This window comes from Sporocytophaga myxococcoides DSM 11118 (assembly GCF_000426725.1).
GTDB classification, from domain to species: Bacteria; Bacteroidota; Bacteroidia; order Cytophagales; family Cytophagaceae; genus Sporocytophaga; species Sporocytophaga myxococcoides.
Genome location: NZ_AUFX01000009.1, coordinates 173,014 through 230,684 on the forward strand (window position 1 = coordinate 173,014; position 57,671 = coordinate 230,684).

Sequence of the window (57,671 nt, forward strand, 5' to 3'; positions counted from 1 at the left end):
TTTTTGGTTGGAAATACAAGATTGATAACTGAAAGATCATAAAAAACCGAAGCATTTACTCTTGGCGATAAATATACACGATGGGGCCTGGGAGCTCCTGCATTATCGGCTACCTCATTAATAAATTTAAATAGCTCAGGTTCCTGCTTTGCTGTTATTTCAAAATCATCTCCTTTATCAAATCTTTTAATAAAAAATAAGGCTTTGGTTAAAAAGAGTGCAAGAAATGCCATAACCACTCCTACAATTAAATTCAGGAAGGGATTACTTCCTGTGCCAACATTCATGAAAGACTTTACTGAAGTAGATGCAAAAAAGTAAATAAGCCAAAAATAAAGCAATACAAATACGCATAAACCTCCTAGCGCCAGCCATGCATGAAGCTTATACTTAGAAGTCGGTTTGGTGAGATTCTCAGGCACAAACTCCGGGCCTTTAGGATAAAGTATTTCCATGATGATATTTATGAATTGACGAAAGATTCTATTGTAATGGATCAAAGACCATTGTAAAAATAAATCATACTTTTAATATTCTTTACTAACTAAATTAATAAAAAAATACGAGAAATAGCACTTCGGGTTTTGTAATTTATTAACATTGGGAAGGTTATAATTAATTTTAAAATTCCCCCTTAATAAAAATTCAACTTCTTCAAAACCTCATAATTTGTTAGTTAAATTTCTTCTAAAAATCAAAAAATGGGAATCCAGAATTTGAATACTAGAAAAAAATCCTGAAAGTGGAGCCTTTGTCTAATTCACTTTCCACCTCTATATGCCCACCTATGTTTTCAATCATTTTTTTCACAATATAAAGTCCCACTCCTGTCCCCTCCACATGAGTATGCAAGCGTTTGAACATTTGAAATAATTTACCTTGTTGCCTTTTATCCAACCCCAGACCATTATCTGTAACAGAAAGCATTATTCTACCTTCTTCCAATCGTTCCGTGTTTATTTTAATTACAGGATCTCGTTCACTTCTATATTTAATGGCATTGCTCAAGAGATTGTATATAATACTTCGTAAATTCTTTTTAGAAAAATGAATTGAAGCGATCTGAATATCTTCTATAAAAGTGACTTTATCCTTTTTTATCTGCTCTCTGTAATCCTGCTTAAAATCATCAATAATTGTCTTAAATGAAATATCTTCTGCAGCATCATTCACACCTCTTTGAATCCTGCTAATTTCCGTTAATTCTTCTATAGTAATTTTCAACCTTTCAATTGAAGTTTTTATCATCTCAATAAGAGACTGCTGTTCTTCTGATTTACTTCTTTTTCCCCCTTCAAAAATAATATCCACCAAGGCTTCCATATTAATGATAGGCGCTTTCAGATCGTGAGAGGCAGTATAAATGAAATTATCAAGATCATTGTTAATTCTTAATAATTCAAAATTTTTCTTTTCAAGTTTTTTTTCGTTTTCAATTCTTTCGGTAAGATCTATTCCCATGATGACCACTCCCCTTACTTTATTGTCAAATATATCTGGAATAAAATTGAGGCTGATAGTCTTTGATAACTTGCTTTTTAACTCTAATCTTATTTCAGCAGAAGTTTCATTTCCGGATAACGATCCGTTCAACAATTCATGAAATATGTTATAAGTTTCTTTATCCATCCCATCCTGAATCGCTTTACCTTCTATGTTATCCGAAACATTCCTGATCTTCTTAAAATTCTCATTGGCAAACTGACATATGTTATCCTTATTGATGTATGCTATCATTGCAGGAATTGCATTAGTAATAAGACTCAACTGGCTTTCTCTTTTTTTCAACTCGTTGGTCCTTTCCTTTACTTTTTCCTCCAGATTCTGGTTCGCTGCTTTTAATTCATCCTGAATATCTTTAAGCTCTGTAATATCTCTTGAAATCGCCAGAATATGCGTCACATTTCCTTCGGCATCTCTTTGAAAAGGTATTTCTCTTGATGCTGTCCAATTCCACTTCCCGGTATTCGGGTCTTTTACACTAAACTCAAATGTGGTAATTTCATCATCTTTTAATTTTTTATATTTTTCGTATCTGGCTTTTATTGCTGCATTTTCATCCGGATGCAAAATACCCCACTCAGTAAGCATATCAGCGGTGACACCCAAATATTTTTCTGGTTCTCGATTGATATAAACAACTGCCCCAGAATCCAAATCAACTATAAAAATGGAATCAGGTGTGGTCTCTGCAACCTTCTGATTGAATAACTGGCTCTCCTTTAATTCTTCCTCAACCTTCTTTCTATCTGTGATGTCAATCACGATTCCTATGATCTGACATACATTTCCTTTTTTATCTCTTCTGAAAACCTTTTCCCTTGAATAAAACCATTTATACCCTCCATTTACATCCTTTATTCTGTAGTCCAGCGACCTTACTTCATCATCTTCTGCATTTTTAAATCCATTAAAATAGTCTTCTATCATCTGAACATCGTCCGGATGTATTAACTCCGATATAATCGAATTTCCCATACTTTTCAAATCGTCAGAGCTATAGCCAAGGGATTCGTTCAATTCTTTGTTTGAATAGATATTCTTTTTTTCATTTATATCATATACGTACAATTTATTAGGACTTGCTGCAGCCAGATTTTGTATAAAGTACTTGTGTTTCTCCAAATCTTTCACGTGATCATTCAGTTGAGCTTTTAAACCACGAAATGAAAGGCTATCTATGATGATTAGAATTTTTGGAGCAAGCACAAATAAAGCATAAATCACCCCTAATGATGCTATTGACGTGATGGCTCTGACAACAACTTCAAGCTTATGATTTGGTTTCCAAATAGTTAAAAAATCAATAAGGTGACTAATGCCGGTCCCTGTAATAAAAAGAAAGGTGAGCAGGACCCACCAGAATCGCCTGAAGTCTTTTCTCTTCCATATAATATATCCTATAATGAAAGAGATAATAAAAAAAACAAGGGAAGTAATAGCATCAAAGATAACATTCGTCCACATGGCGTCAAATTTCCCTAGAATAAACTGAGCAATCTTCCCAAAAAGCAAACTTAGTAAGATCATTAACGATTTGGTATAATACAAAAAACATCGTACCAACCTAATTGTTAGGAAAATACACTTTCGATGGTCGAATATTTTATTTAAAACAAAATTGTCTGGTCATATATTAAAATGCCCTCCAAGCCTTCTATCCTGGGGGGCACTTGATATTAATCTTAAATTTTGTGCAAACCGTTGTTTATTTACCCTATTAGGAGTGAGCTACAGGCTGGCTTACAGGATTACTATTTGCAGATTGCATTGAATTTAATACTTCCTGGGTTACATCTTTTCCACCTGTAATATTCGTAAATAAAGCACCTATGCTATATATAGGTCCCCAGGGTATTCCCCACCATCCAAAAAAAAGTGTTAGTAATGTAAAACCAATTCCATGTTTCAAAGTCGACTCACCAGCCCTGATAAAATATATATCACTTGAGCGTCTAAAAGTCATTACAACAATCGAAATGCAATATTGAAATACAACGAATTTTGCTCCATTGCTTAATTCTCTTTCAATATCACTGCCAGAAAGTCCTTGAATGTTTTTAATGTTGGCCATATTTATTTTATTTTAAAAAGTTACTTGCAAAGATTAAAATTTTAAAAAACTAGAGTTTTGTTCATACTATTGAGTATACTTAAAATACCTTGAATAGGTTAGGAATTTCCCACATATAGCCCTTTTAATAGATCAGACCTCAAATCAAAAATCCTTTTGATCATGTAACATTATATTTACCATGCTTATTCTAATGATAAAAATAAACTAATTAAAAAACTTTATCCGCTCCTGAAATTGCGATTGAGAATCTTAAAATTATATGACAAAATAATAAATAATGTATAAATGCAAAAATCTTCATATGAAAATACTAATTAGGATTTAAATCGGAATGAGAACCTCTTTGAAATCTTTCTTACTTTTATATGAAGATTTAAGAAAAACCTACGGAATAAAACTTATTTTAACTAGCTTAACAAGGGCATATATTCTACAAAAGTGTATTCATTGGGATACAAGCGATAAAGACTGTCTTTTAATTATTTTTCCCTTGCAGTATTTCCAAGCTTTAACACAAGCAATCCCAAATCATACATCTGCCTAATGTCAACTTACATTGACTTTATTAAACTTTATATATTAATATTCTTAATTCTTTATCAAAGCAAGTGGTTAATGACTTATTAGTGGTAAACCATTTTCTTCAGCATCAACTCCCTGTCCATATTTTTCAACTATTTGGCTAAAGGGCTTATTTGTAAATGCTACCTGGAAATATTCTGTCTCGTATTCTCCATGCTTCATGGCCTCATGTGCCTGATTCCATTTCTCATCAAAATCTTTGTTATGGCACTTTCTAAGCTTTTTATAATTCTTATTAGCCATAGCTTTCATTGCCTCAGTGTCACCAATTCTCCTCTCAGTAAAATGAGAAATGGCTTTGCCGATATCTCCTCCAAATTCATCAATAAGATGTGCAAAAACTCTAACACTTTCCATACAGGTATTCATGCCCATAGCATAGAAAGGAGGCATAGCATGAGCTGCATCTCCTACCAGTAATACCTGATCTCGGTAGTTCCAATTGTTGCATTTTACTTCAGAAATCTTAGATTCTGGATTGCTGTTAAACTCCTGTATGAACTGATCTTTATCAATAAATGAAAGGAACTGGCAGTTTTCCTGCACAAATTCAAACAACTTCTCATTATCCTTCAATTTATTTACTTCACATGATTCTGTATAGAACAAGGTACCATTAAAACCTTTCTTACCATCTGGCAACGCAACGAACAATAGCTCCGCTATATTCCAAATGTGCACGTAATTAGGATCAAGCACATATTCACCGTTTCTTGGAGGGATATAAATCTCTTTGAATCTATAGTCCAGAGTCGAAAGGGTTGCATCTAACAAACCCTGATCCACCAGCCTTTGTCTAACACATGAGAAAGTACCGTCGCATCCAAATAGATATTCATATTTAACAACTTTTTCAGCGGTATTACTATTGTCCTGGCCATCTATACTATAATTGTTATTTGTAATAAATGTAATCTCCTTAGCATCTACATTAATTCCTTCCAATTTATGCCCATAATAGAACTCTACATTGCCTGTTTTCAAACAAGCATCCATCAGATAAAAATTAAAATGTTTTCTGTTGACGGTGTAAATAGCCTCCTTATTAGCGCCATAATACTGTGGGTATACCTGCCCGCTTCTTAAATGAACTGAACGGCCATATTTGGGCACCAGCAATGACTTGTAACTATCATACAAATCCAAATCTTTAAGAGTAGTGACTCCCCTTTCACTGATTGACATCCCTACTGTCCTTTTCTTAATTTCATTGTTATTTATAAGATTCATTCTTTTTTCATATACCTGCACCTTATAACCTTTCTTCGCCAAATACAAAGCCAAAGTACAACCACTTATGCCTGCACCAATAACAACAACAGGCTTATTTTCTAAATAATCGATATTCGTTCTCACGTACTTATTTGATTTGCTTATCTATAAGGCTAACATACCGACAGGAAGGCACTGTTTAAAAATTCGAAAAAAAACAAATAGATAAGGGGAAATTTCATAAATAACCTGCAAAAATTAAACTCCAAATTTTGTAACTTTTATGACAATATTGTTTTGCTCCAATTACCAATGGGTAGCTCTAAAAAATAATAGTAATAAAGCATTGGACACTTTATTACTATTGAAAGTTGTGAAATAATAGCTTCCCTAAATCAAATATGAACTACTTTACATCTATCTTTAATTACCAAACCTAGGGAAACAATCATACAACTTTACTCAGGTTAAATTACAGATTAAGTTCTTTTCAATTGTGAGTAAAACATTCCTTCCATAAATCATGAAGTGAGCTCTTATAGCTTATCTTCACTAATTCAAACAGCAACTTTTAAAAACCTTTTTTTCTCTAATGCATTTTCAATGATAGAAGAAAAATCTTCTGCCCGTTTTTGCCATGAATTTCCAGATGCAAATTTTATTCTTTCTTCTTTCTTAATTTCGTTATCGTTATTCAGTTCTTCTTTGACAGCATAAAGAAAGCTATCCTTAGAAGAGGCAAAATGAATAAAGGGATTGAACTCCGGAAGATTTGCAAAATCCGAAGAAACCACTGGTTTTCCTACTGCAAGATATTCATTAAACTTTAATGGGTATACGCATCTTGTATATTCATTTTTTAAATAAGGAACAACTCCCAGATCGATGTCTCCTATTATTGCAGGGATTTCTTCAGGCTTTTTAGCTCCTAGCCATCGAGTGTTTGAAAATTTTGATAAAATACGAAATGCATTTTCATCTGGAGTTCTTCCTGCAAAAAGAAATTCAACCTCAGGTAGATTTTCTATCAAGTACTTCATTGTATCAATATCAAATCGATCGTCAATACTCCCTGTATATCCTATCACTTTCTTTTTTGCATCCCTTACCTTTCCTGCATGTTTATTAAATCGATTGAAATCAACCCCATTCTTAATTAAATAACAATCTTTGGTTTTACAACTCTTCGAATGGAAAAGATTTTCTGAAGTGGTAATTACAATGTCTGCTTTATTAATATAATCGTTTTCTATCAAAACTCCATGATGGGAGTTCCATCCTGTTGCTATTTCGTCGTAACAGTAATAGATATTTAATACTTCATCTAGCCTACCCGCAAGCATTGTTCCATAATAAGGATTAAATCCTGAAACAATAATCGGATCTTTGATTTTCAGTTTCTGAACAGCTTTTTTAATTTCGCTTTCAACAATGCGAGCATTTATTCTTAATAGTTTTACAAATAATCCATGTGAGGGTATTAAATTTATGGGAAGCACTGGAGGAGGACTTAAAACATTAATAGTTGAATTAACCCTGGTTGATACTTCTCTCAACCTTGGTTCTATCCCTAATGTCTTTTTAAATGGAACATACTTAGGGCCCCTTAAAAAGTCTTTAAAACTAAATGCATAATCTATATGCAGTATTTTATTATCTGAACTTAAAACAGTCATGATTTCTGCCATAGTATTTGTGAAATTGCTTTCCCACATATTATTTCCAAGGCAGATAATATTTTTATCTTTTAGCATCTTTATAGATTTATAAATTATCAACTGTGATATGATACTTAAGTTAGCAAGAGCAAATAAGACCTTTGCCTTTTCTCCTTTCACTCACTAAAATATATTTTTAGTAAAAAATCAATATCAAAAGAGTATACTTCTTGATATTTACTCCATCGAAACCTATGCAAACGCCTAGGACTTCTGATTACTTCTTCCAAACCCAGTTATTTAACATGACTGCATGGTATTCTAATGAAATTTTACAAAATCGATATGGCAAAGATCTTTTTAAGGAATATTGAGAAAAGTTATTATTGCTACTGACAAGTTAAAATGCCCGAAATAATTCATCTGGATTGTTTGACAAAATATTGCATTCATATATGTGCATTTGGGAAAAATGCGAAGAATGGATACACTACCAATTTTTCTCCCTATAAAAATTGTGTAAAACAATCTTTTCCCTTAATAAAAAAATCTCCTTATTCAAAAAAAAATTCTTCTTTCAAAAATCTTTGCTGTCTCACTAATGGAAGAAAAAAAAACGACGTTCTTGTAAAACTAAATTTCACTACTAAATAATAAGCAAATGGTTCTATGAAAGCATCATTAATCTTATAGACTTTCTACCCTCCAATAAATACGGCCTTGGCACAATTTTAATAACAAAGAAAATCTATACCCGTTTCTTTATTATCAAGCTTTTAAAAGATCACAAAATCAGTAAATTAAATTTTAGTAAAAACACTATGGAAAGTGAAGTAAGAGTATTAAGACAAAATGTAAGGTTACAAAAAAATAGTTTAGATAAAGTCAAAGAAAAACTATCGCATCTCAACGAAAACAAATTTTCTACATTTATACTATCACTAAGTGCATTTATTGCTTTGGCAAAAAGATATACAGATCAAGACAAATTCTTAGTATCATATAATAATTCAATAAAACCCAATGGAAATGTATTGAACAAATCCAATCAAAGAATTTCATACATAGAAATAGATCTTTCGGAAGATCCTACTTTTGAAATATTAATTCAACAATTGAATGATAAAATTCAAAAAGATACAGAGGGAGCAACCGCAGATAAAAAAGACTCTTATCCATTTGTGGTTAATTTTTCATTTGACGATAAACTTGAAGGCAGTTCCAATCTCAATTTGAATTTACTAAGGACAGACATTCAAAATATCTTACCAGTTCTTTCAATTAATTTATTTAATTCCGAAGAAGATGTCATGTGTGGTTGTCTTGAAGCAAGATTAGACTTAATGGAAATCTCTATCTCTGAAAATAGTAATGAACACTATTGTAATATTTTAAAAGAAGCAATAATAAATCCTCAAAAGAGAATCTCCGAATGCAATATGTTGGGTGAAGATGAAAGGAATAAAATTCTTTTTGAATGGAATGCTACTGAAAAAAATTATCGCAAAAATATATGTTTACATCATTTAATAGAAGAACAAGTAGACAAAACACCTGATTCCATAGCTATAATTTACAACGGTCAATCACTTACTTACAAAGAATTAAATAGAAGGGCAAACGGTGTAGCCGAGCGCATAATCAATAGAGGAATAAAAGAAGAAGATCTTGTTGGTGTATTGTTTGAGTTATCATTAGAGTCAGTTATATCTATAATAGGAGTTTTAAAAGCTGGTGCAGTGTATGTTCCACTTGACACAAACTACCCTGTTAAAAGACTACAATTACTGGTGGATGATGCCAGACCCAAGTTATTAATTACAAATTCTAGTTTAAAAGGTTTATTAGAGTTTCCAGAAGAGAATAAACTTGTAATAAGTGATAATGATTGGCTTAATAACGATTATTTAACTAATCCAATAACAGAGGTTAAACCTGAAAACGCGGCATATGTAATGTATACCTCCGGTTCTACGGGATCTCCCAAGGGAATCGTGATTCAACATAATAGTGTTGTAAATAATATAATGTTGATAAAAGATCGGTATATGCTTACTCCTAATGATACAGTTCCGTCTATGCCTTCATTAGCATTTGATGCTTCAGTATCCAAACTATTTCCGATATTAACTATTGGTGGAACAGTTGTACTTCCAACAGAAGAAGAAATAAGAGATGTAGAAAAAACACTTGAATTAATCAATAAATATAATATGCCTTATTTCTCTACCCCTCCCAGCATATTAAGAGTCATTAATTCAATTAATCCTGATTTATCGAAATTACGCAGTATTTCTTGTGGAGGTGAAGCTTTAAAATTTTCAGACATTAATAATATTAATAAACACGTCCCTATAATTAACATATATGGACCTACCGAAGCAACAGTTTCCTCATGTACTTATACAATACCTAAGAATTCTAGCCCTATTACCTCTCGTATCCCTATTGGCAGGCCCAATCCCAATTGCAAGGTGTATGTATTAGATAAACACTTAAATTGTATGCCCATCAATTGTTATGGAACAATATATATTGGAGGAATTGGTGTAGCACGTGGTTATTTAAACAACCCGGAATTAACAGCACAAAGATTTATAAAAAGTCCTTTTGTAGAAGGGGATGTTTTATATAATACTGGAGATATTGGCCGGTGGTTACCGGATGGCAATATCGATTTCCTTGGCAGAAATGATAATCAGATAAAGATAAGAGGATTCAGAATTCAGATAGAGGAAGTAGAAAAAATATTAACAAAACATCCATCTGTTAAAGAGGGCAAAATCATTATTAAAGATACTACAGATGAAGACAAATTAATGATTGCCTGTATAATTCTAAAAGAAGGAGAAAGTCTGACGATAGAATCGATGAGAGACTTTATTGAAAAATATTTACCTGATTATATGGTTCCTTCGGACATCTTACTTCTTTATCATTTTCCTCTTAATCAGAATAACAAAGTAGACTCAAAAGCTCTGCTTCAAAAATACAACGAAAAAACACCTATTCAACAAAAGGTATCTATCTCCATTAACAAAAATAGTATTGAGAAAGAACTTGTCAGTTTTTGGAAGGAGATTCTGAATAAGGAAATTAATATTCAGGAAAATTTTTTCCATGCAGGAGGACATTCTCTCCATGCCATGCAATTAAAAATGTATATCAATAAGAAATTCAATACTGATTTTTCAATGAAAGACATTTTCAATAATCTTACAATTGAAAAATTAACTTCATTGATAGCTTCTAAAAGTCAACTAACTGAAGATAGCTTTAATAAAATCAATAGTCATGAAAAGAATAATCCATTTATTGTAGAAAAACAAAGTATAGAAAATATAACTCCCATCAACTTAAAAGAAGTATCAAACTTAAGAACTCAATCCTTAGATACTTCTATAAGTAAAAAAGAGATAAATTTAATTGCCTCAAAAGACAAAGAGAGTAGCGTCCATAAATTGTTTTTCAGAAAACCTGCTTTGTTTGATCTGTCATTTAACGAAAGAAGATTATGGTTTCTCTACCAATTTCTTCCCAATAAGGCTATTTACAATGTTGTAAAAGCCTATAACTTGTCTGGTAAACTAAATACAGGAGTATTGGAAAAAAGTATAAAACAACTTCTGGATAAGCATTTAAATTTAAGAAAAAATTTCATTGAAGTAGATGGAGAACCTAAGGCTAAATTAAATTTTAAAGCGACCTTTAAAGTAAGAGTATGTAGTTTATCTGATTTTTTAAAATCAACTAATGATGACGAAGAAACAATTATTGAAAAATTGATAGATGATGAAGCTGAAAAACCATTTGATTTGAGTAAAGATCTTCCTATTCGTTTAACAGTGATCAAAAAAAAGAAAGAAAGTAGCATTTTGATTCTTTCTGCCCATCATATTATTTCTGATGCCTGGTCATTTGCTATCATATTAGAAGAACTGAATAAGCTTTATAATTCTAACCTCAATGATGAAGATATAAATCTTGAGGATCTTACAAAAGAATATAACAATTACGTTGGGGTACAAAAACAATATCTTAATAAGACTAAAGTAAATGAACTTTTAGGATATTGGAAAAATAAGTTAAGCGATAAAATTTCCAAATTAAAACTGCCATATGAGCGTACTGGTAAAGATATTGTTTCTGATAGTGCCTTGTATGAAGAGATTTTAATACCAACCTCTCTTATCAATTCACTTAAAAAATATAGTAAAGAAAAGGATGTCACCCTCTTTATGACCTTTTTTAGTGCATTCCAATCGCTATTATTTAAATATAGCCAAAATGAATTTATAAATACAGCAATCCCTATTGTAGATCGCGCAGATGCAGAGACAAAAAGGTTAATTGGTTTTTTTGTCAATACATTAATTATTCCCACTGATTTTTCTAAAGATCTAGTATTTGAAGAATTGGTAGAAGAAGTTAGACAAACATTACTAGAATCATTTCAGCACCAGGATTTGCCTTATGACATTCTTGCTAATGAATTGAGAAAAGATACTGGAGCTGATGTCAATTCACTTATTCAGGTAATGTTTGCTTTTCAAAATGTACATGAAGACCCATTGCATTTAACAGGAGTTAAAGCAGAGAATATTTTATTGAAAAATAAACATGCGAAGTTTGACCTTACTGTCTCTGTTTCAGAACAAGCAGAAGGATACCTTGTATCTGCAGAGTATAAATCTGACTTATTCCATTCTATTACTATAAAAAGAATGTTGAATTCATTTCATATGCTTTTGGAACAAGTGATGTCAAACCCTAAAATCAAGCTATCTCAAATTGAAGTATTGAATCAATCAGTAAAAGAAGTTCTCACAAAAGTATGGAATGATACAAAAAGAAATCTTCCTGATTTTTCAGTACATGAATTATTCGAAAGACAAGTGTTCTCTTCACCAGATGCAACTGCACTAAATTGGAATGGTAAAAAAATCAGTTATAATGATTTAAATATTCGTTCTAATCATTTAGCACATTATCTTAAAAAACAAGGAATCTCTTCTGAAGAACTGGTAGGTATATTAATGGATGAATCGGAGTTTAGTATTCTATCCATGATTGCTGTATTGAAGACTGGGGGTGCATATCTTCCTTTAGATCCTGCCTATCCGAAAGAAAGAATTGCATATATGTTAAATGATTCAAAGGTTAAAATTATTATCAGTGAAGAAAAATACCTAAACTATCTACCTGATTCTTCTTACCAATGGATTGTTTTGGATCGACTTGGTGAAGAATTAAGTAAAGAAAAAGATACGAATCCTGAAAGTAGAATACTTACCAATCATCTAGCCTATGTCATGTATACATCAGGTTCCACTGGCAATCCAAAAGGAGTTGGAGTAGAACATAAGAATATTGTAAGGCTGGTAAAAAACACTAACTATGTTACATTAACAAACAATACTAAGCTATTAAAAACAGGTGCCTTTTCATTTGATGCTTCAACATTTGAGATATGGGGAATATTATTGAACGGTGGTGAATTATTTGTATATCCAAAAGAAAATTTATTAGATCATCAATTACTGAAAGAAAAGATAAGAGAAAATGGAATTTCGTTGATGTGGTTTACAGTGTCCTGGTTTAATCAATTAGTAGATATTGATGTAGACATTTTTAAACCTCTCCAATCAGTATTTGTAGGAGGCGATAAATTATCAGTGAAGCATATTAATAAAGTTAAACAAGCGCTTCCTCACCTTGAAATAGTCAATGGATATGGACCTACAGAAAACACGACATTTTCGCTTTATCATAAAATAGAGAATACGAGTGAAGAAGATATACCTGTAGGTAAGCCAATCACGAATACTACCGTTTATATTTTAGACAAATCACTTAATCTTCTTCCAATTGGTGTGCAGGGTGAAATCTATGTAGGAGGAAAAGGAGTTGCAAGAGGATATATAAACGATGAAAAACGTACGCAAGAAAAATTTATTCCGGATCCGTTTAGTTATGAAGGAAGACTATATAAAACAGGAGATCTTGGAAGATGGTTGGAAAATGGAACAATAGAATTTGGAGGAAGAAAAGATAATCAAATTAAACTTAGAGGCTATAGAATAGAACTAGGAGAAATTGAAAATGCTATATCCAGCCATCCACTGATAGAAGATTCCGTTGTTCTTTTAAAAGATGACAATGGTGATAAAAAGATCATAGGGTTTTATTTAAGCAATACGAACTTAACGGAAGCCGAAGTAAAAACTTTTCTAAGAAAGACTCTTCCTGATTTTATGATACCTGTTTATCTGATCAAAAAGGAAAGCTTTCCATTGACTTCTAACGGAAAAATTAATCGTCAGGCATTAGCAAATAGTACCAAGAATTATATTAAAGCAAACAAAACATTTGAGTTTGCCTTTAATGCTACAGAGGAAAAACTTGTGGCAATCTTCGAAGAGATTTTAGGAAGAGATGCAATCAGCATTACAGATAATTTCTTTGAATTAGGAGGACATTCTCTCCTGGCTACAAAAGTGATGGCCAAAATTGAAAGGGAGTTTGGACAAAATTATCCATTGTCCATTTTATTTGAAGCTCCTACTATTAAAGAGCTCAGTAAGGTTATAAAAGGAGATTCCGGAATTAAAAAAACAGGAATTATTCCTATACAACCCAAAGGAAATAAACCTCCATTATTCTTATTGCCAGGATATTTATTCTATCATAATCTAGCGAAGTATCTCGGAGAGGATCAGCCGCTATATGGGTTTGAGCCATTAAATATAGACCGAACAGAAGAAGTTGCAGCTATGTTTATAAAGCAAATGAAACAGATTCAGCCAACAGGTCCTTATTTCATCGGTGGCTTTTGTGCCAGTGGAATTATCGCTTATGAAGTAGCACAGCAACTTACTGCCGCTGGAGACGAGATTGGACTGTTATCTTTATTTGAAGTTTACACTCCTGAAGCAACGGTTTCTAAGGCATCAAAGAAATATTTATCAGACAAGTTTGCTCATTGGAAGGCTGCTTTCTCTTATAATTCTTTCAGAGCTAAGGTAAAATTGATTTATAATGAATCTCAGAAACTCCTTCAATATTTCCTTCTAAATCAATTTAGAAGTATGATAAGTGATTATAAGCTCAAACCATACAATGGAAAAATTGTATTGTTCAAAGCTTTAGATGAACTAGTAGTATCTTCTTCATCTGATCCTTATATGGGTTGGAATAGATACTGTTCAGCTCATAATATAACTTTAATTAAAATTCCAGGAAATCATAATACCCTTTTTAAAGAACCTTATATCGGAATTACTGCTGCACAAATTAAAAAGTGTTTGGAAAACGAGAATTATCATGTCGAAGAAATTTGATTAATATTTGATTGAAATCAGTTTAAGAAAGAGAGTGGTATATGAATGAGAGTTTGTATAACACTCTCTTTCTCTTTAATATCAATAATCTGAAAGTTTTTCGATGCTTATTAATGGAAATATTTTATACTAAGTTTGAGGACATCCTCGACCATAAGAAATTAAATACTTACTTAAACTGTCTTCCCTCTTCAATGCGAGAAGATATTTTGAGATATAAAATGCCATTTGATCTCCAAGGACGTTTATTTGGAAAACTCCTATTGAAAAAAATATTTGCACACTACTTTAACAATCGAGATATATTATATCAGCTGGAGTACAACAAATACGGCCGTCCATATACTTCAAATTCAAAAATAAATTTTAGTATTTCTCATTCCGGAAAATATGTAGCAGTGGCAATTGCCAATGGATTTCAGATTGGGATAGATGTTGAAGAAATCAAAGAGATATCTATCGCTGATTTTAGAAGTATATTTACAGAATTCGAATGGAATGCAATTTTAACATCCACCAATCCTTTAAAAACATTTTATGTTTATTGGACAAAAAAGGAAAGTACAGCAAAGGCTGACGGAAGAGGTCTTTCTATTCCTTTAAATGAAATTTTCATTGAAGATGTGATCTCAATTTTATATAAAAAACGGTGGTATTTATCAGAGATTAATTTAGGACCTGATTATATAATGCATATTGCAAGCGAACAGAAAGAATTGATTAACATCCATTATATTACTTTTTAGTTAATACATAACTATTTTTTTGATTCTACAGAAAAGCAAAAAGCTTTAACCAAAAAATCCTCACCTAAAATACAAGTGAGGATTTTTAAATCAGAATGTGAACCTTTTGGGACTATCTTCGAAATTTTTATATGAAGATTTTAAGGAAAACCTTTGAATTAAGGCTGATTTTTTAACAAATAAACCAACGCTCAAAGTTCTTATAAAAATACAACTTGACAAATATGCAGTATTCCGTTACAGGGGGTTCTTACTTGACTTCAATTTAGTATTACCATTAGTTTTTATCCTTGATATTATATAATCAATATATTCTTGTTTTAATAATTTTCCGCTTAAAATAATTGAATATTGCTGATCATTTGAATCAAATATATTTAATAAAGTAATTTTAGATACACCTGGCTTTCCGAATTGAAATCCTTTAATATTTGGTGTTTCAAAATTATTAAAGTAAATATCATAACCATTAACCATTACGAGTTCTTTGAGTCGTAAAATCGCATTCTCAACAACAATTTCGTCATTAGAATCAAATATACTTATATCATTCGGCTTGAAATTATAAGTATACTTTAAGAATTGATAATTAGTCTTGATATTATGTTTACTTAAATAATCATTGAAATATTCACTTTCCAAATTCTTACTAGTCTCATTAAAGTGCTTTAAATAATCTAACCCCTCAATATCGGAATCATATGTTACTATAACTTTTGAATTATCAACAAAAGTTACAATTCTGGCTTTATTCGTAATTGACGAATCTTTAACAACCTTATTATATTGAGGAATTACAAAATTCAAATTAGTTAGAACAAAATTAATCTTTTTAAAATTATTCAATTCCACCTTTCCAACGGGGTTTCTTTTAGGTGAAGTCTTCACACAATCATTTGGACTGTGAGAATATTCAAATATGCTTGTAGCTTTATAAAAAACATACCCTTTTAAAAGTATCCAAAAGAGAGGTAATCCGAGAATTATGTAGAAACTTGATTTAATTCTTTTCATAATTTTTTTGAAGAATGCGTAATTCGGATTTTTATACAATTCTTTACAACTATACCACCTAAACTCAAGCAAAAGAATAAAGCGAAATGTAAATAATATACTTTCTAATTCCATGTTAAAAACTCTTTATTAAGAATTATTAATAAAAAAGAAGTGAGGAGTTTAAAAATATTATTGTTAAAGATTATAGACTAAAGGCATTCTTTGATAATTCATATTTTACTATTGCCATAAGATTCAATGTGATTGAATCCAAAATAAAAATTTTGCAAAAATTTAAAATAGGCCCAAAAGCAAAAATGCTCACTTCTGAGTAAAAGTGAGCATTTTTGATACAATGTGATGTATTTTGTGAACCCGCTGGGATTCGAACCCAGGACCCCTACATTAAAAGTGTAATGCTCTACCAGCTGAGCTACGGATTCCTATGAAAATTTACTATTACTCTTGTTTGATTATCTTTAGCTTCTCTAAAGATTGCGATAAAAAAAATCCTCTGTCTTCAGAGGATTTCTTTGTGAACCCGCTGGGATTCGAACCCAGGACCCCTACATTAAAAGTGTAATGCTCTACCAGCTGAGCTACGGATTCTTGTTTTTTTTGCTTTTTCGAAATCGTTTTCCGTAAATGCGATGCAAAAGTATAAGCTTTTTTTATATTTGCAAAACATGAAGCGAATTTTATTTACAATACTTGCTGTTTTTTTTCTCCCCCTCTTTGCCTATTGCGTCAATTATGCTGATTCCCTGAAGCTTGCGGATTCATTATTCAAAGAAAAAAAATATCCACAATCCTATAGCATCTATTCTGACATACTTTCTTCTTCAGAAAAATTTTCCCCCAGAATGCTGCTCAAGATGGCAATGATCAAAGAACATGAAGATGATTATACCATGGCTCTTTATTATTTAAATCTGCTTTATAAATATCAACCGGACAAAAGAGTACTTGAAAAAATGGATGAACTTGCATCAGCCCATCAGCTTACTGGTTATACATTTACAGATCTGGAGTACTTTATTTCTCTTTACAATCAATATTACTATTACATCATCTTCTTCTTCCTAATTGTATCTGCAATTATCTACCTCTACCTTATATTCAAAAAATTTTATAGCAAAAGACTGGGGTTGCGTCCTCTCTTCTTCGTCTTTGTATTATCCTTTGCATACATTCTTACCAATTATGATATCGTTCCCATGAAAGGAATCATCAGCCAGGACCATTCTTACTTAATGAGCGGCCCTTCTGCAGGAGCAGACCCTGTGGCTGAAATAGAAAAAGGTCATCGTGTTATAGTATGGTCAGAAGATGATGTATGGTACAGAATCAGCTGGAATGGTGAATTTGTTTACATCAAAAAAAATCATCTACTATTGGTAGGAGATGAAAATCATTTAAGCGGTGAATCTTTCTCTTTCGATATATGATTGAAGACTACTCTATCAACCAGGCTGGGAAAAAACTTCTTCAGAAAGATGGTCGATTTACCTTGTGAGGTCAATACAAGATCTCTCTTTCTTTGCTCTACAGCTTTATAAATGTTCAGAGCAACTTCTTCCGCACTCATCATCTTGCCTTCATCCATTGATGATTCTCCAATGATGCTTCCGTCTTTAGACAAAGATGTATTTCTGATGTTGGACGTCGTAAAACCTGGACAAGCCACCAGCACATGAACGTTTTTACATAAGAGTTCTATACGTAGTGCTTCCAGAAAGCCATTCATAGCAAATTTAGAAGCGCTGTATCCCGTTCTTCCAGGAAGACCTACACTTCCAGCTATAGAAGAAACACCGACTACAGAGCCTTTATTTTTAATAATTTCCGGCAAGGCATATTTGGTAGCATATACAGTTCCATAGAAATTAATATCCATCACCTTCTTTAATACTCCCAAATCCGCATCTGTGAATAATGCTCGCATGGATATACCTGCGTTATTTATAAGAATATCTATCCTGCCAAAGGCTTTAATCGTCTCATTGACGAGCATTTCGTTATCTTCCTCCTTAGCAGAATCTGCTTGTATCGCTAAGACAGTAATTCCTTTACTTTTAAGCAACAAAGCAGTTTCATCAAGGTTTACCCTGTTTCTTCCTGTTATGACAATCTTTGCACCCTTATTTCCAAACTCCTCTGCACATGCTTTACCTATTCCTGAAGATCCTCCAGTGATTATGACAACTTTGCCTTTCATACAAATTAAGTTTAATCCTCTTCTGATTTATTTATCCGCCCCTTAAAATACTTTGCAACAGCATGTATAAGATTGGAATGCCCGGCGGTAAGTACTTCTAATTTATAATTATTCAGATTACGAAGAAAATACTTCATATTCTTTAGATTTATAATTTTATCATAAGTTCCTAAAAAGAGTTCCAGCTCTATCTTATTCTCATTAAGGATACTTGCAATCTTTCTGGTGCTGAACTTCAGATCTCTGTATACGATCCATGAGAAGTAAACCCTTCGCCTCTGCTCTCTGGTTATCATTTGTGTATTGGCAAACCGGTGAAGGCCTTTATCAAGTAGCTTAAACCTGTTTAAGGTATTTACCACATTATGATAGATTTGAGGCTTTACAATGGTCCTTTTAAATATTCCCTGCAGAAGTGTGGGGTAAGTTGCAATGTTGTACCAGAAGCTTGTTTTAATACCATCCGGGGCTATCAGGATTACTTTATCAATCTTTGAATAAAAATATTCCAGACTTGAGAGAACAAACTTCCCTCCCATGCTAAATCCAAGTAAGCTGAATCTTTCTATTTGTTGGCTTTCCAGAAACCCGGCAAAAAATTCATTCCAGAAATCTTTCTGAAGTGGCTGATCTTCAAACGGCCAATAGCTTTTGCCATGAAAAAATAAATCAAAGCTATAGAATGTATACTCACTTGCAAGGACATCTTCCAACTCCTGAAAGTGATTTGAGGTTTGCCCAAAACCATGAAAGGTAAGAAGTACCTTCTTACCTTTCCCTGATTTGGAGTAATACATGAGCGCCTTTCGGTGCTCATGATACCCATATTCTCTTTGCATTAAAGATTAAGAAACAGCTTCTGATTTCTTAGACATTCTGGTTCTCTCACCTTCCTCAAGGTAAATCTTACGCATTCTTATGCTCTTTGGAGTTACTTCAAGGTATTCATCACCCTGAATATATTCCATAGACTCTTCTAATGAGAAGTTTATTTTTGGAGCGATTTTAACGTTGTCGTCAGAACCGGATGCACGCATGTTGGTTAATTTCTTACCTTTCAACACGTTTACAGTAAGGTCATTGCCCCTTGTATGCTCACCTATTACCTGTCCCATGTAAATCTCTTCTCCCGGATCAACAAAGAAAAATCCTCTGTCCTGAAGTTTATCGATTGCATAAGCAGTTGTAGTTCCTGTTTCCATCGAGATTAAAGATCCACTCAATCTACCAGGAATTGTACCTTTATAAGGTTCGTATGCTTTAAATCTGTGAGTCATAATTGCCTCACCTGCAGTTGCAGTAAGAACGTTATTTCTCAAACCTATAATTCCTCTTGAAGGTATATTGAATTCAAGGTGTTGAAGATCACCTTTAGGCTCCATGATCGATAACTCACCTTTTCTCTGAGTTACAAGTTCGATTACTTTACCGGCGGTTGATTCAGGAACATCAACAACCAATATCTCTACAGGCTCACATTTCTGACCATCAATTTCTTTGAAAATTACCTGCGGCTGCCCTACTTGTAATTCATAACCTTCTCTTCTCATTGTCTCAATCAAAACTGACAAGTGAAGAATACCTCTACCGAAAACTAAGAATTTATCCTCTGTATCAGTTTCAACAACTCTCAATGCAAGGTTTTTCTCAGTTTCCTTCATTAATCTGTCTCTAAGGTGACGAGAAGTAACAAATTTACCTTCTTTACCGAAGAATGGACTGTTATTGATTGTAAACAACATACTCATTGTAGGTTCGTCTACCGCTATTCTTTCCAGAGGCTCTGGATTTTCAGCATCGGTAAGCGTGTCACCGATTTCGAAATCATCAAGTCCAGTAACAGCACAGATATCACCAGCTGACACAGACTCTACTTTTAATTTTCCAAGACCTTCAAAAACGTGAAGTTCTTTTATCTTCACTTTCTTAATAGAACCATCGGCCCTTGTAAGTGCCATATTCGCACCTTCTTTCAACTCGCCTCTGAAAACTCTTCCGATAGCAATTCTACCCTGATAAGCTGAATAATCAAGAGAAGTTACCTGCATCTGAGGAATTCCCTCCGGGCGTGGGGCTTCCGGTATATGCTCAACAATTGCATCAAGCAAAGGAATGATAGAATCTGTTGGATTTTTATAATCAGGTCCCATCCATCCTTGTTTAGATGAACCATACATAGTAACAAAGTCAAGCTGATCCTCATTTGCACCAAGGTTGAACATCAAGTCAAAGACTGACTCATGTACCTCGTCCGGACGACAGTTTTCTTTATCTACTTTATTTACAACGACAATCGGCTTTAAACCTAAACCAAGCGCTTTGCCCAACACGAATCTCGTCTGAGGCATAGGCCCTTCAAACGCATCGACAAGCAAAATAACACCGTCTGCCATTTTCAAAACACGCTCTACCTCACCACCAAAGTCGGCGTGACCGGGAGTATCGATAATATTTATCTTGATACCTTTATATCTTACCGAAACGTTTTTCGCAAGAATGGTAATACCTCTTTCCCTTTCAAGATCATTGTTATCCAGAAGCAGATCGTTAAACTCCTGGTTTTCTCTAAAGATTTTAGAGGCGTGAATGATCTTGTCTACCAGGGTAGTTTTACCGTGGTCAACGTGTGCTATAATTGCAATATTCCTGATGCTTTGCATATATTTTGTGAAAACTAAGCTACAAAATTAAAAAAATAGTTTCGAATTGCTTAGTAATTAGGTTAATTTCTGATGAAGAACCTCAATAATTCTTCCCTAATAGCCCTAAACTATACCCAAAAGCCTATTTCTTATTGTTTTAGTCCTAACATGACTTTCTTAAAAATAGTTGACCTTGCAAAAGAAAAAGTAAAATTTCTGGTTGCACCAGTTATATTTGCACTCCTTATATAAAAACCGAACGGCCTTTGTGCTGTTTTCTCAAATAAATTTGTTCTTATTTTTAGCTTATGAGTAAAAATTACAAAAGACATACAATTACAGCAGCTTTGCCTTATGCAAACGGTCCTGTACATATCGGCCATCTCGCCGGTGTTTATGTTCCTGCTGACATTTACGCAAGATACTTAAGACTAAAGGGTGAGGACGTACTCTTTGTCTGCGGCTCGGACGAACATGGAGTCCCTATTACCATAAGAGCTAAAAAAGAAGGCATTACACCTCAGCAAGCAGTTGATAAATACCATACTATCATTAAGGACTCTTTTAAAGATTTCGGAATATCATTTAACATATATTCAAGAACATCTTCTAAAGTACATCATGAAACTTCTTCCGAGTACTTTAAAACGCTTTATAATAAAGGTATTTTCGAGGAAAAAGTAACAGAACAATATTTTGATCCAAAAGCACTTCAGTTTCTTGCTGACAGATACATTGAAGGTACTTGCCCCAAATGTGGATTTGAAAAGGCTTACGGCGATCAGTGCGAAAACTGTGGAAGTACTTTAAGTCCTTCAGAACTAATAAATCCACATTCTACACTTAGTGGAGAAAAACCTGTCTTAAAATCGACCAAACATTGGTACCTGCCTCTGGATAAGTATGAAAACTGGCTCAAAGAGTGGATATTGGAAGGACATAAAGAGTGGAAATCCAATGTATACGGACAGTGCAAATCATGGATAGATCAGGGCCTTCAGCCCCGTGCTGTGACAAGAGACCTTGACTGGGGAGTTCCTGTTCCCCTGCCAGGTACGGAAGGCAAAGTTCTTTATGTATGGTTTGATGCTCCAATCGGTTACATATCAGCAACCAAAGATTGGGCTCAACAGCAAGGAACTCCGGATGCATGGGCACCATATTGGCAGAAAGAAGACACCAAACTTGTACACTTTATAGGAAAAGACAACATTGTATTTCATTGTATTATTTTCCCCGTAATGTTGAAGACGCATGGAGATTATATACTACCGGACAATGTACCTGCAAACGAGTTTCTGAATCTGGAAGGAAATAAAATTTCAACCTCAAGAAATTGGGCCGTTTGGCTTCATGAGTACCTGCAGGAATTTCCAGGGAAGGCAGATGTGCTTAGATATGTTCTTTGTGCTAATGCCCCTGAAACAAAGGACAATGATTTTACATGGAAAGATTTCCAAGCCAGAAACAACAATGAACTTGTTGCTATCTTCGGAAACTTTGTAAACCGCGCAGTGGTGCTTACTCACAAAAACTACGAAGGTATCGTACCTGCTCAGGGCACCCTTGAAAATATTGACAAAGAAGTACTTGAGAAACTAAAAGAACTTCCGGAAAAAGTCGCTGGCTCCATTGAAGCATATAGATTTAGAGAAGCGTTGACTTTCATGATGGAACTTGCAAGGGTTGGTAATAAATATCTTGCAGATACAGAACCATGGAAACTGATTAAAACAGATGAATCAAGAGTTAAAACAATCTTAAATATCAGCCTTCAGATATCTGCTAGTCTTGCAATTCTTGCAGAGCCATTTATGCCATATACTGCTGCAAAACTTTCTGAAATGCTAGGATTGAAAAACCTGACATGGAAAGATGCAGGCAGAGAGAATCTAGTAGCGAGCGGCCACGAGCTGAAAGCAGGAGATTTATTATTTGACAAAATTGAAGATGCAACCATTGAAGCTCAGATCAAAAAACTTCAGGATACCAAAATAGCCAATGAATTGGCTAGTAAGACTGTATCTCCGGAAAAGCCTGCGGTTCAATTTGACGATTTTACTAAGATGGACATTCGAATTGCCACCATTATTGAAGCGGAAAAAGTAGCAAAAACAAAAAAATTACTAAAACTAAAACTTGACACTGGTATCGATACCAGAACAGTTGTAAGTGGTATTGCAGAATACTATGAACCGGAAAAAATTATTGGCCAGCAGGTTTGTCTGCTAGCAAATCTTGCTCCTAGGGAAATAAAAGGAATTGAATCTAAAGGAATGATTTTAATGGCAGAAGATAAAGATGGAAAACTTTCTTTTGTGAGTCCTATAAATAAAATTACTAACGGAGGAACAGTAAATTAAACTGTATTGCATCTTACAAACATCATTAAAGCCCGATTAAAATTGGGCTTTTTTTATACCCCATTTTTTATGACGATTAAATAAAAAGAACAGATGTTTAAACACACAAGTTAATAAAAGTTAAAAACTTACAGTATTTTTTCTAACAAAATCTACAATAACTCACCTATAAAAAAATAATATAATCTAATAAAATTAGCATTTCATGGGAAGAATAAAAGAATCCATAAAAAAACATACAAATAAATAGCATTTTTTCAGGCGTACATATTACATAAAAATTCATATTTATTAAAAAAATTACTGCAATTACCTACAACCTTTCACAAGTGAAATGTATCTATATATTGTAAGTCTTAATTAGGGACTGAAAATAAAAACTCAAATCTTTTTGATATTTTTTTTATATTTTTTTAATATCTTTTTACCTGGGGACCCCTTCGAGAAATCTAAGGGGTCTTTTTTTATGCTACCCTACACTATAAATAATCAGGAGATATTAAAAAATCGACACATGATTCGGCCAGAAATTTCCCTCAGCCCCACGCTATTCCTCCGTTTTATTACAATGCTTTTTCCATTCCAAAACCCCTTATTTAGTATTTACAGTATTCATAGCCCTTTCAATTCCAATGGTACAGAATGCGAGAATTCCGTCTATAGCCTTATCCATAAAAATAGGCAACTCATCAAACTCCTTGGATGAAAATTTCCCTAATACATAATCAACCTGACGTCCTTTAGAAAATTCACTACCAACTCCAAAACGCAATCTCGGATAAACTTCACTGCCCAATACCTGCTGAATATTTCCAAGACCATTATGTCCGCCATTAGACCCCTTACTACGCATCCTTAAAGTACCATAAGGCAAAGCTATGTCATCTGTAATTACCATAATATTTTCAGCAGAAACATTCTCGGTTTTCATCCAGTAGTTTACAGTCTTACCGCTCAGATTCATAAAGGTAGTAGGCTTTATAAGTAAGAGTGTCCTGCCTTTATATTTATATTCCGTTACAAAAGCGTATCGATCAGACCGAAACTTCAATCCTTCCTTATCTGCAAGCCGGTCCAGCACCAAAAATCCAATGTTATGCCTTGTTAGCTCATACTCGGGACCAATATTTCCCAAACCAAAAATCAAATATTTCATAATGATGATTTACCAATATCTATAAAAACATAAATCCTATCTGTCAAAGACAAATAGGATTTAAAATTATAAAATTAATTACTTACTTATTTCTTTTCTTCTTCAGCAGCTCCTCTTAGTGCTCTTGTAGTTTCTACGCTAACTACAGGAAGTGCTTTGTTATTTAAGAAAACATAGTTTCCTGTTTTAAGATCAGAAATTCTCAAAGACTTTCCGATTTCAAGAGAAGAAATATCAGCTTCGATAAAGTCAGGAAGGTTTTTAGGAAGTGCTTTAAGTTTCACTTTCTTGATTTTAGAAATAAGCTTTCCACCTTTCATAACACCAGGAGAAGTACCAGTGATTCTAACCGGAACATCCATTTTAACTTCTTTATCCTCTTTCAAAAGAAGAAAATCCGCATGAAGGATCATATCATTAACAGGATGGAACTGAATATCCTGAAGAATGCATGAATATTTTTTACCCTCTACAGTTAGATCTACTTTGTAAGCATTTGGAGTGTACACAAGGTCTCTGAAAAGAAACATCGGCGCATAGAAATGAACCTGATTTTCACCACCGTAAAGTACGCATGGCACGTTAGCATCAAGCCTAAGCTGCTTAGACTCTCTTTTACCGAGATTTGCTCTTTTAAACCCTATAATCTCTAATGAATTCATTGTGTTTTATAATTTAATTAAATAATAAATAGCGAACTGATAGAATCGTTATCCTGAAGTTTTCTGATTGCTTTTGCAAACAATTCTGCAACTGTCAGCACTCTGATTTTTGGTGATTCTTTCTTTAATGGAAGTGTATCTGTAATAACAAGCTCCGTTAAAACTGAATTTTCGATATTATCCAGAGCTTTTCCAGAAAGTACCCCGTGTGTACAAATTGCTCTTACACTTTTTGCGCCTTTTTCCATGATAATTTGAGACGCTTTACACAATGTACCTCCTGTATCGACAAGGTCATCCACTAGAACTACATTTGCACCTTCAACATCACCTATAAGTTGCATAGAAGCAATTTCATTTGCTCTTTTTCTGTGCTTGTCACAAAGAACAAGATCCACTTCCATAATTTTCGCAAACCCTCTTGCTCTTGCCACACCACCAACGTCTGGAGAAGCGAATATTAAATTTTCAAGATTTAAAGATCTAAGATAAGGAATAAAGATAGCTGCACCATCCAGGTGATCTACAGGAAAATCAAAAAATCCTTGTATCTGGCCTGCATGAAGATCACAGGTCATAAGGCGATCAGCGCCTGCAGCAGAAAGAAGATTTGCTACAAGTTTAGCAGCAATTGGTACTCTTGGTTTATCTTTTCTATCCTGACGTGCATAACCGAAATATGGCACAACGACAGTTACATAAGCCGCTGAAGCTCTTCTAGCAGCATCAACCATAAGCAGAAGCTCCATAAGGTTGTCTGCATTTGGGAATGTTGACTGAATCAGAAATACATCATAACCTCTGACAGATTCATCAAATGAAACGTATATTTCACCATCACTGAATCTTTGCTGGGTTACAGCACCAAGTGGTTTTCCGTAATAGTTAGCGATTTTTTCTGCCAGGTATTTGGAGTTAGTTCCGGAGAAGAGCTTTATGTAAGACATATATGATTAATTCCCTTTTTCCTTTAAAAAATTAATCCCGGGTCTTTTGCAAGCCGGGATCAATTTTATTTTTTGGTGTTGTCCGACCAGGTCTCGAACCTGGACTCTTCTGAACCAAAATCAGACGTGTTGCCAATTACACCATCGGACAAATTCCCTTATTTGATGTTTGGGACTGCAAAGGTAGAAGATTTTCGATTCATCCCAAACAATTACAAAACTTTTTTCAACTTTTCTTCAAGTTTTGGGGGAAGAAAATTCACTTAACATCCCTTATCTTCTGATATTGAGAAATATACTTTTTCAAATATTCATTATTTTTTTTCGATGTTTTTCAGGTAAACTTCTGTTCTTTTCCAGAAGTCAAAGAATAATTTAAAAAAATATAAAATCCTTTTGCTGTAATAACTTTAATAATGTCCTTGGCTTTATTTTCCTTGTTAAAATTAAAAAATCGGAGCTGGAGAAAGGCTTGGAAAAAAATATTGGTAAGTGTTAAGAAGATGAAAGCAAAAAGCCTAAAGCTGAAGATTAAATTCTCTGCTTTAGGCTTTCAAACTTGTAGGTTTTTATTTTGGAGGAAGCAAAAACACATTTTTTTTTCCGCCAACTGTAATGTTTGCAATTTTATCACAATCTGTTTCCCCAAAGTCCACTGATCTTGTCAATTTATCCTCAGGGGTAATGTCAATTGTACCGGAAACAGGATAAACCAAGCCTTTATCAATAAATAAACAGGAAACATAATACAATAAAGGTTTCGTAATCAAAGCTGTATAATCTTCACCAAATCTGCTAATACCTGTCGCTGTTCCGGATACCGTGTATTCATCATCAGTCAAAATCGCCTTTGAATCATAGCCAGCAACAAAAGTTCTTACCCTTTCGGAATTCCAGTAAGACACCTTTTGATCTTCGAATGTTATTTTACCGTTGACAACTTTTACAGACCAAGAAGGAAGTACATCTGTGATATTTGTAACAGTCTTCTCTCCTTCAATATGATTGCCATTTACGAAATAGTTATCCAGTGAAAACTTTATAACTGAGCCTTTTGTGTTGTATTTGCCACTATATTGAATTTTAATTTTCCCACTTCTTTCTCTATTATTAAAAGTACAACCCGTGCCGAAATCAATAATCAAAGAATCACTGCCAATGAAGGAATATGAGGGGCAAGTACCTGAAGTCCTCAGGTTATTAGCTTCAAGAGCATCCTGTCCTATTTTCAAAATATCATCAAATTCCTTTTGGGAGAAATTATAATCCGTAGCGGCAGAAACATCTTGATCTGTTACTTCATCTTCCTTTTTCCCACAAGAGAATAACAATAAACCGGTTAAAACCACAATCAAAGAAGGTGTAAAAAAACTTTTTTTCATCTTATTGTATAATGAATTGGATTAATAATTATCAATAAGATTCTTTTACGCAGTGAAGTACTCAAAGTTCCCAGAGAATTGTATTACTCAGTATTATAAAAGATTATCCTTTATTTATTTATTTCTTACTTTCTTTTCTATCATATCCCACATTTCTGTTGGAATTTCATCAAGAAAACTAAACTCCCCTGCACCTTTTATCCATTCTCCTCCATCTATCGTCACCACTTCTCCATTTATAAAAGATGAAAAATCAGATACCAAAAATGCGGCAAGATTGGCCAATTCCTGGTGTTCTCCAGTTCTGCCCAATGGAATTCTTTTTACTAAATCTATCTTTTTACTAACCTCTTCAGGAAATAATCTGCTCCATGCCCCTTCGGTGGGAAACGGTCCCGGAGCTATTGCATTCATGCGGATACCGTATTTACCCCATTCTACGGCCAAAGATTTTGTGAGCGTAAGTACTCCGGATTTCGCAATGGCAGAAGGAACAACATATCCAGAACCAGTCCAGGCATAGGTAGTTACTATATTTAATACTGTACCTTTCAATTTTTCCTTTATCCAATCTTTTCCAAAAGTCAGTGTACAGTTATAAGTACCCTTTAGAACAATGTCCACGACAATATCAAAGGCCTTACTGGAAAGTCTCTCAGTCGGACTAATAAAATTTCCGGCGGCATTATTAACGAGAATATCTACTTTTCCAAATTTTGACTTTATTACACTCAATAAATTCTCCACTTCCAGAATGTTTCTTATATCGCAAGCTACTGGAAGTACTTCACCTCCAGTTTCGGTTCTTAGCTCTTCGGCAGTCTTTTCCAGAACATCCAATTTTCTGCTGGCAATTATTACTTTGGCTCCAAGTTCCAGAAAATATTTACTCATAGACCTGCCGAGGCCGGTTCCTCCACCGGTAACCAGAACTACCTTACCTTTCAGCGAGCCTTCTTTTAACATTGGTTGATTGTACATATCAGATTGTTTTAGAGCTTTAAAATAATTAAGATGAAAGTTTAAAAATAAAATTTTGTTATTACATTTTGGATTTTTTACTTATCTAATTTGTTTTTGTATTTTAACACGAACTACTACTTAGCTTTTATTGAAATATCTGTAACTGCTAATTAAAGTATACTTGAATTAGCTTTAATGGTTATTAATGATCCCTTATAACAAGCCTTTCATCATTGGAAAGGAATTAGAATATATACGTCAAGCAGTAGAAAGTGGAAAGATTTCCGGAGATGGGAAGTTTAGTAAACTTTCGCAGTCATTACTGGAAAAAAGATTTGGATATGGGAAAGTTCTTCTCACTAGCTCGTGTACCGATGCACTGGAAATGACCGCTATCCTACTTAACATCTCAGAAGGTGATGAAGTGATTATGCCTTCCTTCACCTTTGTATCTACCGCTAATGCATTTATATTAAGAGGTGCTAAAGTTGTTTTTGCAGAAATAAGACCAGACACCCTTAATATTGATGAAAGTAAGATCGAAGCTCTGATTACGCCAAAAACAAAAGCTTTAGTGATAGTGCATTATGCAGGTATTTCCTGTGATATGGAAAAAATATCAGCAATAACTCAGAAGCACTCAATTGCTCTTGTTGAAGATGCCGCCCTGGCTATCGACTCCTATTATAAGGGAAAAGCTCTAGGTTCTTTTGGTCAACTTAGTACATTATCTTTTCATGAAACTAAAAATATCATTTCAGGGGAAGGTGGGGCTTTGATTATCAATGACCCTCAGTATTATGATCGTGCTGAAATTATTAGAGAAAAGGGTACCAACAGAGCAAAGTTATTTCGAGGAGAAATCAATAAATATGAATGGGTGGATATTGGTTCCTCTTATTTACCATCTGAAATTATAGCAGCATTTCTTTATGCCCAGCTTGAAAATATGGATACCATACTAAAAAGGAGAATAACCCTCTGGAATCATTACTTTCAGAAACTTAAACCTCTGCAGGAGTTATCAGTAGTTACTTTACCTGTACTATCTGAGGGCTCTACGATGAATGGACAATTATTTTATATTCTCTGTAAGGATGAAAAAGACCGCAATGCTTTGCTTGATTTTCTTAATCTAGAAAAAATTAAAGCTGTTTTTCATTATCTACCTCTGCATCTAAGTCCATTCTTTATGAATAAACATGACGGAAGATCTCTTCCTGTAACCGAATCAGCAAGCGGCCGTTTAATCCGCTTACCTTTATTTTATGAGATGAAAGACGAAGAACAGAATTATATAATTTCAAAGATTTTTGATTTCTTTAAGATAAATCATTACACTGAGCATTAAAGCCCAGGAAAAAATTTACAAAATTTTTAAAACACCAGAATACTATATGAAAAAACAAATTATCGGGATCCTTATTACATGCACAGCATTTTCTTGTGTTACGAAAAAGAAATTTGATGATCTAAATGTTAGGAAGTCTGCTCTGGAAGCCGAGAAATCGGAATGTGATGCATTGCTTAAAACTGCCCAAGCAATGAATTCAAAATATTCACTGGATATTGATAGTCTTTCTAAAGAAAGGAGAAGACTAATAGATGACTCAACCCAAACAGGTATCGTATTAAGGAAAACTCAACGCAATTATAAAAACCTGAATGATACTTACGAGCAACTATTAAGAAATCATGACAGACTACAGTCTCAAAGCTCTTCAGACATAGACAGAATGAGTAAAGACCTTTCCAAAAGAGAAAAAGATCTTTTTGATGCTGAGAAGAAAGTAAATGAACTTCAAGCTAATTTGCAAGAGAGAGAAGCTAAAGTAAAAGAGCTTGAAAGAGTAATGGCAGAAAAGGACAAAGCTGTAACAGAACTGAAAAATAAGGTAAGTAAAGCTTTGCTTTCATTTAAAGAAAGTGACTTATCTGTAAATGTGAAAAACGGAAAAGTATATGTTTCACTTAGTGAACAGCTTTTATTCAAATCAGGTAGCACGGACGTAGATAAAAAAGGTGTAGAAGCATTAAAAAAACTGGCTGATGCATTGAAAGATCAAAATGACATTAACATATTAGTTGAAGGTCATACAGATGATGTACCTGTATCCAAAGGCACTGGAGGCATGAAGGATAACTGGGACCTAAGTGTGCTAAGAGCTACTGAGATTGCCCGTATTTTGGGCACTTCAGGAATCAATCCAAGAAGAATTGTAGCTTCCGGAAGATCTGAATTTTCTCCTGTAGCTGAAGGCAAAACTGCAGAAGCAAGACAAAAAAACAGAAGAACAGAAATCATTTTGTCTCCAAAACTTGATGAATTATTCCAAATTCTTGAGAATAATTAGACATTATTTTTGTTTTGAGAACTTTAAGGCTCCGGCAACTCCGGAGCCTTTTTATTTCATACAAACTATAAATCAACAATTTACCTCAATTCAAAAAACACAAAAACTATTTAGAAAAATTCTAATTAATTATTTGGAACAAGTCTAATTAAATAAGTATCTTTGTATAGTAATCAAATGGAAGCAACACAAACATATTTAAAAGAGATTTTTGCGACAGCACATGGTGCTGTTTATCAATGCGATAAGGAAGGTAATTTTCTTCTTGAATTTGCAGGACAAACCTCTTCTTTTAAATTTCCATGTTTCTTTTCTCTTCGTAAGCGCATCAACCAGATTGACCTTGCGAAAATGCTTTCAAATCCGGATACTTCATCCGATATTGAAATTGTCTGTCCTTGCGGGAGCAATCGCGTATTCATTCTTAGCCCTATGGAAGTCATTCTATTTAAAGAATTACTAAACGGAGCAAAAGTAATGATGGAGTTGAATAGCATACTATTTGAAAGACTTTATCGCGTAACAGTTTAATTTTTTTATCTCATATTTTGTTTTTTATAAAAGATTAATTTACCTTGACTCCTAGGGTAAACTATTATCTATTTGCCCCGTTTTGTAAAAATTACAACCTCTGTAAAAGTAAAGTAGAGAATATGAGAGACATTGTCAGACAAAAAACATCCCTTACTGAGGAAATTGAAAACATCCTCAACGAGCAAATAAAATTAGAAGCAAAAGCTTCAGCATTATACCTTGCGATGGCTTCCTGGTGCGATCAGCATGGATTTTTATACAGTTCAGAATTTTTCTACAAGCAATCTGGAGAAGAAAGAGAGCACATGCTTAAGATCTTTAAATATGTGAATGATGTTGGTGGAAAAGCATTCTCTCCGGAAGTTGCTGGAATACCTCAAGATTTTGAATCATTAAAATCTGTATTTATAGGCGGACTAGAGCAGGAAATTGCAAATACCCAGGCATTAAACAGGGTAGTTGATGTTTGTTACAAAGTAAAAGATTATACCACAGCCAATTTCATGCAATGGTTCCTGAAAGAACAAATAGAAGAAGAGTTCATTTTCAGAAGAGCTCTTGAACTATTTGAGGTGATAGGAGAAGAAGGCGTTGGAACCTATATGATCGATAAAAAGATCCCGGACATTAAATATACTCATGACTAATTCACGTCGTCAGTAAAAAAATAAGGAGTAGCTTTTGAACTACTCCTTATTTTTTTCTTCTTCAGGAATCTCTTCTAACAGTCCGGCGGCTTTTTGCACATCCATAAAAAAGTGCCAGGAATTTTCCGGTTGCACACAAACCACAGGCCCTAATTTACATCTATCAGTACAGCCAGTCTTTATCACGGCTAAACCTCTTAATTTATTTTCTTTTATTAATCCTTTAAGACTTTTCTGGATCAGCTTCCCCCCTCTTTTTTTGCACTTACTGCCAGTACATACATAAAATATTTTTTCCGGTTTCTTGGGCTCTTTACTCATACCTAAATTTACTGCGTTACGCTTTATGTATCAACAATAAATAAAGAATAAAGATTTTAAAACCTAATCTTATTTCGTTCTTACCCAAAGTATATTAACAATTCTATTCCATCCTAAACTACATCCAGGTTTTATTATTTTCATTAACTTTCAGAATGATTTATATAATAATGGGTGTTTCAGGATGTGGAAAAACAACTATTGGAAAGTTGCTTTCATCACATTTGAACCTACCTTTTTTTGATGGCGATGATTTCCATTCGGAGAGCAACATAAAAAAAATGTCAAACGGAACATCTCTTACAGATGAGGACCGTCTGCCATGGCTGACAACTCTTTCAGAAAACCTTGTAAAATGGGAATTGGCCGGTGGAGCTGTATTAGCCTGTTCCGCATTAAAAGAAGAATACCGAAAAATATTATTATCAACCCAAACACTGGTTACATGGATATTTCTTGACGGTAATATGAACATTATTAAGCAAAGATTAGATTGCAGAGAAGGACACTATATGCCATCCACATTATTGAACTCTCAATTCAGTTTATTAGAAAGACCTCAATACGGCATGCATATAGATGTTTCATCCACCCCCGATTTGATCGTTCAGGAAATTTTAAAGAAATTGAAGGTATGAATTCATTAGCACAATTTGGAGTTGTTGGACTCGGAGTAATGGGCAAAAGCCTTGCTTTAAATCTGGCAGAAAAAGGAATTAACGTTTCAGTATATAATAGACACATAACCGGTTCTGAAGAAAATATCGCTGTTGATTTCGTGAAGGAACAAAGCGCTAAAACCGTTATGAGTGGTTTTGATGATCTTAGGGCTTTTGTTATATCTCTTGAAAAACCAAGAAAAATCTTATTGATGATACAAGCAGGTTCTGCAGTTGATCAGCAATTAGATCAACTATTACCTGTGCTTGACAGAGGCGATATCCTCATTGACGGCGGCAATTCATTTTATAAAGACACCAACAAAAGAACCAAACAGCTTAATGAGCTGGGTATCCATTTCATCGGAGCTGGTATTTCCGGAGGAGAAGAAGGTGCCCGTAAAGGACCGTCAATAATGCCTGGAGGAGATAAGGATGCATATAATAAAATCAGCAGTTATCTTGAACTCATCGCCGCCAAAGACAAACAGGGAAAACCTTGCATAACATATATCGGAGAAGAAGGCGCAGGACATTTTGTCAAGATGGTTCATAATGGTATTGAATATGCTGAAATGCAGATTCTGACAGAGGTCTATTTTCTTCTTCGCTACTACTCACTTTATCCTGCTGAAAAAATTGCTGATTTATTCACACAATGGCAGCATGATGGCTTGGATGGTTATCTTCTCGAAATCACGATTGATATATTGAGAAAAAAAGAAGACGGGGTTTTACTTTTAGATAAAATACTGGATAAAGCCGCCCAGAAAGGAACCGGGGGCTGGTCAACCACAGCCGCCATGGATCTAGGCGTTCCATTTTCAACTGTATCAGAAGCTGTAATGGCCAGAGCCCTTTCTTCTTTTAAGTCATACAGACAACAAATAAGCTCAACTTACAGTAGCCCTCTTGCTATAACTGATAACTTGAAAGACTCTCTTTCAGATAAAATAAAAAATGCATACAAAGCTGCAAGAATAATAAATCATGAAACTGGATTTCATTTATTAAAAGAAGCATCTGTTCAATACAGATGGAATCTAAACCTCTCTGAAATCGCGCGTATCTGGACCAATGGATGTATTATCCGGTCTGAATTAATGGAACAAATTGCGACCACTTTTCTTAATGAAGAGTCCATTGTTCTAGCTCCTTCTTTTAAGAAGGAATTAATTGATGCACAAAGAGATTTTACTCAGGTAATAACAACAGGACTATCAAACGATATTGCTTTACCTGTGTTATCTTCGGCTCTCAATTATTACTTAGGTCTGAAGACCTTGAATTCAGGAGCGAACCTTATCCAGGCACAGAGAGATTATTTTGGTGCACACACGTATCAAAGAATTGATACACCTGATAAATATTTCCATACACACTGGAAAAACTAGTAGTTCTTGTTAAATCATTGGAGGTTGCTATTCTAGATATTAAACGTCCCTACATACATATTAACCAAATATTAATAATAGCATATTGACAAAGAAAGGCAATCGATATCGGGTCGCCTTTTTTTATTTCATACTTTAAGCTTTTAGCTTTTAGCTTTCTTAAGCATCAGATATGACCTGTCTGACTTAACAAATCCCAGCTTCTCGTACAGCTTCAGTGCTCTTGCGTTATAAGGGAGCACCTCTAACTCCATTGCTACAAATTCCAGATCTTTTCTTTCCTTCAGATACCTCACAAAATCAGTTGAAATCCCTTTTCCTCTATACTCAGGAATAATATAAAGCTCATCTATATTCAGGATCAATCCGCCATATTCATTACTATAGAAGTTGACTATAATGCAATACCCCACAATTTTGTCACCATCATTAAATATAGTTATTAATCCGTAATCCGGATGTTTTTCAAAAGCTTCAAAGGATTTATATATCTGCTCTTCAGTTTTGTTTTTTCCTGACGGGTCATCGTTATAAAAATCCTGAATCATTGACACAACGTGAGCTCTGTCTGCTGCTTCAAATTTCCTGTAACTAATATTCATAAAACTTTATTTTAAATCCCTACTTGATTTACCTTAACCAAAGGCGGAATTTAATATTTTTTTAAATCCATTTCCTACAAACCCCTCATAAGAAAATGCTATACACTTTGAGAATCAAAAAGTAACGAAAAAATAAATTATTTTTTACAGTTTCTTTATTTTAAATTAGAGTGCTCTATATGTATGAATCGGTCTAAAATTATATCTGCAATGACTGTCATAAGATACATTTCCCTCCTTCTACTTTTCATTTCTCCGATGATAATGAAAGGTCAGACATTTACGAATAATACAACTGCTAATATTCCTGCTAATGGTACCACTCCCAGTTTCCTCTCAAATCCGATAAATGTTACCGGGCTGCCGGATATAGATGGAAATCCTTTTGGTTTGGAGGAGGTTCAGATAACCTTTAATACTCAGCAATTCACCCGGATGGAACTTTTTCTTGTTTCTCCCAATGGAAGAATCATAGAACTAAGCAATATTCGGAACGGGAATGGGAATGTAGCAGGAACATTTATATTTAACATGAATCCTTCCAACACTGAAATCCGATTTTGGAATGCCTCCTCCCCGCCTTCTCCAACATCATTTCTACCTATGGCTAGTATAAATTCTGTCAATGACGGAACCAGTCCTAATGGACAATGGAGGTTATTAGGAAGAATAGCTCAGGTTTTTTCAATTTATACTAATCAGATCACCAGTTGGAGTATTAAATTTGGTAATAACTATACAAAACCAGCTGCTTCGAATGATGATTGTTCAGGAGCTATTAATCTTGTGAATTCAGCAATCAATGATGCATATGTTTCAGGAACCAATGTAGAATACGGAGCAAAACTACCTTCTTATGGAGATATTAATGGAAGCTTCGTGTGCAGTAGCGGATATACCGAAAATTCTGCCTGGTTTACATGGATAGCTTCTTGTCCAAATGACAGTCTAAATATCCGCAGCTTCACAAGAGTTCAAACCGGAGTGGTAAAAGGCAACTGTGGTGGCCCCTATACAAAAATTGATTGTAATGTAATTGATTATCCCAATAATTATACCTATAAATTCGTCAACCTCACCCCAGGCACCAGATACTATCTTATCCTGGATGGTGACAATGCCTATTATGGGCCTTTTGATATCAGATGGTATCCTGGAAGTTGCACACCATTGCCGGTAACATTGTTAAATTTCATAGCATCTTATGATTCAAAGGCTGACAATATAAATCTTCGTTGGATAACTGCAACAGAAAAGAACAATAAAGAATTTATTATCAAAGCAAAAAATTATAATACAACTTCTGATTTCATTGAAATAGCGAAAGTAAAATCTTACTTACAAAATACAGGTTCTAGTTATGATATATACTGGATACCTGAACAAGACGGATTTTATGAGTTTCAGCTATTGCAGACAGATGTTGATGGAACAACTACTTATCTAGCACATTCATTTGCTCACGTTGATTACCCGAATGAGAGTTTTACCAATATTTTATATTCTGAATCAGGACCGCAGCTTAACATAGAATTGAATACATCAGACTTATTAAACTTGTCGATAATTGATCTGAGTGGGAAAATTATCTGGACTAAAACCAAACAGGTTGATGCAGGTAATAGCCACCTACCACTTCCTTCAAACATTGCCCAAGCCCTTTACATTTTGGAAGTAAGAACATCTGACAAAATTGAGTGTAGAAAATTATTATATAAATAATTCCCAGCAATTTCAGGAAACATTAAAATTAATCAATCTTTAAAACCTTTTTTATCAAAATATTCTTATCGGTTTGTACCTTAACCCAGTATTCTCCTATAGGTAAAACCTTGAGATCTAAAGTCACTTCATCTGAATAAATAACCTCTCGTTTTATTTCTTTACCAGAATTATCATACACAGAAATATTACCTGTAGCAGATGATAATTCAACCTCTAACTTGTCCCTAAAAGGGTTGGGATAGGTAAGTAACTCCTGCTGTTCTCCTTTAACGGATATAACATTACTATATGAAACACTTCCATCATTATCAATTAACTTCAATCTAAAGTATGCTGATTCATAATTAAAAACTGGCACTTCTAACCGGTATGTATTTGTTGCTCCGCCTTTCGCCGCTAACTGTCCGGCATATTTATCAAAATTTATCTCGTCATAACTTTGTTCCACTTCAAATCTTGAAAAATCAATTTCATTAACAGTATACCATTGAAGCAATACCTTCCCTTCTCTTATATTACTTATTGCTGAAAAGTTTAACAGATTTACAGGCAATGGTGTAGATGGTTTAAAAATCAATACCCGATTATTTGAAAAATCAGAGACGAATAACAAATCATTCTCAACTGATACAAATATTGGTGATACTTTATCCTGGGCTGTGGCAGTATTGCTGTTAGCAAAATCAATCTGCCCGATTACATGATCTGCCAAGGCACCATTAGCTGCTAGCGAAGTACTATTGAATATCAATACTCTGTCATTTCCATTATCTGCGATATAAAGACGCCCGCCTTCATCCATGTATACACCCCATGGACTGCTAAGAGCTGATTGAGACAAACCAGCTGTTGAAGTAAAAAAATCAGATTGTCCAATAACCAGATCTGCATCAGCGCTGCTTGACAATGCATTGGCATTACTAAACCTTAACACTCTGTTATTATTTACATCTGCAACCCACAAATTTCCATTTACATCAATAGATATCTGTCCAGGACCATTTAAAGTATTGTCTGAAAGGCCAGGACTCCCTGTACCTAAATATAAACTTGCAGGAGCACCGTTGGATAAAAAAGAAGGATTGTCAAATTTCAGAATTCTATTATTACCGAAGTCAGACACCCATAAAGCATTATTTCTATAAGTAAGAGCCCACGGAGAGGAAAACTCTGCAAGCCCCGTCCCGCCGTTAGAACCAGAAAATCCTGACTGGCCTAAAACCAAATCAAAAGCACTTCCTGTTAATGCAGTTACCGCATTACTGACTCTTACTACTCTATTATTCCCTTGGTCTGCAATCCATAAATTTCCATTGTCATCCAAAGCTATACCAGAAGGAGTATTTAAGCTCGTCGTTGAAGTTGCAGTGACGAATGCATTTGACAAGTTTGTCTGGCCGAATACAGCTTCAGCGTTTGCTCCATCAATATATGCAGCTGTGGATGGATATCTAAGAACCCGATGAGAAAAAGCATCTGCAACAAATATTTTCCCTGAGACAGGGTCTACAACTACTTGATTGGGTCTGTTCAATCCACTCTCAGTGGCAATTGGATTACTGGTAGTGAATGTAGGTTGCCCCAATACATTAGCTGCTGGTTGTCCATCTGTCCATTGACCATAACTCCTATTCATTAGAATGCAAAAGAATATCGAGGTCAAAAATGTGAGTACTGATTTGCTAAAAAACATATCTTGAGGTATTGAAAATCGTGACAAAAAAATTCAGATTATTAAAGCTACAAGATAGTTATAATCCTCAATTTAAGCAATCTAAGAATTTAGCTTACCACCTGCTTCACCTTTCCATCCTCCAATTCAAGGTAGTTTTTTACACAGGAAGGAATGTCCTCTTTGTAGTGAGAAACATAAATAAGAGTTTTATTAAACGTTGTACAAATTTCATTTACAACAGAGACAAACTGCTTAATCTGCATTTTATCGAGACCTTGACAAGGTTCATCTAAAATCAGGAGTTGAGGATTCTTCACTAACGCTCTTCCTAAAAGTACAAGACGTTGAATACCCAATGACAACTGGGACAATCTCATAGTCTTGAATGATGACAATTTTAAAATTTCCATCCATAGATGAACCTGCTTAGTTTGCCATGATGAAATTTTTCCTGAAGATCCTACCTGATCATTAAAACCTGAGGCAATGGAATCAAAAACCGTAATACCACCAGAAGAAGTTTCAGCTGCGAGGCTTTGAGCTGCCGAATTGACAAATAAAGCTTCTGTGAAACTTTTATTACGCTGAAAAAATATATGCAGCTCAGGAGAGATATAACCTATTTTTGCTTTTAACTCCCAAATGCTTTCACCACTCCCCTTCTTCTTATCAAAAAGCCAAATATCATTTCCATAAGCCTGAGGATTATCGCCGTTAATAAGACTAAGCAAAGTAGATTTTCCGGAACCATTATGACCAATCAAAGCCCAGCATTCACCTTTGCAGATTTTCCAGTTAACTTTATCCAGAATAATCTTATCACCATATTTCACTGTAACATCTTTCATTTCTACTGCCACTTTGAACTCCTCCTGCTCATTCCAGTACAACTGATTATACAGTTCCGAATCATGAAGGATAAATGTTTCCGAGGGTTGTTGTTCTTCACCTTTATACGAATCTTTAAATTCTCTAAGAGAAGCCATATTATCTATCTTTCCACCTGTTAGCTTCAAAACATAATTTATCTGTTCCGGAATCTCGTCAGGAGTTGTAATCACAACAACAGTACTCCCTAAAGTTATCAGTTCATTAATAATGCTATGCAGTACTTTTCTTGCTTCTGTATCCAATCCTATAAAAGGACTGTCAAATATGATCACCTCTGGCTTTTGCAATAAAGCTCTTGCGATTTGTAATCGCTTGCCTTCACCATTTGACAATTCAATCAATCTTCTTTTGAGGAGATAATCCATTCGCAACTGCTTTGCGATATTTTCAATTTCTGAGAGAGGAAGTCCGGTGGCGGCTTTTAGCAGTTCTTCTTCAACAAGAGGAAAATTCTGCCCATAATTGCTATCAAACCTTTGCTGGTAATAGCTTCTCTCTGAAGAATCCCTGAAATCATGCTGCTGGGAGATAAAAACGCTTTTATAATCTGAAGGAAAAGAAAAATTAATTATACCCGAAGTAGGTGTAATCCTGTTCGCAAGAACCTTTCCCAATATTGTTTTCCCGCTGCCTGAAGGACCTATGATAGCCAAAGAAGTTCCTTTTTTTAACTTGAACGAAATATCTTTTAGAATGAATCTCCCATTAACTTCAACACAAAGTTGATCTAATTCAAGAAACTGTTGAGGCATAGTTGTTTTTTTTAAAGGTAGCAAGATTGAATAACTGACAGCAATATAAAAAGCAAAAGTCTGCCTCACAGCAGACTTTTGCATCCTATTTAGGTAGATTTTTAAGATTAGTCTCTTCTGTTTCCGAACAATCTCAAAAGAGCAAGGAAGAGATTAATAAAGTTGATATAAAGCGACATTGCACCAATGATAGCAAGCTTACCAGCTCTTTCACTGCCATCATTATAAATATCTTTCATACTTTGAACATTATATGCTGTAAGACCTGTAAATACAACAACACTCACAATGCTCATAATATAGGAAAGTGTGTCGCTGTGAAGGAACATATTAATAACACTTGCAATGATAATTCCGAAAAGAGCCATCATTAACAGGTTACCAATTCTTGTAAGATCGGTTTTTGTTGTATAACCATATATCGCTGTAACAGCGAACATACCAGCTGTAACAAAGAATATTGAATAAATTGAACCGGCCGTGTATACAAGGAAAATTACACTTAAAGACATTCCCATCAATGCTGAATACGTCATAAATAATAACACCAGCATTCCATATGACAATTTTTCAAATGCAAAATTCATTAATAAAACAAACCCTATCGGAGCAAACAAAACGATATAGCCAAATATTGACCATCCTCTTTCATTTATTAACAATGATAATAAAGAAGCATTATTAGCAAAAAGAAATGAAATTGCAGCAGTCATAACTAGACCTGCAGACATCCAGATAAATACATTAGCCATAAAGGATTGACTCATGGTCGATACGCTTTTCCCCTGGCTGTAATACAAATTATCTTTTTCCATTGTGTTTAAATTTAAATTGTTTAAAGTTTTATGTTTAGTTTTTTATCTGCAATACAAACGATTTTACTTTATTAAAGTTGTTTTATTATCCTATAGCATTTTTCAGATCTTCAATAAGATCTTCAACATCCTCAACTCCTACACTAAGCCTTATAAGACTATCTTTTAATCCGGCTTTTTCTCTTTCTTCCTTAGGAATGCTGGCATGTGTCATTGTTGCAGGATGCCCGCATAACGATTCTACTCCCCCTAAAGATTCGGCAAGAGAAAATAATTTAGCTCTTTCAAGGAACCTTTTCGCATCTTCAATTTTGTCACCTTTCAATGTAAATGAAAGCATACCGCCGAAAGCTTTCATCTGCTTCTGAGCCACAGCATGATTAGGATGAGAACTTAATCCCGGGTAATAAACTTTATCGACTTTAGGATGTTCAGACAAAAACTGTGCTATTTTTGCAGCATTGTCACAATGTCTTTCCATTCGCAGATGTAATGTTTTAATACCTCTCAGTACTAAGAAACAATCCTGAGGTCCTGGAACTGCCCCACATGCATTTTGAAGAAATGCTAGTCTGGCAGCCACTTCTTTGTCGTTCAGAATGATAGCTCCCATTACAACATCAGAATGCCCTGAAAGATATTTTGTTACTGAATGCATTACAATATCAACGCCAAGATCCAGAGGAAGCTGAAGATAAGGAGTGGCAAAGGTATTGTCTACAACAGTAATGACTGTATGTTTCTTTCCAAGATTGGCAATGGCCTTTATATCAATAATATTTAACAAAGGATTGGTTGGAGTCTCCATCCAGATAAGCTTTGTATTGGAGTTGATATATTTCTCAACCTCCTTCGCATTGTCCATCGGGATAAAATGAAACTTGATACCATAATGCGCAAATACTTTGGTGAATATTCTATAAGTTCCACCATATAGATCATTAGTTGAAATTACCTCATCGCCAGGCTTAAGCAATTTCAGAATAGTGTCTATTGCAGCCATACCAGAAGCAAAACACAATCCTTGTGCGCCATTTTCAAGCGCAGCAAGACTATTTTGCAAAGCAGTTCTTGTAGGGTTATGTGTTCTTGAATACTCATACCCCTTATGGTCGCCCGGAGAGGCTTGCACATAGGTAGAGGTTTGATATATAGGAGTCATGATTGCTCCTGTTGAAGGATCAGGCTCCACGCCTGCATGAATTGCTTTGGTTCCGAATTTCATTTTCCTTTTTTATTTCTTTCTGAAGATTCTAATTATACCTATTTAAGATTACCAACTTAGTTTTTTTAAAACTCCATTTCATTAGAGAATAGAATTTTCTTAACATTGCAATATAACAAAAAGAAGAGGGAAATGATAAAAGGAATCCGTGAGCTTATTAAAGACAACCGGACAACTGCCTTATATCTTTTATATTTCACCCTTGCTCCCTTTATTTCAGACTCTTACCTTATTTACCTTTCAATAAGATATCAGGAGCAGATATCTTCATTCACTCTCCCAGAATATAGTCTGCTTTCCTTAATATTGGGCATGTGCATGGCAACAGGATTGTGCCATACAACACTTATTGCTACAGTTTCCGGCTATTTTTTAGGGATAAATTCTGTATACATTGTTATACCAACCTACATATTTGCATCTGTCCTTGGATATTTCTTAGCTCAGAAACTTGATAATGGCCACTTCATGAAGACGCTTCTGCGCTTTAACAAGACAGCACTTATTAAGTCAAATCTCAAAAATGAAGAACCAAAAATCATTTTCCTTTCCAGACTTTCTCCGGTAATTCCATTTGCCTTAATGAATTTTCTACTGTCAGTTTTGGGAGCAAATTTCAGAAAATACCTCATTTTTGGAACCGCAGGGATGCTTCCCCGTACACTATTATTCTGCTACATAGGAAGTAAGGCCGGAGAATTAATTCAGGCAATAAATGCTCCCGGACAGGAAAGTATGAGTAAAGTAATAACACTACTTCTTATAATCTCCTCGCTTATAGGTCTTTATTATTTCATAAAAAAAGCTATCACCAAAGCTCTGAAGTAATAAAACCTCACTTCTTGCAGACAAATTTTCTGAATTAAAATCTAGTTTTGAATAAATTATTTACTGTATGAAAAAACTTTTACCCCTGTTTTTTATAGCTTTTTCAGTTAATCAATCATTTGCTCAACAGGAATTCAGTTCTTTTACCTCTACGGGACGGGGAGTCTCCACAACATTTGTAACAGATTATCAAACAATCGGAATAAACCCTGCTAATCTAGGCTTACATACTGAATATGAAACAAAGCATGTAACATTGGGATTAATGGAAGGTGCTGCTTCCGCATACTCTAATGCTTTGAGTAAAACAACATTTGGAAAAAGTCTTACTGAGTACAATGACATCTTCAATCAACATGATAAAATTAAAGCGGCACAGCAATTTGCTGGAAATGGTGTTGCTGCCAACGTAGACCTGATGGCTTTGGGATTTGCTATACAAAGTGACAAATTGGGAGGCTTTGCATTTTCAATTAAAGAATCTATGCGTTGGTATTCTCAATTCAGTGGTTTGACTGCCGATCTGTTATTCAGAGGAAAAACTTCAGCCTATTTTGATCAATTAAAGCTAAATAATGGTGAAATAGTTGCTAATGATCCAAGCCAATATGAACAATATGAAGCTATAGGTATTGATCAAGGGATGGCAAGCAACCAACTAAAACTCTCAGCACTTTTTGACGGATCGAAAATTAAAAACAACTGGTATCGGGAATACAATTTAAACTATGGACGAAAAGTCTTCGGTAATGATTTGCTGTATATCACTGCGGGTGTTGGTGTAAAATATCTACAAGGCTTTAACTACACAAACTGTGAAGTTAAAAATGGAAAAATAGTTATGGCTGGAGCTTTTAATCCATATTTTGAAATAGATTTTGGAGTAGGTGCAGCAAATAATCCATCGGCAATAAACAACGAAAACTATCAATCCATAGGAAATGGATTTGGTTTTGATTTTGGAGCAGATGTAGTTATAAATGAAAAAATAACTATAGGTGCAGCCATTACCAATATTGGTTCTATTAATTATACAGGAAATGTATATACAATAAAAGATACAACTCTAGCCTCTATGGCTTCTGAAGGATCCAACAACTATAATATATTTTCGCAGGCTCCCAATATACTTGCCAAATCCGGAACATTGAAATGGGAAGGTCAAAAAAACATAAAAGCTAAACTCCCAACAATGTTTAGACTTGGAGCCAGCATAAGATTGATTGAAATCGTTAATGTTGGTTTTGACTTTATCATGCCGACAAACAAAGAAGCGGGCAATTTTGAAAAACCATACATAGGAGTTGGTGGCGATATCAAGCCAATCCGATGGATAAGACTGTCAACGGGTATAAATACAGGTGGTAATTATATCTCCAGAGCAAACGTACCATTTGGACTAACCATAGTTGTTGGTGAAAACGGAACATGGGAGCTAGGAGCAGCTACCAGAGATATTGTCACTTATTTAAGACAGAAAGGGCCAAATTTATCTTTTGCGTTTGGTTTCTTAAGGTTTAGACTTTAAAAGTGCAAAGCTTAAAGCTAAAAGAATAAAATATCACACATGAAAAAAATGTATTACTTTATCAAGTCGATTCCTAAAATAAGGTTGATTGTTTTCAACAATTGGAGCGCTTCACTTTTAGCTTTGCGCCTTAAGCTTCCAGTTGTTACGATTTACCAAGTCTTGAGAAAGTAATGTAATCAACATTTACTGGCTCCTTCCCTGCCTCTATGAGGGCTTTATTTACTTGCCCGCGATGATAAGAGCCATGGCTAACAACATGAAATAATATATCAGAAAGGCACGTTTCTAAAGCCTCACCTTTGGTATTTTTATATTTTACTTCTTTTAAAAAATCGTCTTCCGGACAAGTATCTATTAACTGAAAAAAATTCAAAGAACTTTCAACTGCATATACCTTTAACAAAAAAGGTTCATGTAATTGCCAAAGTTTTATAGAATGATAAGTTTCATTATTTATTCGCCCATACCAGATCAATTCTGAATTAACAATATGACTTAGCAACCTTGCGCCTTCTTCACAATAATCATTCTTCAATACCTCCGCCAGCTTTTTATTAGCCCAGTGATTGAACTGATACAAGCGATAAAAATTTTCCCTCATTCAGTATTAAGGATTTAAACTTGGATCAATCTCTGCCTTATATGCTAATATTCCACCTTTGAGGTTATAGAGATTGGTATAACCAAAATTCGTTTCCAAAAATCTGATAGCATCTCCGCTTCTTTTGCCGCTTCTGCAATGCACTACAACCATTTTATCTTTAGAAAATTTTGCAACATTCTGAGGTACTGTCGCCAATGGGATAAGTTCACCACCTAAATTCGCAGCCTGAAATTCACCTGGCTCACGGACATCAATCAGTTGAAAATTTTCACCTTTATCAATAAGCTCCTTCAGCTCAGTTACAGATATTTCTTTCATTTTACATTAACGTTATTTATTCTGATCAAATTTATCCTTTTCTTTCAAAACTGACGTAATCTCGTCAAGTTTCTTTACTTTATATTCAAAATCCCCTCTTAATTTTTCTCTGATCTGATTCAGATTAGCAAGTATTTTGTCTATGCTATCAGGTAAAATGTCTTCCAGCATCTCTCTCATTCTCTTCGCAAATGTCGGGGATTTACCATTCGTTGAAACTGCTATCTTCAAATCTCCTTTCTGAACAACTGAACTCAGGTAAAAATCACATAGATCAGGCGTATCCGCAATGTTGCAAAGCACTCTGAAAACTTTGGCATCATCATGCACCTGTTTATTAAGACCTCTTATTGAAGTGGCAGCTATAACAAGATCCTTCCGATTAAGATCGGATTTCTGATACTCCCTTTGTTCTAACTTTAGTAATGGAAATTCAAGTGCGAGTGTGCGGATTTCATCTTTTATTTCAGGTGCAACTAAAGTTACCTGTGCTTTCTGACAATTTTTATATATCGCAGACACCTTTTCCAGTCCGACAAAACCACCACCAACCACAAGCACCTGCAAGTGTTCCAACTTAAAAAAAACAGGAAAGAGTTGATTCCCTTTCCTGTCATTTGATTCTTTATGATTCAGATTTTCCAAATCTTAATAAGATTACCAGTTAAATAATTTCCTATAAAACTCTTTGGTTTCCGGTCTCATTCCGCCTTTGACATCCTCAAGTCTTTCCTTTTCCTGAAATATGAATTCATTTACATAATCCGGATGCAGATCTACTACTTTACCTATCACAATTACAGCAGGAGAAGATAACTTTAACTCATCAACTACATCAACGATGGTATCAACAGTACCCAGGCCGATCTTTTCATCAGGCATGGTTCCGTTCTGAATGACAGCCACAGGTATATCTCCTTTATTTTGTTCCTGAAAGATAGAAACAATTTCTTTTAGTTTTGTCATCCCCATAAGAATGACAACTGTAGCATTAGAACGAGCAGCTATTTCAATATCAGAAGACAATTCATGATTTCTTGTAGTACCGGTAAGTACCCAGAAGCTATCATTAACACCTCTTCTTGTAAGCGGAATTCCCTGCAACTCCGGCACAGCAATAGAGCTAGAAATACCAGGAATTACAGTTGTAGGAATATCAAAGGACTGCGCATACACAAGCTCTTCATGACCACGTCCAAAGATAAAAGGATCCCCTCCTTTTAATCGCACAACATGACCATATTTCAAAGCATGATCAACAATCAGTTTGTTTATATCTTCCTGAGGAAACTGACATACACCTTTCTTCTTTCCGACAAATACTTTTGGAGTATTTGCAGGAATATGATTAAGTATGTCAGGGTGAATTAGTGCGTCATACAAGACTACATCAGCTTCAGAAAGGGCTTTTATCCCCTTCAGTGTTATCAGCTCCGGATCTCCAGGACCAGCTCCGACTAATGTTAATCTTGCACTTTTCATATTTATTATATTACCCGTTTACCAATAACTTTTGCGCTCTGTATGCTCTTACCTTTGATAAAAAATCTGTAACTTCAGAAAGATAAACTTTAGCAAATTCTTGAGTCGGCTCTTGTTCACTCATCTTTAGGACAAGCTTCTCGAATGAACCTCCGTCTAATTGCAATGCACCTTTAGCAATAAAGTGTGTATCGAAATCTTTCACGATCCCAATATGTGTATTGCAATTGATATTTTCTGAAGTTAACAGTGCTTTTGCTCCACTAACAAAAGTAACATATGACTGATAGATACTGTCAGCATAAGCACCTTTGTCATAAGCTCTTTTTGCCCACTTCAATTTATCTTCTGTTTCTTGTATCAGAGTACCAACAAGGTCAAGCATTACACCGGCACATTCACCAACTCCGACCTCAGTCACATATTTTTCAGTATGCCCCCAATCAATGTAGTCAAGCTCTGTAAGCGTAGACAACTCAGCCAGAGGTTTTAATTTCTTATAGAAATAAGTTTTATCTGCAGCAATTTGTCTTCTGTAATAATCATTGAAGTACTCTCCTTCAAATCCAAATTCATCATAATCTGCAAGGATTACTCTGACAGCATCAGGACATCTTTTGGTAGGTAGTTTTACAACTTTATCCGCTATACTTCCTGTTCCATCTGGCTCGATTCCACCACCCAGAAGCAATTGCATTGCTGGCAATACATAGTTTCCATTTTTAATGGACATACCATGAAAACCTATATTCGCAATTGTATGCTGACCGCAAGCGTTCATACAACCGCTGATTTTAATCTTGATATTTTTATTGAAGATAAGATCAGGAAACTCCTCTTTCATCATTCTTTCAAGTTCACCTGAAATCCCTGTACTACTGCTGATTGCCAGATTACACGTGTCTGTACCAGGGCATGCGGTAATATCTACAGTACTATCAAATCCGGGATCTGCAAGGCCAAGTTTATCCAACTCATTAAACAAACCTGTCAAAGCTTCTTTTCTGACAAATTTCAATAACCAGCCTTGATTTACTGTAATTCTGATATCATCAGAAGCATATTTTTGTACTATGGCTGCAAATTCTCTTGCAGTATCTGTTGGCATATCACCAAGGAACTGCTTTACATTTACGCCATAAAATCCTTTTTGCTTTTGTTCGAAAACATTGGTCTTTAACCAGTTTTCATATTTTTGTTGATCTGAAGGAGCTGTGGTCGGATAAGCTCTCTCAGGACCAGGAATAGTAGATTCTACCGCATCTCTGTCAACTATAAATGACTTGCATTTTATAGCTTTCTTTTCTCCTTCTACCAGTTTCATGAAAGCTTCAAACCCAATGCCGTTTACAAGATATTTCAAACGAGCTTTATGCCTTTTACTTCTTTCACCATGTCTGTCAAACACTCTGATTACCGTTTCGATGAATGGAATCATCTGATCTTCCGGTAAGAATTCATGAGCAACATGGGCCAGGAAAGGCTGAGCACCAAGCCCTCCTCCTAAGAATACTTTAAACCCTCTGATTTCTTTTCCATTTTCAGTTTTCACTCTTGGCACAAAACCAAGATCGTGCATAAAACCAAATGCAGAATCTTTATCGCTGCTAGAAAAAGACATCTTAAATTTTCTTCCCATTTCCTGACAAACCGGATTCCTCAGGAAAAACTTAAATGCAGCATGAGCATATGGAGTTACATCAAACAACTCATCCGGATCAATTCCAGCTTCAGAAGAAGCAGTAATATTACGAACTGTATTTCCACAAGCCTCTCTCAAAGTAACACCAACCTCTTCCAGTTCTGCCCATACTTTGGGCGAATTTTCCAGCTTCACAAAGTGAATCTGAATATCCTGACGCGTTGTCAAATGCAGATTGTGAGCTGCATAACGGTCCGAAATATCTGCAATTCTAACTAACTGTAAAGGTGAAACTTTTCCGAAAGGAAGTTTTATACGAATCATCTGAACACCTTCCTGACGCTGACCATATACACCTCTTGCCAAACGGAAAGCTCTGAATTTATCCTGATCCATTTCAAGATTTCTGAATGACTGGATCTTGGTTTGCAATTCCAGAATATCCTCTTTAGCTTCAGGATTAATCTTGTCTAATAATTCTTTGTTTACTTGTAATTCTGTGCTCATTTACAAAATTAGTTAAGCTCCGCAGAGCAGGGTTTGTATTCTAAAGTTAAGAAATTCCCTCCTTAAAAAGTTCCCTCTAAGAAGGTATAATTCAAAAATAGCAAAAATTTTTAAAAAAAGCCTATCAACAAAATAAAATTTTGAAAAAAATCCAACAAACTAACTATTTCAAAATTTTATTTGGCAATAATTATAAAAAGAAAAATTTTATTTATAATTTTGACCCCTTAACAGATAAACATCAGGATATAATTTAATTTTGAAGCATGCTTATTAAACTAGACAGACGTAATGATGCTTACCATTTTGAAGCGTCCAACGAACAGGGAAACCAGGTAAACATTGATGCTTCTCCGGCTATTGGAGGGCAAAACCTGGGTGCAAGACCAATGGAATTACTCCTTATGGGATTAGGAGGTTGCAGTGCCATTGATGTTTTATCAATTCTAAAAAAACAAAGAGTAGAAGTTGCTGATTTCAAAATTGAAATCAACGGAGAAAGGGAGCCGGAAGCTGTCCCTTCTTTATTTCAGGACATCCATATCAAATTCATAGTAAAAGGGCCTGTTGACACTTCCAAAGTTGAAAAAGCTATTGTGTTGTCTCTTGACAAATATTGTTCAGTAGCCAAAACCCTTGAAAAAACGGCCAAAATTACCTGGTCGCTTGATGTAATCTAGAACCCGAGAAATCTTAATTAATCACTATAATATTAAATTGAATGGAGCAGCAATTTGATCATTTTGAAACCAACGCGATTAGAAATCAGATGGAGAGATCTTATAACAGGGAGCATACTGCCCCTATTTATATGACCTCCAGTTTTGTATTTGATGACGCAGAGCAGGCACGTGCACTTTTTGCAGACGAATATCCTGGCAATATATATACACGTTTTTCCAATCCGAATAACAGTGAATTTATTGAAAAAATCTGCCAGATGGAAGGCGCTGAAGATGGCTTTGCCCTTGCATCCGGAATGTCCGCAGTATTTACCAGCATGGCTGCTTTCTTGAAATCTGGTGATCATATTCTAGTTTCCAGATCTGTTTTCGGATCTACCATTCAAATTCTTACCAACATTTTTACAAGGTGGGGAATCACTCACACATTTGCTGATATAGATAAGCCAGAGACCTGGGAAGGTTTAATACAAAAAAACACCAAAATGATTATGGTGGAAACTCCTTCTAATCCTGCGCTTGATCTGATAGATCTGGAGTGGCTGGGCAAACTTGCTAACAAACACAACGTTATTCTTAATGTTGACAATTGTTTTGCTACACCTTATCTACAACAGCCTCTAAAGTGGGGAGCTCATATTGTCAACCACTCAGCTACAAAGTTTATAGACGGACAAGGAAGAGCAATCGGAGGTATCATTGTCGGAAGCAAAGAATTAATCAAAGAAGTACGATTCTTCAGCAGACATACAGGACCAGCTTTATCACCATTCAATGCCTGGATCTTCTCTAAAAGCCTTGAAACTTTAGCAGTAAGAATGGACAGACACTGCGACAATGCATTAAAACTAGCCCAGTATCTTGAAAACCATCCTGAGATAGAATCTGTAAAATATCCTTTCTTAAAAAGCCATCCTCAACACGCACTTGCTAAAAAACAAATGAAAGCTGGCGGTGGAATAGTTACTTTCATTATAAAAGGTGGAGTGGAAAGAGGAAGAGAATTCCTTAATTCATGTATAATGGCAACAAACAGCGCTAACCTTGGTGATTCAAGAACCATTACAACACACCCAGCCTCTACCACACATTCCAAGCTGACTGAACAGGACAGACTTGCAGTGGGCATTCTTCCTGGATTAATAAGAGTTTCTGTCGGCCTTGAAAACATTGAAGATATTATCAAAGATATAGAACAAGCTCTTGAGAAATCTAAAGCGAGTGTAGCAATAAATAACTAATTTTATCTAATGACAATTTAACAAGGAAGGTTAACGCCTTCCTTGTTTTTTTTACCTACCACCAATTAATTCTAAAACTTTTTCTATCCTAGGCCGTATTAAATTTCTCTTTCCAAAAAATTCACCAGGCAATAAACGCCGAATTTTATTCAGAATAATCTGGAATTATTTCCAGAAAGCGAAGGTTTAAGTGATTAATCCTTCTTTTATAAATCATTAAAGTATGCACAAAAAGCAATTAAGAATTTTCATTCTTGCAGCCGTAATTATAACATCCGCTCTGATTTTATTTTTTTTATTAACAATAAACAGATCGAACAACGAAATTGAAGCACTTAAAGAAGAGCAAAGGATTGATACAATAGAGCAACTCCCCCCTCCTGCTCCTGTTATCCAATACGGAATGAATATAGATTCTTTATCTATCATAGAAGATAAGGTAAAGAAGAATGAAAATTTCACTTCAATACTACAAAAGTATAATGTATCTAAAGATGTAATCAATCAGCTGATAACAGAATCAAAAGACAAATTCAAAGTAAGTAAAATACAGGCTGGTAAATCCTATGAAGTATTAAGATCTAAAAAAGACTCTGTCGCCAGAGGATTCATTTATTATGGAGATCCTACTCAGACTATCGTATTTAAAACTACTCCCCTAGAAGTATTGGTCGATCAGAAAGCTACTGATACCATAGAAAGAAGAACAGGAGGTATTATCACAAGTTCGCTTTACGAAACGCTTCAACAAATGAACGCTCCAGCTGTGCTGGCATATGAGCTTTCTAAAATTTTTGCAAGAAAAGTCGACTTCTTTAAAATACAACAAGGAGATAACTTCAAAATCATATTTGATGAAGTAACACTGGAAGGACAACCTCTTAATGTAAAGAGAATCCAATCTGTTTGTTTCGAACACGACAATAAAAAATATTATGCTTTTAACTTCGGCAAGAACGGCAAAGATGCCTTCTATGATGAGGAAGGTAATAGTCTCCAACAAGGTGGATTTTTAAAATCACCATTAAAATTCTTTCGAATAAGCTCCAAGTTTACTAAAAGAAGATTTCATCCGGTACAAAAAGTGTTCAAAGCTCACTTAGGAACTGATTATGCCGCACCTACAGGAACCCCAATAATGTCCGTAGCCGACGGAGTCGTTACCGAATCCAGGTTTGCAGTATTCAATGGGAACTATGTTAAAGTAAAACATAATAAAACTCATACAACTCAATACCTTCACATGTCACGCATAGCAAAGGGGATGAAACCAGGAACAAAAGTAAAACAGGGACAGGTAATAGGTTATGTTGGTAGTACAGGACTAGCAAGTGGACCACACGTATGTTTCCGCTTTTGGGAAAATGGAAAGCAAATAGATGGTACAAAAGTTAAAACCATTAAAGGGGATCCGGTGAAAAAATCTGACATGAAACAGTTCAAAGCCCTTAAGGAAGAAATGCTTGCCGGCCTGGATGATATAAGTGTAACAGGAGAGCCACAGGCCAAGGCCACTGACAAATCACAAAATCAATTTTCGAAATAAGCTTTTTTGCCTTAATTTGGCCGTATGGATAAAAGAGTTTCATACGGCCTTATTTCAGGCTCAGCAGCAGGCATCTGGCTTGTTGTTTATTACGAATATTTATATCAAATATCACTATCTTTTAGTATTGTAGCATACCTGATTCTCGCTGCTGGTATTTACTTAGGCTCGAAAAAAGCGAAAGAATCAATTTACAATGGTAAAATTTCTTTTAGCCAGTCTGTAATGGCAGGTGTTATAATTTCATTTTTTGCCGGATTATCCTGGGGGTTATTTTCTTATGCTTATGCTAAATGGATCAATCCTGATCTTGGAGATTTTTTCGTAAAAGAGACCATTTCCAGCATGCAAAAAAGCGGCTTAAAACCTGATGAAATTGCAAAACAGGTCGAAAACATAAAAAAAGGGTTTTCACCTGGACAACAATTATTTACCACCGCCTTTTTTACTACCCTAATTGGTCTGATGATTTCACTTGTAGTATCTATCATTATAAGAAATAGAGACCCGCACTACCCTTCAATGCCTGACAATCAGGATAAAAATAAGTCTGATAATGACCCTACCAATGATATTAACTTAAAAGAGGTTAAATAATTGAACCAAAAAGGCTCAAGGTTTCTCTGAATCATAAAATTTTATTAAACAGATTCGTTTATAATAGCGTAATTGCTTCTGGCACAAAACTTGAAAAATAAACCCAAGAACTGTATCCTAAACATATGAACTCCTTAAAAACCTTTGCTTCAATACTTCTAATTTCCGGTTCAACCTTATCATTTGGTCAGATAAATATTGGCGGGGTAAAAGTAAATGTACCGACCAGCCTTCCCACCTCAAACAGTGCAGTTTCAGAAACGGAAATTATTAATGGCCTAAAAGAAGCTTTAACACTTGGATCAAAAACCGCTTCTCAAAATCTCAACAAACTTGATGGTTTTTATAAAAACCCAAAGGTTAAAATTCCTTTTCCAGAAGATTGTCAAAAGGTAGCTACTGAATTGCGTAAGCTTGGTTATGGCAAAAAAGTAGATGAATTTGAGCTTACGCTTAACAGAGCCGCAGAAGATGCTTCCAAAGAAGCTGCAACTATTTTCGCAAATTCCATTAAGCAAATGACTCTTACTGATGCCAAGAACATACTGACCGGCCCGGATACTGCTGCTACTGGATATTTAAGAAAAACGACCAATTCTTCTTTATATAGTGCATTTGCTCCACATATCACCACTGCACTCAATAAAACGACTGCAACAAAAAAGTGGAAAGAACTTACAACGCTTTACAATAAGCTTCCACTGGTAAAAAAGGTAGATACAGACCTGACCAGATATACTACTAATAAAGCCTTAAAAGGCCTATTCTTACTTGTTGCGGATGAAGAAACTAAAATCAGAAAAGACCCGGCAGCTAGGGTAACGGATTTGCTTAAAAAAGTATTTGGAAGTTAAAACTTTCCTCCTTATATAACAAAAAGAGGCTGATTTATAAAATCTGCCTCTTTTTTATTTTCTATATCTAGTATTTAGAATAAGAAAGCTTAATTAGCTAAAAAAGCTTCCGCTTCTTTTCTTATCAGGTCTTTATTCTGGCCATTGCTTACTCCCTGGGAAATTTTTCTTACCAACACCCCGACAACTGCTTTTCTGAAGCCAAGTCGTTCTGCCATATCTACACAAAAATCAAGTTCATGATCATCCACTATGCCGTCGCTAACCATTAGCTGAACAAGATCATAGATCTGATCAAATCTTTCATAATCACTTGCAGGGAGACGGAAATCGAAATCCGGAACTTCTTCGATAAGCTCTGCAATGAAATAATCTTTCAAGCCATATTTAAGCCCTATTCTAAAAATTAAATCTCTTTCAACTTCATTCAACTTTCCATCTACTTTGGCGAGAAAAACCAGGTTTCTCAAATGCTGTTTAAACTTTTTATCTTTTTTTGACTCGAATAGAGAGAACATAGCTTTATTTGTGTTTTTAAGGTTAATGAATTTTCAATATTATTCTGCCAAAAAGTACCCCCCTAAGGCTATCATGTGCAAAAAACAACTTATAGAAAATGACTATAAATCCATGATTTTGTTCGGGAAACTAAAATAAAAACTTTCGAAGAATAATTTTACTTTTTCCTATACGAGTAAAAATAAAAAAAAGTAACTCAGGGAGTTACTTTTTTAAGCTTTTTTTTCAAAATTTATTTTTTTAACCAGGATACCTTGTACAAATCGCTCCTTCTGTTTTGCAAATTCCGAACAGTTCCGGACGTTCTGATCTTTTTCAAGAGGTCAGTATCCAAATCGACTACCAGCGTTGTTTCCGAATTTGTTGTCGCTTCCGCTATAATGGCATCATGCGGAAATGAGAAATCTGAAGGTGAAAATACGGCCGATTGAGCATATTGAATATCCATATTTTCAACACCCGGAAGGTTTCCAACACTTCCTGAAATAGCAACATAACACTCATTTTCAATTGCTCTGGCCTGAGCACAACGGCTCACTCTAAGAAAGGAATTCTTGGTATCTGTCCAGAACGGAACAAAAAGAATATTAATACCTTCTTCAGCCAATATTCTTGACAGCTCCGGAAACTCAACATCATAACAGATCAATATTCCGACTTTCCCTGCATCTGTTTCGAATACTTTCAATTCATTTCCGCCTTTCATTCCCCAATAGCTGGCTTCGTCTGGAGTGACGTGCAGCTTATACTGCACATCCCAGGTCCCGTCTCTTTTACATAAATAAGAAACATTGTATAAACCATCTTCCTGGAGGAGGGGCATACTACCGGCAATGATATTTATATTGTAAGAAAGAGCAAAACTAACGAGTTTATCCCTTACAGCTTCTGTGTAACCAGCAAGCACCCTAACTGCATCTGCAGCGCTGTCTTTATTTGCCTGAGCCATTAAAGGAGCATTGAAAAACTCTGGGAATATTACAAAATCAGCTTTATAGCCTGAAACTGTATCTACAAAGAACTCCATATTTTGCATTAGATCGTTAAAATCTTTAAGCGGACGCATCATCCATTGTACTACCCCTACCCTTACAATTGATTTCTGACCGCCAAAGAGTTTATTATCTGTAGGTTCATAATACACATTGATCCATTCTAATAAGGTTGCATAGGATTTCGAATCAATGTCATCCGGAAGGTAATTCACCATTACTTTACGAACGTGAAAATCATTAGCCATCTGGAAGGTCAAAATGGGGTCAACGATTTCCTTATTTTTTACCTTATCTATATATTCCTTAGGACTAAGTTTTTTGGAAATTTTCTTATATCCAGGAATACGTCCTCCGGCAATGATAGCACGCAAATTCAATTTTTCACATAGCTCTTTTCTCGCATCATAAAGCCTTCTACCCAACCTCAATCCTTGATATTCCGGATGAACAAAAACATCTATACCATAAAGAGTATCTCCATCCGGATCATGTGTGGTGAGCATTCCATTGCCAGTAATCTGCTTATAAGTATGATTATCACCATATTTAGCATAATCTACAATAAGACTGAATGCAGCTGCTACAAGCTTTCCATTGTCTTCAATTCCAATCTGCCCTTCTGGAAAGTGTTTCAGCATTGACTTGAGCTCAGTTTTAGTCCAAGCGCCGCCTGCATTGGAATATACCAACTCCATTATTTCCTTAATCTGCTCAAAATCATCTAATGTGATATTCCTAAGGTGAAGTCTGTGCTGCTCTATTTGTTCTTTTTTTCCTCTTGGGGATTTTGCCTTTTCTTTGGACATAAAACGGGGACTATAAAATACCTTTGATCAATCTGAAATATGGGAATTAAGTTCCCTTTTCAAAGTTATCCAAAAGTTATAAGTATTAAGTGATAAGTTTTAAGAGATTTCTAAAAAAGTACTTTGGGGGAAGAATTTCAAATGATTAAAAATCTTAAAGAGGCAATATTTTTATTCAGCTCAAGCTAGAAAGAATCAGATCTTTCCCCCCTTCACTTAAAACTTATTACTTACAACTTATTTCAGTCGCAAAGCTCAATCTGATCGCACTGATAATAATGAGAAGCAATCTTGATTGCACGGTTATTGGAATATTCTATTCGGATACATCCATATGTTGAGGGATAAAAATCTATATCGGGTCTATCTTCCCTGTATTTCGTCTCGGCAGGGCTTCCCAATAGTTGACGAATTTCCTTTCTATTTTTTTCAAATATTTTTCCTGCTACTTCCCCTTTAAATGCTTTATTTACTTCCACAAAATCCCAATAGGTGTAATATGTAAATCCCAATCCTTCATAAAATATTGCCCCCCCGCATGAATGATTGCTGCCATCGGCAATAACAGATGTATAGCAGGGAAACCATTCTTTTATGTCATTCTGGGATAAATCGGGTTTCACTCCATTTATTTCACCCAGATGAATATCATAAGTCAATTGTTTGCATTCAATATGGGTAGAAGCGGTCTTCTGAATACCTTTGCATGAAAAAAAATTAATAACAAAAAGCTGTAGTAGTATTAAAAATATTCTATTCATAAGCCTTCAATTTAGATTACCGGACAAGTATCCCCTACCTTTCCTATTCAATATCCATTAGACTGGTCCAATATTTGTCAGAAAGAAACAACAATTCTTCCGGATCCATCTGTCTGAAATCCTCATCAAAAACAATGATATCTGATGCTGAAAAGTATAAATTTCCACCAAATCCAAGTGCTGTGCAATTAACATACACCTTTAAATCAGTTTCATTTACAGGTTCCAGGCCAAGTAATTCTAAAAGAAGATTACTAAGATAAGCTGGATCGTCAACGATTTTATCTTCATCGTCCCAATACCTGAGATGCAATCCACTACAGGATTTCAGAACACAGTAAAAATATTGAAAAGTGCTATTTACTTCCTGAGCCAAAAATCTGCATTCCAGTTTAATATTCAGGTCTGAACCTGAAAAGCTCATCTCTTCTATTACTCCTTCCTGAAAACTATCCAGTACGTTCTTTATTTTCTTCTGATTCATCTGGTCTTTTGTAAAAAGTTAGTTTCTCTTTACTTTAATTTCAAAAACAAAAGTTCTTGCCTTCTTTAAATCAAGAAAACTGTCTTCTCCTGATAAAGTTAAAGGCAATTGTTTCATTTTTTCTCCATCAGGTCCCAAAGGAGTTATCTTCAAATTCTTCAGTCCTTTAAAAATAACTTCACCATCTGCAACTTGAGCCAAAACAGGAGCATTACCTGGCTCTTCAAGCGCAGTT

At 34.8% G+C, this 57,671-nt stretch carries 48 protein-coding genes and 3 tRNA genes (2 of these 51 only partly in view); 18 read left to right on the forward strand and 33 right to left on the reverse strand.

Annotated features, from left to right (window positions below; all coding sequences use genetic code 11):
* The 5 genes from K350_RS31060 to K350_RS0111550 all read right to left on the reverse strand — a co-directional run.
* Positions 1-455 carry the 5' end (the start) of a M48 family metallopeptidase gene (locus K350_RS31060; protein ID WP_051313064.1) on the reverse strand. The gene continues 3,361 nt to the left of window position 1, outside the view, so only the first 455 of its 3,816 coding nucleotides appear in the window; its start codon is at positions 453-455; the stop codon falls past the left edge of the window.
* Positions 456-723: 268 nt separating this feature from the next.
* The gene (locus tag K350_RS31065) at positions 724-3,030 is read right to left on the reverse strand and encodes a PAS domain-containing sensor histidine kinase (protein ID WP_051313065.1); all 2,307 of its coding nucleotides are present in this window, start codon (positions 3,028-3,030) and stop codon (positions 724-726) included.
* 190 nt (positions 3,031-3,220) lie between these two features.
* A complete protein-coding gene (locus K350_RS28410; RefSeq protein ID WP_037575281.1) occupies positions 3,221-3,574 on the reverse strand; it encodes a hypothetical protein in 354 nt (117 codons plus the stop codon).
* Positions 3,575-4,189: 615 nt separating this feature from the next.
* The gene (locus tag K350_RS0111545; protein WP_028980052.1) at positions 4,190-5,515 is read right to left on the reverse strand and encodes an FAD-dependent oxidoreductase; all 1,326 of its coding nucleotides are present in this window, start codon (positions 5,513-5,515) and stop codon (positions 4,190-4,192) included.
* Between the two features lie 413 nt (positions 5,516-5,928).
* Positions 5,929-7,209, reverse strand: coding sequence for a glycosyltransferase (locus tag K350_RS0111550; RefSeq protein WP_028980053.1), 1,281 nt, complete (start codon positions 7,207-7,209; stop codon positions 5,929-5,931).
* A 641-nt stretch (positions 7,210-7,850) separates the two neighbouring features.
* On the opposite strand from K350_RS0111550, the gene K350_RS0111560 reads away from it, so the two are divergent.
* A complete protein-coding gene (locus tag K350_RS0111560) occupies positions 7,851-14,369 on the forward strand; it encodes a non-ribosomal peptide synthetase (protein WP_028980055.1) in 6,519 nt (2,172 codons plus the stop codon).
* Between the two features lie 113 nt (positions 14,370-14,482).
* A complete protein-coding gene (locus tag K350_RS0111565; protein WP_028980056.1) occupies positions 14,483-15,115 on the forward strand; it encodes a 4'-phosphopantetheinyl transferase family protein in 633 nt (210 codons plus the stop codon).
* A 237-nt stretch (positions 15,116-15,352) separates the two neighbouring features.
* On the opposite strand, the gene K350_RS0111570 is transcribed toward K350_RS0111565, so the two are convergent.
* The 3 genes from K350_RS0111570 to K350_RS0111580 form a co-directional block, all read right to left on the reverse strand.
* Positions 15,353-16,129 (reverse strand): hypothetical protein, encoded by a 777-nt coding sequence (locus K350_RS0111570; protein WP_162144161.1) that lies wholly within the window; start codon positions 16,127-16,129, stop codon positions 15,353-15,355.
* Between the two features lie 352 nt (positions 16,130-16,481).
* Positions 16,482-16,554, reverse strand: a tRNA-Lys gene (locus tag K350_RS0111575).
* A 93-nt stretch (positions 16,555-16,647) separates the two neighbouring features.
* A tRNA-Lys gene (locus K350_RS0111580) sits at positions 16,648-16,720 on the reverse strand.
* Positions 16,721-16,797: 77 nt separating this feature from the next.
* Here K350_RS0111580 and K350_RS31990 point away from each other — a divergent pair.
* Complete coding sequence (locus K350_RS31990) at positions 16,798-17,559, forward strand: SH3 domain-containing protein (RefSeq protein ID WP_156027010.1); 762 nt, start codon at positions 16,798-16,800, stop codon at positions 17,557-17,559.
* Here K350_RS31990 and K350_RS0111590 read toward each other — a convergent pair.
* From K350_RS0111590 to typA, 3 genes are read right to left on the reverse strand one after another with little or no spacing between them, the layout of a single operon-like run.
* The gene (locus K350_RS0111590; RefSeq protein WP_211236737.1) at positions 17,523-18,329 is read right to left on the reverse strand and encodes an SDR family oxidoreductase; all 807 of its coding nucleotides are present in this window, start codon (positions 18,327-18,329) and stop codon (positions 17,523-17,525) included. The genes K350_RS31990 and K350_RS0111590 overlap by 37 nt on opposite strands.
* An 11-nt stretch (positions 18,330-18,340) precedes the next feature.
* Positions 18,341-19,168 (reverse strand): alpha/beta hydrolase, encoded by an 828-nt coding sequence (locus tag K350_RS0111595; protein ID WP_028980059.1) that lies wholly within the window; start codon positions 19,166-19,168, stop codon positions 18,341-18,343.
* A 6-nt stretch (positions 19,169-19,174) separates the two neighbouring features.
* Complete coding sequence (gene typA, locus K350_RS0111600) at positions 19,175-20,989, reverse strand: translational GTPase TypA (RefSeq protein WP_028980060.1); 1,815 nt, start codon at positions 20,987-20,989, stop codon at positions 19,175-19,177.
* A gap of 290 nt (positions 20,990-21,279) precedes the next feature.
* On the opposite strand from typA, the gene metG reads away from it, so the two are divergent.
* Positions 21,280-23,334: a methionine--tRNA ligase gene (metG, locus tag K350_RS0111610; RefSeq protein ID WP_028980061.1), complete on the forward strand. Its 2,055-nt coding sequence runs from the start codon at positions 21,280-21,282 to the stop codon at positions 23,332-23,334.
* 592 nt (positions 23,335-23,926) lie between these two features.
* Here the strand turns inward: metG and pth are convergent.
* The 6 genes from pth to K350_RS0111640 form a co-directional block, all read right to left on the reverse strand.
* Positions 23,927-24,490, reverse strand: coding sequence for an aminoacyl-tRNA hydrolase (pth, locus tag K350_RS0111615; protein ID WP_028980062.1), 564 nt, complete (start codon positions 24,488-24,490; stop codon positions 23,927-23,929).
* An 86-nt stretch (positions 24,491-24,576) separates the two neighbouring features.
* The gene (locus tag K350_RS0111620; RefSeq protein ID WP_028980063.1) at positions 24,577-25,152 is read right to left on the reverse strand and encodes a 50S ribosomal protein L25/general stress protein Ctc; all 576 of its coding nucleotides are present in this window, start codon (positions 25,150-25,152) and stop codon (positions 24,577-24,579) included.
* A gap of 17 nt (positions 25,153-25,169) precedes the next feature.
* Positions 25,170-26,099, reverse strand: coding sequence for a ribose-phosphate pyrophosphokinase (locus tag K350_RS0111625; protein ID WP_028980064.1), 930 nt, complete (start codon positions 26,097-26,099; stop codon positions 25,170-25,172).
* A 78-nt stretch (positions 26,100-26,177) separates the two neighbouring features.
* Positions 26,178-26,250, reverse strand: a tRNA-Gln gene (locus K350_RS0111630).
* A gap of 418 nt (positions 26,251-26,668) precedes the next feature.
* The gene (locus tag K350_RS31070) at positions 26,669-27,481 is read right to left on the reverse strand and encodes a hypothetical protein (RefSeq protein WP_051313066.1); all 813 of its coding nucleotides are present in this window, start codon (positions 27,479-27,481) and stop codon (positions 26,669-26,671) included.
* A gap of 114 nt (positions 27,482-27,595) precedes the next feature.
* Complete coding sequence (locus K350_RS0111640) at positions 27,596-28,462, reverse strand: SDR family oxidoreductase (RefSeq protein WP_028980065.1); 867 nt, start codon at positions 28,460-28,462, stop codon at positions 27,596-27,598.
* Between the two features lie 187 nt (positions 28,463-28,649).
* Between K350_RS0111640 and rffA the strand changes: the two genes are divergently transcribed.
* From rffA to K350_RS0111660, 4 genes are all read left to right on the forward strand, one after another.
* On the forward strand, positions 28,650-29,795 hold the full coding sequence (rffA, locus tag K350_RS0111645; RefSeq protein WP_028980066.1) for a dTDP-4-amino-4,6-dideoxygalactose transaminase: 1,146 nt from the start codon (positions 28,650-28,652) through the stop codon (positions 29,793-29,795).
* Positions 29,796-29,841: 46 nt separating this feature from the next.
* The gene (locus tag K350_RS0111650) at positions 29,842-30,798 is read left to right on the forward strand and encodes an OmpA family protein (RefSeq protein ID WP_028980067.1); all 957 of its coding nucleotides are present in this window, start codon (positions 29,842-29,844) and stop codon (positions 30,796-30,798) included.
* Between the two features lie 177 nt (positions 30,799-30,975).
* Entirely contained in the window at positions 30,976-31,329 is a 354-nt protein-coding gene (locus K350_RS0111655; protein ID WP_028980068.1) for a hypothetical protein, read from the forward strand.
* Positions 31,330-31,451: 122 nt separating this feature from the next.
* On the forward strand, positions 31,452-31,979 hold the full coding sequence (locus K350_RS0111660) for a ferritin (RefSeq protein WP_028980069.1): 528 nt from the start codon (positions 31,452-31,454) through the stop codon (positions 31,977-31,979).
* 39 nt (positions 31,980-32,018) lie between these two features.
* Here the strand turns inward: K350_RS0111660 and K350_RS28425 are convergent, their stop codons facing one another.
* A complete protein-coding gene (locus K350_RS28425) occupies positions 32,019-32,300 on the reverse strand; it encodes a (2Fe-2S) ferredoxin domain-containing protein (protein WP_051313067.1) in 282 nt (93 codons plus the stop codon).
* A 155-nt stretch (positions 32,301-32,455) separates the two neighbouring features.
* Here K350_RS28425 and K350_RS32870 point away from each other — a divergent pair, with 155 nt between their 5' ends.
* Positions 32,456-32,938, forward strand: a complete 483-nt coding sequence (locus K350_RS32870) for a gluconokinase (protein ID WP_028980070.1) — start codon at positions 32,456-32,458, stop codon at positions 32,936-32,938.
* Positions 32,935-34,353, forward strand: a complete 1,419-nt coding sequence (gndA, locus tag K350_RS0111675; protein WP_245598625.1) for an NADP-dependent phosphogluconate dehydrogenase — start codon at positions 32,935-32,937, stop codon at positions 34,351-34,353. Before K350_RS32870 ends, gndA begins: the two co-directional genes overlap by 4 nt.
* A 143-nt stretch (positions 34,354-34,496) precedes the next feature.
* Here gndA and K350_RS31075 read toward each other — a convergent pair whose 3' ends face one another.
* The gene (locus tag K350_RS31075) at positions 34,497-34,955 is read right to left on the reverse strand and encodes a GNAT family N-acetyltransferase (RefSeq protein WP_051313068.1); all 459 of its coding nucleotides are present in this window, start codon (positions 34,953-34,955) and stop codon (positions 34,497-34,499) included.
* 210 nt (positions 34,956-35,165) lie between these two features.
* Here K350_RS31075 and K350_RS0111685 point away from each other — a divergent pair, with 210 nt between their 5' ends.
* Positions 35,166-36,677: a T9SS type A sorting domain-containing protein gene (locus tag K350_RS0111685; protein WP_211236738.1), complete on the forward strand. Its 1,512-nt coding sequence runs from the start codon at positions 35,166-35,168 to the stop codon at positions 36,675-36,677.
* 28 nt (positions 36,678-36,705) lie between these two features.
* Here the strand turns inward: K350_RS0111685 and K350_RS31080 are convergent, their stop codons facing one another.
* From K350_RS31080 to K350_RS0111705, 4 genes are all read right to left on the reverse strand, one after another.
* The gene (locus K350_RS31080; RefSeq protein WP_051313069.1) at positions 36,706-38,316 is read right to left on the reverse strand and encodes a T9SS type A sorting domain-containing protein; all 1,611 of its coding nucleotides are present in this window, start codon (positions 38,314-38,316) and stop codon (positions 36,706-36,708) included.
* Between the two features lie 146 nt (positions 38,317-38,462).
* Positions 38,463-39,998 (reverse strand): ATP-binding cassette domain-containing protein, encoded by a 1,536-nt coding sequence (locus K350_RS0111695; RefSeq protein WP_028980073.1) that lies wholly within the window; start codon positions 39,996-39,998, stop codon positions 38,463-38,465.
* 107 nt (positions 39,999-40,105) lie between these two features.
* The gene (locus K350_RS0111700) at positions 40,106-40,813 is read right to left on the reverse strand and encodes a Bax inhibitor-1/YccA family protein (protein WP_037575287.1); all 708 of its coding nucleotides are present in this window, start codon (positions 40,811-40,813) and stop codon (positions 40,106-40,108) included.
* An 85-nt stretch (positions 40,814-40,898) separates the two neighbouring features.
* Positions 40,899-42,038: a cystathionine gamma-synthase gene (locus K350_RS0111705; RefSeq protein WP_028980075.1), complete on the reverse strand. Its 1,140-nt coding sequence runs from the start codon at positions 42,036-42,038 to the stop codon at positions 40,899-40,901.
* Positions 42,039-42,170: 132 nt separating this feature from the next.
* Between K350_RS0111705 and K350_RS0111710 the strand changes: the two genes are divergently transcribed.
* Together K350_RS0111710 and K350_RS0111715 are read left to right on the forward strand one after the other, a co-directional pair.
* Positions 42,171-42,866, forward strand: coding sequence for a TVP38/TMEM64 family protein (locus K350_RS0111710; protein ID WP_028980076.1), 696 nt, complete (start codon positions 42,171-42,173; stop codon positions 42,864-42,866).
* A 67-nt stretch (positions 42,867-42,933) separates the two neighbouring features.
* A complete protein-coding gene (locus tag K350_RS0111715; RefSeq protein WP_028980077.1) occupies positions 42,934-44,394 on the forward strand; it encodes a DUF5723 family protein in 1,461 nt (486 codons plus the stop codon).
* A gap of 145 nt (positions 44,395-44,539) precedes the next feature.
* On the opposite strand, the gene K350_RS0111720 is transcribed toward K350_RS0111715, so the two are convergent.
* From K350_RS0111720 to K350_RS0111740, 5 genes are read right to left on the reverse strand one after another with little or no spacing between them, the layout of a single operon-like run.
* On the reverse strand, positions 44,540-44,998 hold the full coding sequence (locus K350_RS0111720; protein ID WP_028980078.1) for a DinB family protein: 459 nt from the start codon (positions 44,996-44,998) through the stop codon (positions 44,540-44,542).
* 6 nt (positions 44,999-45,004) lie between these two features.
* Positions 45,005-45,319: a rhodanese-like domain-containing protein gene (locus tag K350_RS0111725; protein WP_028980079.1), complete on the reverse strand. Its 315-nt coding sequence runs from the start codon at positions 45,317-45,319 to the stop codon at positions 45,005-45,007.
* Positions 45,320-45,331: 12 nt separating this feature from the next.
* Positions 45,332-45,955 (reverse strand): precorrin-2 dehydrogenase/sirohydrochlorin ferrochelatase family protein, encoded by a 624-nt coding sequence (locus K350_RS0111730; RefSeq protein ID WP_037575412.1) that lies wholly within the window; start codon positions 45,953-45,955, stop codon positions 45,332-45,334.
* Positions 45,956-45,976: 21 nt separating this feature from the next.
* A complete protein-coding gene (gene cobA, locus K350_RS28440; RefSeq protein WP_081670974.1) occupies positions 45,977-46,801 on the reverse strand; it encodes a uroporphyrinogen-III C-methyltransferase in 825 nt (274 codons plus the stop codon).
* 10 nt (positions 46,802-46,811) lie between these two features.
* Complete coding sequence (locus tag K350_RS0111740; protein ID WP_037575290.1) at positions 46,812-48,950, reverse strand: HEPN domain-containing protein; 2,139 nt, start codon at positions 48,948-48,950, stop codon at positions 46,812-46,814.
* A 266-nt stretch (positions 48,951-49,216) separates the two neighbouring features.
* On the opposite strand from K350_RS0111740, the gene K350_RS0111745 reads away from it, so the two are divergent.
* From K350_RS0111745 to K350_RS0111765, 5 genes are all read left to right on the forward strand, one after another.
* Positions 49,217-49,630: an OsmC family protein gene (locus K350_RS0111745; protein WP_028980082.1), complete on the forward strand. Its 414-nt coding sequence runs from the start codon at positions 49,217-49,219 to the stop codon at positions 49,628-49,630.
* 41 nt (positions 49,631-49,671) lie between these two features.
* Positions 49,672-50,874, forward strand: coding sequence for a trans-sulfuration enzyme family protein (locus K350_RS0111750; RefSeq protein ID WP_028980083.1), 1,203 nt, complete (start codon positions 49,672-49,674; stop codon positions 50,872-50,874).
* A gap of 223 nt (positions 50,875-51,097) precedes the next feature.
* The gene (locus tag K350_RS28445; protein ID WP_037575293.1) at positions 51,098-52,420 is read left to right on the forward strand and encodes a peptidoglycan DD-metalloendopeptidase family protein; all 1,323 of its coding nucleotides are present in this window, start codon (positions 51,098-51,100) and stop codon (positions 52,418-52,420) included.
* Positions 52,421-52,444: 24 nt separating this feature from the next.
* A complete protein-coding gene (locus K350_RS0111760; protein ID WP_028980084.1) occupies positions 52,445-53,017 on the forward strand; it encodes a DUF4199 domain-containing protein in 573 nt (190 codons plus the stop codon).
* Between the two features lie 125 nt (positions 53,018-53,142).
* On the forward strand, positions 53,143-53,871 hold the full coding sequence (locus K350_RS0111765; RefSeq protein ID WP_028980085.1) for a DUF4197 domain-containing protein: 729 nt from the start codon (positions 53,143-53,145) through the stop codon (positions 53,869-53,871).
* An 89-nt stretch (positions 53,872-53,960) separates the two neighbouring features.
* Here K350_RS0111765 and K350_RS0111770 read toward each other — a convergent pair whose 3' ends face one another.
* From K350_RS0111770 to K350_RS0111790, 5 genes are all read right to left on the reverse strand, one after another.
* The gene (locus K350_RS0111770; RefSeq protein ID WP_028980086.1) at positions 53,961-54,389 is read right to left on the reverse strand and encodes a tellurite resistance TerB family protein; all 429 of its coding nucleotides are present in this window, start codon (positions 54,387-54,389) and stop codon (positions 53,961-53,963) included.
* Between the two features lie 233 nt (positions 54,390-54,622).
* Positions 54,623-56,191, reverse strand: a complete 1,569-nt coding sequence (locus tag K350_RS0111775) for a bifunctional GNAT family N-acetyltransferase/carbon-nitrogen hydrolase family protein (protein ID WP_051313071.1) — start codon at positions 56,189-56,191, stop codon at positions 54,623-54,625.
* Between the two features lie 242 nt (positions 56,192-56,433).
* On the reverse strand, positions 56,434-56,952 hold the full coding sequence (locus K350_RS0111780; RefSeq protein WP_028980088.1) for a hypothetical protein: 519 nt from the start codon (positions 56,950-56,952) through the stop codon (positions 56,434-56,436).
* Positions 56,953-56,995: 43 nt separating this feature from the next.
* Entirely contained in the window at positions 56,996-57,436 is a 441-nt protein-coding gene (locus K350_RS0111785; protein ID WP_028980089.1) for a hypothetical protein, read from the reverse strand.
* Positions 57,437-57,454: 18 nt separating this feature from the next.
* Positions 57,455-57,671 carry the 3' portion of a carbohydrate binding domain-containing protein gene (locus K350_RS0111790; RefSeq protein WP_028980090.1) on the reverse strand. 2,336 nt of this gene lie beyond the right edge of the window, so 217 of the gene's 2,553 nt are visible here — the last part of the coding sequence; its start codon lies off the right edge, out of view; it ends in the stop codon at positions 57,455-57,457.

Coding starts and splice junctions, on each gene's coding strand:
- K350_RS31065 (WP_051313065.1), bottom strand. CDS start 3,030: ATGATCTTACTAAGTTTGCTTTTTGGGAAGATTGCTCAGTTTATTCTA.
- K350_RS28410 (WP_037575281.1), bottom strand. CDS start 3,574: ATGGCCAACATTAAAAACATTCAAGGACTTTCTGGCAGTGATATTGAA.
- K350_RS0111560 (WP_028980055.1), top strand. CDS start 7,851: ATGGAAAGTGAAGTAAGAGTATTAAGACAAAATGTAAGGTTACAAAAA.
- K350_RS0111565 (WP_028980056.1), top strand. CDS start 14,483: ATGGAAATATTTTATACTAAGTTTGAGGACATCCTCGACCATAAGAAA.
- K350_RS0111570 (WP_162144161.1), bottom strand. CDS start 16,129: ATGAAAAGAATTAAATCAAGTTTCTACATAATTCTCGGATTACCTCTC.
- K350_RS31990 (WP_156027010.1), top strand. CDS start 16,798: ATGAAGCGAATTTTATTTACAATACTTGCTGTTTTTTTTCTCCCCCTC.
- K350_RS0111590 (WP_211236737.1), bottom strand. CDS start 18,329: ATGAAAGGCAAAGTTGTCATAATCACTGGAGGATCTTCAGGAATAGGT.
- K350_RS0111595 (WP_028980059.1), bottom strand. CDS start 19,168: ATGCAAAGAGAATATGGGTATCATGAGCACCGAAAGGCGCTCATGTAT.
- typA (WP_028980060.1), bottom strand. CDS start 20,989: ATGCAAAGCATCAGGAATATTGCAATTATAGCACACGTTGACCACGGT.
- metG (WP_028980061.1), top strand. CDS start 21,280: ATGAGTAAAAATTACAAAAGACATACAATTACAGCAGCTTTGCCTTAT.
- pth (WP_028980062.1), bottom strand. CDS start 24,490: ATGAAATATTTGATTTTTGGTTTGGGAAATATTGGTCCCGAGTATGAG.
- K350_RS0111620 (WP_028980063.1), bottom strand. CDS start 25,152: ATGAATTCATTAGAGATTATAGGGTTTAAAAGAGCAAATCTCGGTAAA.
- K350_RS0111625 (WP_028980064.1), bottom strand. CDS start 26,099: ATGTCTTACATAAAGCTCTTCTCCGGAACTAACTCCAAATACCTGGCA.
- K350_RS31070 (WP_051313066.1), bottom strand. CDS start 27,481: ATGAAAAAAAGTTTTTTTACACCTTCTTTGATTGTGGTTTTAACCGGT.
- K350_RS0111640 (WP_028980065.1), bottom strand. CDS start 28,462: ATGTACAATCAACCAATGTTAAAAGAAGGCTCGCTGAAAGGTAAGGTA.
- rffA (WP_028980066.1), top strand. CDS start 28,650: ATGATCCCTTATAACAAGCCTTTCATCATTGGAAAGGAATTAGAATAT.
- K350_RS0111650 (WP_028980067.1), top strand. CDS start 29,842: ATGAAAAAACAAATTATCGGGATCCTTATTACATGCACAGCATTTTCT.
- K350_RS0111655 (WP_028980068.1), top strand. CDS start 30,976: ATGGAAGCAACACAAACATATTTAAAAGAGATTTTTGCGACAGCACAT.
- K350_RS0111660 (WP_028980069.1), top strand. CDS start 31,452: ATGAGAGACATTGTCAGACAAAAAACATCCCTTACTGAGGAAATTGAA.
- K350_RS28425 (WP_051313067.1), bottom strand. CDS start 32,300: ATGAGTAAAGAGCCCAAGAAACCGGAAAAAATATTTTATGTATGTACT.
- K350_RS32870 (WP_028980070.1), top strand. CDS start 32,456: ATGATTTATATAATAATGGGTGTTTCAGGATGTGGAAAAACAACTATT.
- gndA (WP_245598625.1), top strand. CDS start 32,935: ATGAATTCATTAGCACAATTTGGAGTTGTTGGACTCGGAGTAATGGGC.
- K350_RS31075 (WP_051313068.1), bottom strand. CDS start 34,955: ATGAATATTAGTTACAGGAAATTTGAAGCAGCAGACAGAGCTCACGTT.
- K350_RS0111685 (WP_211236738.1), top strand. CDS start 35,166: ATGACTGTCATAAGATACATTTCCCTCCTTCTACTTTTCATTTCTCCG.
- K350_RS31080 (WP_051313069.1), bottom strand. CDS start 38,316: ATGAATAGGAGTTATGGTCAATGGACAGATGGACAACCAGCAGCTAAT.
- K350_RS0111695 (WP_028980073.1), bottom strand. CDS start 39,998: ATGCCTCAACAGTTTCTTGAATTAGATCAACTTTGTGTTGAAGTTAAT.
- K350_RS0111700 (WP_037575287.1), bottom strand. CDS start 40,813: ATGGAAAAAGATAATTTGTATTACAGCCAGGGGAAAAGCGTATCGACC.
- K350_RS0111705 (WP_028980075.1), bottom strand. CDS start 42,038: ATGAAATTCGGAACCAAAGCAATTCATGCAGGCGTGGAGCCTGATCCT.
- K350_RS0111710 (WP_028980076.1), top strand. CDS start 42,171: ATGATAAAAGGAATCCGTGAGCTTATTAAAGACAACCGGACAACTGCC.
- K350_RS0111715 (WP_028980077.1), top strand. CDS start 42,934: ATGAAAAAACTTTTACCCCTGTTTTTTATAGCTTTTTCAGTTAATCAA.
- K350_RS0111720 (WP_028980078.1), bottom strand. CDS start 44,998: ATGAGGGAAAATTTTTATCGCTTGTATCAGTTCAATCACTGGGCTAAT.
- K350_RS0111725 (WP_028980079.1), bottom strand. CDS start 45,319: ATGAAAGAAATATCTGTAACTGAGCTGAAGGAGCTTATTGATAAAGGT.
- cobA (WP_081670974.1), bottom strand. CDS start 46,801: ATGAAAAGTGCAAGATTAACATTAGTCGGAGCTGGTCCTGGAGATCCG.
- K350_RS0111740 (WP_037575290.1), bottom strand. CDS start 48,950: ATGAGCACAGAATTACAAGTAAACAAAGAATTATTAGACAAGATTAAT.
- K350_RS0111745 (WP_028980082.1), top strand. CDS start 49,217: ATGCTTATTAAACTAGACAGACGTAATGATGCTTACCATTTTGAAGCG.
- K350_RS0111750 (WP_028980083.1), top strand. CDS start 49,672: ATGGAGCAGCAATTTGATCATTTTGAAACCAACGCGATTAGAAATCAG.
- K350_RS28445 (WP_037575293.1), top strand. CDS start 51,098: ATGCACAAAAAGCAATTAAGAATTTTCATTCTTGCAGCCGTAATTATA.
- K350_RS0111760 (WP_028980084.1), top strand. CDS start 52,445: ATGGATAAAAGAGTTTCATACGGCCTTATTTCAGGCTCAGCAGCAGGC.
- K350_RS0111765 (WP_028980085.1), top strand. CDS start 53,143: ATGAACTCCTTAAAAACCTTTGCTTCAATACTTCTAATTTCCGGTTCA.
- K350_RS0111770 (WP_028980086.1), bottom strand. CDS start 54,389: ATGTTCTCTCTATTCGAGTCAAAAAAAGATAAAAAGTTTAAACAGCAT.
- K350_RS0111775 (WP_051313071.1), bottom strand. CDS start 56,191: ATGTCCAAAGAAAAGGCAAAATCCCCAAGAGGAAAAAAAGAACAAATA.
- K350_RS0111780 (WP_028980088.1), bottom strand. CDS start 56,952: ATGAATAGAATATTTTTAATACTACTACAGCTTTTTGTTATTAATTTT.
- K350_RS0111785 (WP_028980089.1), bottom strand. CDS start 57,436: ATGAATCAGAAGAAAATAAAGAACGTACTGGATAGTTTTCAGGAAGGA.